41 protein-coding genes (2 of these 41 cut by a window edge) are annotated in these 57,671 nt (G+C 70.0%); 18 read left to right on the forward strand and 23 right to left on the reverse strand.

What is annotated here, in order from left to right; genetic code table 11:
* The 3 genes in view from EZ242_RS17505 to EZ242_RS17515 are tightly spaced (at most 19 nt apart) and all read left to right on the forward strand, a layout consistent with a single transcriptional unit that may run on beyond the window.
* Positions 1-73, forward strand: partial view of an ABC transporter permease gene (locus EZ242_RS17505; protein WP_135286492.1) — the end only. Its footprint begins 839 nt before the window's first position; only the last 73 of its 912 coding nucleotides appear in the window; its start codon lies beyond the left edge, outside the window; it ends in the stop codon at positions 71-73.
* A 19-nt stretch (positions 74-92) separates the two neighbouring features.
* A complete protein-coding gene (locus EZ242_RS17510) occupies positions 93-1,070 on the forward strand; it encodes an ABC transporter ATP-binding protein (RefSeq protein WP_135286493.1) in 978 nt (325 codons plus the stop codon).
* Positions 1,067-2,143, forward strand: coding sequence for an ABC transporter ATP-binding protein (locus tag EZ242_RS17515; RefSeq protein ID WP_135286494.1), 1,077 nt, complete (start codon positions 1,067-1,069; stop codon positions 2,141-2,143). The genes EZ242_RS17510 and EZ242_RS17515 overlap by 4 nt, the downstream gene beginning before the upstream one ends.
* A 25-nt stretch (positions 2,144-2,168) precedes the next feature.
* On the opposite strand, the gene EZ242_RS17520 is transcribed toward EZ242_RS17515, so the two are convergent.
* On the reverse strand, positions 2,169-2,426 hold the full coding sequence (locus EZ242_RS17520; protein ID WP_338101470.1) for a MurR/RpiR family transcriptional regulator: 258 nt from the start codon (positions 2,424-2,426) through the stop codon (positions 2,169-2,171).
* 4 nt (positions 2,427-2,430) lie between these two features.
* The gene (gene zwf, locus EZ242_RS17525) at positions 2,431-3,897 is read right to left on the reverse strand and encodes a glucose-6-phosphate dehydrogenase (RefSeq protein WP_135286495.1); all 1,467 of its coding nucleotides are present in this window, start codon (positions 3,895-3,897) and stop codon (positions 2,431-2,433) included.
* Positions 3,898-4,061: 164 nt separating this feature from the next.
* Here zwf and tal point away from each other — a divergent pair, with 164 nt between their 5' ends.
* From tal to EZ242_RS17540, 3 genes are all read left to right on the forward strand, one after another.
* Entirely contained in the window at positions 4,062-5,006 is a 945-nt protein-coding gene (tal, locus tag EZ242_RS17530) for a transaldolase (RefSeq protein WP_135286496.1), read from the forward strand.
* Positions 5,007-5,172: 166 nt separating this feature from the next.
* Complete coding sequence (gene pgi / locus EZ242_RS17535; protein ID WP_135286497.1) at positions 5,173-6,753, forward strand: glucose-6-phosphate isomerase; 1,581 nt, start codon at positions 5,173-5,175, stop codon at positions 6,751-6,753.
* A 35-nt stretch (positions 6,754-6,788) separates the two neighbouring features.
* The gene (locus EZ242_RS17540) at positions 6,789-7,109 is read left to right on the forward strand and encodes a DUF805 domain-containing protein (RefSeq protein ID WP_135286498.1); all 321 of its coding nucleotides are present in this window, start codon (positions 6,789-6,791) and stop codon (positions 7,107-7,109) included.
* Between the two features lie 244 nt (positions 7,110-7,353).
* On the opposite strand, the gene groL is transcribed toward EZ242_RS17540, so the two are convergent.
* On the reverse strand, positions 7,354-9,000 hold the full coding sequence (gene groL, locus EZ242_RS17545; protein WP_135286499.1) for a chaperonin GroEL: 1,647 nt from the start codon (positions 8,998-9,000) through the stop codon (positions 7,354-7,356).
* A 38-nt stretch (positions 9,001-9,038) separates the two neighbouring features.
* On the reverse strand, positions 9,039-9,332 hold the full coding sequence (gene groES / locus EZ242_RS17550; protein WP_135286500.1) for a co-chaperone GroES: 294 nt from the start codon (positions 9,330-9,332) through the stop codon (positions 9,039-9,041).
* A 420-nt stretch (positions 9,333-9,752) separates the two neighbouring features.
* Between groES and EZ242_RS17555 the strand changes: the two genes are divergently transcribed.
* The 5 genes from EZ242_RS17555 to EZ242_RS17575 all read left to right on the forward strand — a co-directional run bounded on the left by EZ242_RS17555 (position 9,753) and on the right by EZ242_RS17575 (position 32,067).
* Positions 9,753-11,582: a ShlB/FhaC/HecB family hemolysin secretion/activation protein gene (locus EZ242_RS17555; RefSeq protein WP_240787142.1), complete on the forward strand. Its 1,830-nt coding sequence runs from the start codon at positions 9,753-9,755 to the stop codon at positions 11,580-11,582.
* An 11-nt stretch (positions 11,583-11,593) separates the two neighbouring features.
* Positions 11,594-25,015, forward strand: a complete 13,422-nt coding sequence (locus tag EZ242_RS17560) for a two-partner secretion domain-containing protein (protein ID WP_135286501.1) — start codon at positions 11,594-11,596, stop codon at positions 25,013-25,015.
* A gap of 271 nt (positions 25,016-25,286) precedes the next feature.
* On the forward strand, positions 25,287-28,277 hold the full coding sequence (locus EZ242_RS17565; RefSeq protein ID WP_135286502.1) for a hemagglutinin repeat-containing protein: 2,991 nt from the start codon (positions 25,287-25,289) through the stop codon (positions 28,275-28,277).
* A gap of 62 nt (positions 28,278-28,339) precedes the next feature.
* Positions 28,340-29,140: a PoNe immunity protein domain-containing protein gene (locus EZ242_RS17570; protein WP_240787155.1), complete on the forward strand. Its 801-nt coding sequence runs from the start codon at positions 28,340-28,342 to the stop codon at positions 29,138-29,140.
* Positions 29,137-32,067, forward strand: coding sequence for a PoNe immunity protein domain-containing protein (locus EZ242_RS17575; protein WP_135286504.1), 2,931 nt, complete (start codon positions 29,137-29,139; stop codon positions 32,065-32,067). The genes EZ242_RS17570 and EZ242_RS17575 overlap by 4 nt, the downstream gene beginning before the upstream one ends.
* Before the next feature lie 195 nt (positions 32,068-32,262).
* On the opposite strand, the gene EZ242_RS17580 is transcribed toward EZ242_RS17575, so the two are convergent.
* Together EZ242_RS17580 and EZ242_RS17585 are read right to left on the reverse strand one after the other, a co-directional pair.
* Entirely contained in the window at positions 32,263-33,078 is an 816-nt protein-coding gene (locus EZ242_RS17580) for a hypothetical protein (protein ID WP_135286505.1), read from the reverse strand.
* Positions 33,079-33,214: 136 nt separating this feature from the next.
* Positions 33,215-33,958 carry a hypothetical protein gene (locus EZ242_RS17585; protein ID WP_135286506.1) on the reverse strand — a complete coding sequence of 248 codons (744 nt, stop codon included), beginning with the start codon at positions 33,956-33,958 and terminating at the stop codon, positions 33,215-33,217.
* Between the two features lie 372 nt (positions 33,959-34,330).
* Between EZ242_RS17585 and EZ242_RS17590 the strand changes: the two genes are divergently transcribed.
* Both EZ242_RS17590 and EZ242_RS17595 read left to right on the forward strand, forming a co-directional pair.
* Complete coding sequence (locus EZ242_RS17590; protein WP_135286720.1) at positions 34,331-35,179, forward strand: DMT family transporter; 849 nt, start codon at positions 34,331-34,333, stop codon at positions 35,177-35,179.
* A gap of 34 nt (positions 35,180-35,213) precedes the next feature.
* Positions 35,214-36,014, forward strand: a complete 801-nt coding sequence (locus tag EZ242_RS17595; RefSeq protein ID WP_135286507.1) for a glutathione S-transferase family protein — start codon at positions 35,214-35,216, stop codon at positions 36,012-36,014.
* 16 nt (positions 36,015-36,030) lie between these two features.
* Here EZ242_RS17595 and EZ242_RS17600 read toward each other — a convergent pair whose 3' ends face one another.
* From EZ242_RS17600 to EZ242_RS17630, 7 genes are all read right to left on the reverse strand, one after another.
* Positions 36,031-36,933 (reverse strand): LysR family transcriptional regulator, encoded by a 903-nt coding sequence (locus EZ242_RS17600; RefSeq protein WP_135286508.1) that lies wholly within the window; start codon positions 36,931-36,933, stop codon positions 36,031-36,033.
* A gap of 7 nt (positions 36,934-36,940) precedes the next feature.
* On the reverse strand, positions 36,941-37,678 hold the full coding sequence (locus EZ242_RS17605) for a class II aldolase/adducin family protein (RefSeq protein ID WP_135286509.1): 738 nt from the start codon (positions 37,676-37,678) through the stop codon (positions 36,941-36,943).
* Positions 37,679-37,696: 18 nt separating this feature from the next.
* On the reverse strand, positions 37,697-38,710 hold the full coding sequence (locus tag EZ242_RS17610; protein WP_135286510.1) for a Bug family tripartite tricarboxylate transporter substrate binding protein: 1,014 nt from the start codon (positions 38,708-38,710) through the stop codon (positions 37,697-37,699).
* 150 nt (positions 38,711-38,860) lie between these two features.
* Complete coding sequence (locus EZ242_RS17615) at positions 38,861-39,769, reverse strand: 5'-nucleotidase (RefSeq protein WP_135286511.1); 909 nt, start codon at positions 39,767-39,769, stop codon at positions 38,861-38,863.
* Position 39,770: 1 nt separating this feature from the next.
* Positions 39,771-40,991 (reverse strand): type II secretion system inner membrane protein GspF, encoded by a 1,221-nt coding sequence (gene gspF, locus EZ242_RS17620; RefSeq protein WP_135286512.1) that lies wholly within the window; start codon positions 40,989-40,991, stop codon positions 39,771-39,773.
* 57 nt (positions 40,992-41,048) lie between these two features.
* Positions 41,049-42,659, reverse strand: a complete 1,611-nt coding sequence (locus EZ242_RS17625; protein ID WP_135286513.1) for an AMP-binding protein — start codon at positions 42,657-42,659, stop codon at positions 41,049-41,051.
* Positions 42,660-42,668: 9 nt separating this feature from the next.
* Entirely contained in the window at positions 42,669-43,148 is a 480-nt protein-coding gene (locus tag EZ242_RS17630) for a MarR family winged helix-turn-helix transcriptional regulator (protein ID WP_135286514.1), read from the reverse strand.
* Between the two features lie 136 nt (positions 43,149-43,284).
* Here EZ242_RS17630 and EZ242_RS17635 point away from each other — a divergent pair, with 136 nt between their 5' ends.
* Together EZ242_RS17635 and EZ242_RS17640 are read left to right on the forward strand one after the other, a co-directional pair.
* Positions 43,285-44,553 carry a class I SAM-dependent methyltransferase gene (locus EZ242_RS17635; protein WP_135286515.1) on the forward strand — a complete coding sequence of 423 codons (1,269 nt, stop codon included), beginning with the start codon at positions 43,285-43,287 and terminating at the stop codon, positions 44,551-44,553.
* Positions 44,553-44,876: a DUF1840 domain-containing protein gene (locus tag EZ242_RS17640; RefSeq protein WP_135286516.1), complete on the forward strand. Its 324-nt coding sequence runs from the start codon at positions 44,553-44,555 to the stop codon at positions 44,874-44,876. Before EZ242_RS17635 ends, EZ242_RS17640 begins: the two co-directional genes overlap by 1 nt.
* A 147-nt stretch (positions 44,877-45,023) precedes the next feature.
* Here EZ242_RS17640 and EZ242_RS17645 read toward each other — a convergent pair whose 3' ends face one another.
* The 3 genes from EZ242_RS17645 to EZ242_RS17655 form a co-directional block, all read right to left on the reverse strand.
* On the reverse strand, positions 45,024-46,097 hold the full coding sequence (locus EZ242_RS17645; RefSeq protein ID WP_135286517.1) for a Bug family tripartite tricarboxylate transporter substrate binding protein: 1,074 nt from the start codon (positions 46,095-46,097) through the stop codon (positions 45,024-45,026).
* Between the two features lie 78 nt (positions 46,098-46,175).
* On the reverse strand, positions 46,176-47,153 hold the full coding sequence (locus EZ242_RS17650; RefSeq protein WP_420821261.1) for a tripartite tricarboxylate transporter substrate-binding protein: 978 nt from the start codon (positions 47,151-47,153) through the stop codon (positions 46,176-46,178).
* Between the two features lie 134 nt (positions 47,154-47,287).
* Positions 47,288-48,079 carry a hypothetical protein gene (locus EZ242_RS17655; protein ID WP_135286519.1) on the reverse strand — a complete coding sequence of 264 codons (792 nt, stop codon included), beginning with the start codon at positions 48,077-48,079 and terminating at the stop codon, positions 47,288-47,290.
* Between the two features lie 97 nt (positions 48,080-48,176).
* On the opposite strand from EZ242_RS17655, the gene EZ242_RS17660 reads away from it, so the two are divergent.
* Positions 48,177-48,950 (forward strand): pseudouridine synthase, encoded by a 774-nt coding sequence (locus EZ242_RS17660; protein WP_135286520.1) that lies wholly within the window; start codon positions 48,177-48,179, stop codon positions 48,948-48,950.
* On the opposite strand, the gene EZ242_RS17665 is transcribed toward EZ242_RS17660, so the two are convergent.
* From EZ242_RS17665 to EZ242_RS17680, 4 genes are read right to left on the reverse strand one after another with little or no spacing between them, the layout of a single operon-like run.
* Positions 48,947-51,373, reverse strand: a complete 2,427-nt coding sequence (locus EZ242_RS17665; RefSeq protein ID WP_135286521.1) for a fimbria/pilus outer membrane usher protein — start codon at positions 51,371-51,373, stop codon at positions 48,947-48,949. The genes EZ242_RS17660 and EZ242_RS17665 overlap by 4 nt on opposite strands.
* Positions 51,370-52,152, reverse strand: coding sequence for a fimbrial biogenesis chaperone (locus tag EZ242_RS17670; RefSeq protein WP_135286522.1), 783 nt, complete (start codon positions 52,150-52,152; stop codon positions 51,370-51,372). The genes EZ242_RS17665 and EZ242_RS17670 overlap by 4 nt, the downstream gene beginning before the upstream one ends.
* Positions 52,149-52,559, reverse strand: coding sequence for a hypothetical protein (locus tag EZ242_RS17675; RefSeq protein WP_135286523.1), 411 nt, complete (start codon positions 52,557-52,559; stop codon positions 52,149-52,151). The genes EZ242_RS17670 and EZ242_RS17675 overlap by 4 nt, the downstream gene beginning before the upstream one ends.
* A 10-nt stretch (positions 52,560-52,569) precedes the next feature.
* Complete coding sequence (locus tag EZ242_RS17680) at positions 52,570-53,067, reverse strand: spore coat protein U domain-containing protein (protein WP_167784836.1); 498 nt, start codon at positions 53,065-53,067, stop codon at positions 52,570-52,572.
* A gap of 198 nt (positions 53,068-53,265) precedes the next feature.
* On the opposite strand from EZ242_RS17680, the gene htpG reads away from it, so the two are divergent.
* The gene (htpG, locus tag EZ242_RS17685; RefSeq protein WP_135286525.1) at positions 53,266-55,188 is read left to right on the forward strand and encodes a molecular chaperone HtpG; all 1,923 of its coding nucleotides are present in this window, start codon (positions 53,266-53,268) and stop codon (positions 55,186-55,188) included.
* Positions 55,189-55,279: 91 nt separating this feature from the next.
* Positions 55,280-55,675 (forward strand): hypothetical protein, encoded by a 396-nt coding sequence (locus EZ242_RS17690; RefSeq protein ID WP_135286526.1) that lies wholly within the window; start codon positions 55,280-55,282, stop codon positions 55,673-55,675.
* A 34-nt stretch (positions 55,676-55,709) separates the two neighbouring features.
* On the opposite strand, the gene EZ242_RS17695 is transcribed toward EZ242_RS17690, so the two are convergent.
* From EZ242_RS17695 to EZ242_RS17705, 3 genes are all read right to left on the reverse strand, one after another.
* Positions 55,710-56,705: a serine/threonine protein kinase gene (locus EZ242_RS17695; protein WP_135286527.1), complete on the reverse strand. Its 996-nt coding sequence runs from the start codon at positions 56,703-56,705 to the stop codon at positions 55,710-55,712.
* Positions 56,706-56,751: 46 nt separating this feature from the next.
* Complete coding sequence (locus EZ242_RS17700; RefSeq protein ID WP_135286528.1) at positions 56,752-57,168, reverse strand: organic hydroperoxide resistance protein; 417 nt, start codon at positions 57,166-57,168, stop codon at positions 56,752-56,754.
* 147 nt (positions 57,169-57,315) lie between these two features.
* Positions 57,316-57,671, reverse strand: the end of a protein-coding gene (locus EZ242_RS17705; protein WP_135286529.1) for an ABC transporter permease. Its footprint extends 439 nt past the window's final position; 356 of the gene's 795 nt are visible here — the last part of the coding sequence; its start codon lies off the right edge, out of view — the gene reads right to left on this strand; the stop codon is at positions 57,316-57,318.

The raw sequence follows: 57,671 nt of genomic DNA on the forward strand, positions 1-57,671 counted from the left end.
GATCCTGATCGCGCTGTCCGTGAACCTGCTGGGCGACTGGCTGCGCGACGCGCTGAACCCCCGCCTGCGCTGAGAAGCCGAGGCACCGTCCCATGAGCCTGCTACAAGTCAAGAACCTGGTCGTCGAATTCCCCGGCCGCCGCGGCACCCTGCGCGCGCTCGACGACATCTCCTTCGATATCGCGCCCGGCGAGGTGCTGGGCGTGGTCGGCGAGTCCGGCGCCGGCAAGTCCCTCACGGGCGCGGCCATCATCGGCCTGCTGGAGCCGCCCGGCCGCATCGCCTCCGGGCAGGTGCTGCTGGAAGGCCGGCGCATCGACAACCTCCCGGCCGACCAGATGCGCCATGTGCGCGGCCGCAAGATCGGCGCCATCTTCCAGGACCCGCTGACCTCGCTGAACCCGCTGTACACCGTGGGGCGCCAGCTGACCGAAACCATCCGCGCACACCTGCCGGTGGACGCGGCCGAGGCGCGCCGGCGCGCCATCGCGTTGCTGGAGGACACCGGCATTCCAGCCGCCGCCGAGCGCGTGGACCACTACCCGCACCAGTTCTCCGGCGGCATGCGCCAGCGCGTCGTGATCGCGCTGGCCCTGGCGGCCGAGCCCAAGCTCATCGTGGCCGACGAGCCCACCACCGCGCTAGACGTCTCCATCCAGGCGCAGATCATCCAGTTGCTCAAGCGCATCTGCCGCGACCGCGGCGCCGCGGTGATGCTCATCACCCACGACATGGGCGTGATCGCCGAGACCTGCGACCGCGTGGCCGTCATGTACGCCGGCCGCGTGGCCGAGATCGGCCCCGTGCACGAAGTCATCAACCAGCCCGCGCACCCCTACACCGCCGGCCTCATGGCGGCCATCCCGGACATCGAGGTGGACCGCGAACGGCTCAACCAGATCGACGGTGCCATGCCCCGCCTGAACGCCATCCCGCGCGGCTGCGCCTACAACCCGCGCTGCCCGCGCGCCTTCGAGCGCTGCACCGAGGAGCGCCCCGAGCTGCTCGCGGCCGGCGCCACCCGCGCCGCCTGCTGGCTGCACGATGTCCATGCCGGAGTCGCCGCATGACCACCACCGTCCTCGCCTCCGTCCCCGCCGCACCGGCGGCCGATCCGCAGCCCACGCGCGCCAGCCAGGCCGGCGCCACCGTCGGCCCGCTGGTCCAGGCCCGTGACCTGGCCAAGACCTTCGACGTCTCGGCGCCCTGGCTCAACCGCGTGCTCGAGCGCCGCCCGCGCCAGCTGCTGCATGCCGTGGACGGCGTGAGCTTCGACATCGAGAAGGGCAAGACGCTCGCCCTGGTCGGCGAATCCGGCTGCGGCAAGAGCACCGTGGCGCGCCTGCTGGTGGGCCTGTACCAGCCCACGCGCGGCGGCCTGGTCTTCGACGGGCAGGACGCGCACGCCGCCTTCCGCACCCGCCAGGGCCGCCAGCTGCGCCGGCGCATCCAGATGATCTTCCAGGACCCCTACGCCAGCCTCAACCCGCGCTGGAGCGTGGAGGGCATCGTGGGCGAGCCGCTGCGCGAGCACGGCCTCATCACCGACAAGGACGCGCTGCGCCAGCGCGTGGGCGAACTGCTGCAGTCGGTGGGCCTGTCGCCGCTGGACATGAGCAAGTACCCGCACCAGTTCTCGGGCGGCCAGCGCCAGCGCATCTCCATCGCCCGCGCCCTGGCCACCGAGCCCGAGTTCCTGGTCTGCGACGAGCCCACCTCGGCGCTGGACGTCTCGGTGCAGGCGCAGGTCCTCAACATCATGAAGGACCTGCAGCGCAAGCAGGGCCTGACCTACCTCTTCATCTCGCACAACCTCGCCGTCGTGCGCCACGTGAGCGACCAGGTCGGCGTTATGTACCTGGGCCGCCTGGTGGAACTGGCCGACAAGCAGGAGCTCTTCGCCCGCCCGCAGCACCCCTACACGCGCATGCTGCTGGACGCCATCCCCAAGATGCACGACACCGGCAAGGCCCGCACGCCGGTGCAGGGCGAGGTGCCCAACCCGCTCAACCCGCCTTCGGGCTGCGCCTTCAACCCGCGCTGCCCGCATGCGAACGAGCGTTGCCGCGCGGAGCGGCCGCAGCTGCTGCATCTGCGCGGCATCCGCGTGGCCTGCCATGCGGTGGAGGAGGGGCGGATCTAGTGTCCCGTCCCACCGGGACAGGCCATCAGCGTCCGTGTGGCGGCTCGGTCGAGGTCATCCTCGCAAGCCGCTCCTTCAGGTCCGTCAAACCGTCATAGCCCAGGCTGCGACAGAAGCGCACCACCGTGGGCGTGCTCACGCCCGAGCGTTTCGCGATCTCGCTCACGGGCCAGCGCGAGAACGCCGCGGGGTCCTTCAGCGCGAGCTCGCCCACGCGCCGTTCGGCCGGGGGCAGCCGCGGGCCCATGGAGCGGATGCGGTCGAGCACCTCTGCGCCTGGCACGGCCTCAGCACTCCTCGCTCCAGCAGAAGCCGTCGCGCGCGATCATGGCGCTGGAGGCGCTGGGTCCCCAGGTGCCCGCGGCGTAAGGGCGCAGGCCGTTGCGGTCGTGGCGCCAGTAGTCCAGCAGCGGCTCCACCCAGCGCCAGGCTTCCTCCTGTTCGTCGCTGCGCACGAAGAGGTTGAGCCGGCCGTCGATCACGTCCAGCAGCAGCCGCTCGTAGGCGCCCACGCGCTCGGCGCCGAAGCGCTGGGTGAAGTCCAGGTTCAGGTGCACCGGCGTGAGCACGGAGGTACTCGTGCGCGCCGCCTGCCGGTTCTCCTGGCCCTGCGACATGAGGTGCAGTTCCAGCCCGTCGCGCGGCTGCAGGTTGATGACGAGCTTGTTGGCCGCGCCCATGGGGACGTCGTAGATGGCGTGCGGGGCGGGCTGGAAGTTCACCACGATGTGCGCGTCGCGCGCGGCCAGGCGCTTGCCGGTGCGGATGTAGAAGGGCACGCCCGCCCAGCGCCAGTTGGCGATTTCCGCGCGCAGCGCGACGAAGGTCTCGGTCTGGCTGTCGGGCGCGACGCCCGGCTCCTCGCGGTAGCCGCGCACCGCCTCGCCCGCCACCCGTCCGGCGGTGTACTGCCCGCGGATGGCATGCTGGCCAAGCGACTGCACCGTCCAGGGCTTGAGGGACCGCAGTACCTTGAGCTTCTCGTCGCGGATGGCGTCGGCGTGCGCGTTGATCGGCGGCTCCATGGCCAGCGCGCACAGCAGCTGCAGCGCGTGGTTCTGCACCATGTCGCGCAGGGCGCCGGTGCTGTCGTAGAACGCGCCGCGCTTTTCCACGCCCAGGTCCTCGGCGATGGTGATCTGGATGTTGGCGATGTTCTCGCGCCGCCACAACGGCTCGAAAAGCGCATTGCCGAAGCGCAGCGCAAAGAGGTTCTGCACCGAGGGCTTGCCCAGGTAGTGGTCGATGCGAAAGATCTGCTTCTCGCCGAAGCCGCGCCGCACCGCCTCGTTGATGGCGCGGTTGGAGGCCAGGTCATGGCCCAGCGGCTTTTCCAGCACCAGCCGGGTCTGCGGCGTGTTCAGGCCCGCGGCGGCGAGTTGCTCGCAGGCGGTGGTGAACAGGCCGGGCGCGGTGGCCAGGTACATCACCACCGTGTCGGCCTGCCGCTCCTGCAGCTTCTGGCGCAGGCGCTCGTAGTCGGCCGGCTTGGACAGATCCATGCGCAGGAAGCTCAGCAGGGCGGCGAAGCGGTCGAATTCCTCGGCGCTCGGGCGCTTGGCCAGCTCCACGTTGTCGAAGCGGCCGCGGATCAGGGCGCGGTACTGCTCGTCGCTGAGGTCGTCGCGCGCGATGCCGATGATGCGCCCCGGCGCAGGCAGGCTGCCGTGGCGGAAGGCCTGGAACAGGGCCGGCATGAGCTTGCGCCATGCCAGGTCGCCCGTGCCGCCGAAAAGGACGAGGTCGAAGCTCATGCACTCACTTTTTCGTTGTCGCAGGCCAATGTAGCGCGGCTTGCCGCAGCCGAAGCGCGAAAGCGTAAACCGGGAGGCTTTCCCCGCGTGTGGGAGCAGGACGGATTCGCCGCCCACGCGCCGAGCGCCCCGCCCCCGGGGCACCCCGCCCGATAATGGCCGGCATGAACCAACTCGAGGCCCTCAAGCAGTTCACCACCGTCGTGGCCGACACCGGTGACTTCCGCCAGCTGGCGCAGTTCAAGCCCACCGACGCCACGACCAATCCTTCCCTCATCCTCAAGGCCGTGCAGAAGCCCGAGTACGCGCCGCTCATGCACGACATCGTGGGCCGCCACCGCAGCGCGCCGCTGGACGAGACCATGGACCGCCTGCTGGTGCGCTTCGGCACCGAGATCCTGGGCATCATTCCCGGCCGCGTCTCCACGGAGGTGGATGCGCGCCTGAGCTTCGACACCGAAGCCACGGTCGCCCGTGCCGAGCGGCTCATGGCCCTGTACCGCGCCGAGGGCGTGGGGCCCGAGCGCATCCTGATCAAGATCGCCTCCACCTGGGAGGGCATCCAGGCGGCCGCGCGCCTGCAGCGCCAGGGCGTGCGCACCAACCTCACGCTGCTCTTTTCCTTCTGCCAGGCCGTGGCCTGCGGCGAGGCCGGCGTGCAGCTCATCTCGCCCTTCGTCGGCCGCATCTACGACTGGTACAAGAAGTCCGCCGGCAGCAACTGGGACGAGGCAGCCAGCGCCGGCGCCAACGACCCCGGCGTCCGCTCGGTCCGCCAGATCTACCAGTACTACAAGCGCCACGGCATCGCGACCGAAGTCATGGGCGCGAGCTTCCGCAACACGGGGCAGATCCTGGCGCTGGCCGGCTGCGACCTGCTCACCATCAGCCCGGAGCTGCTCGCGCAGCTCGCCGCGAGCGAAGCGCCGGTCACGCGGGCACTGGATGCGGCCGGTGCGGACACCGACCTGCCCCGCCAGCACTTCGACGAGCCCGCCTTCCGCTGGGCGCTCAACGAGGACGCCATGGCCAGCGACAAGCTGGCCGAAGGCATCCGCGCCTTCGCGGCCGACGCCGTGAAGCTGGAACAGCTCATGAAGGCGATCTGAGAAGCTGTGAACGGATCCGCCACGCCCGCCTCGGCCGCCAAAACGCGGCCCCTCTGCGTTGCAAATGCTCGCCATAGCCCAAGCCATGGCTGCGCTTTGCGCCTTGATCGGCCACGTTCTGGCGCCCGCTTCGGACGCGCCGAATTCATTCACAGCTTCTGATCCCATGGCTTTCGACCCCGCCGTCTTTCCGCGCTGCGACCAGACCCCCGTGTGGGAGGGCCTGGCGCGGCACTACGAGTCCGAAGGCAAGGACTTCGACCTGCGCCAGGCCTTCGCGCGCGACGCGCGCCGCTTCGAGGACTTCAGCCTGGACGCCCCGCATGTCTTTTGCGACCTGTCCAAGAACCTGCTGGGCCGCGACACGCGCGCCATGCTCACCGAGCTGGCGCAGGCCTGCGGCCTGCCCGCGCAGCGCGACGCCCTCCTGGGCGGCGAGACCGTCAACCTCACCGAGCAGCGACAGGTGATGCACTGGCTGCTGCGCTATCCGGCGCAGCAGGCGGCCTTCACCCCGCCCGCCTTCGATGCGCGCCGCGCCGAGCTGGCCGAGGTGCACGCCACGCTGGAGGCCATGCTCGCCTACGCCGAGCGCATCCGCGCCGACGAGGGCATCACCGACGTGGTCAACATCGGCATCGGCGGCTCGGACCTGGGGCCGCAGATGGCCGTGGCCGCGCTGCAATCGTTCGCCGATCCGGCGCGCCGGCGCATGCACTTCGTCTCCAACGTGGACGGCCATGAGCTCGACGCCGTGCTGCGGGGCCTGCGGCCCGAGCGCACCCTGTTCCTGGTGGCCTCCAAGACCTTCACCACCATCGAGACCATGACCAACGCGCGCTCGGCGCGCGACTGGTTCGCTACGCAGGGCGGCACCGACGTGGCCCGCCACTTCGCGGCCCTCACCACCAACATCGATGCGGCGCGCGAGTTCGGCATCGAAACCACCTTCGGCTTCTGGGACTGGGTGGGCGGGCGCTACTCGCTCTGGTCGGCCATCGGCCTGCCGATCGCCATCGCGGTGGGCACCACGCGCTTTCGCGAGCTGCTGGGCGGTGCCCACGCCATGGACGCGCATTTCGCCACCGCGCCGCTGGAGGCCAACCTGCCGGTCCAACTGGCCCTGCTCGATCTCTGGTACCGCAACTTCCACGGCTTTGGCAGCCGCAGCATCGCGCCCTACCACAGCAGCCTCAAGCGCCTGCCGGCCTACCTGCAGCAGCTGGAGATGGAAAGCAACGGCAAGCGCGTGGACCGGCAGGGGCAGCCCGTGTCCTTCGCCACTTCGCCCGTGCTTTGGGGCGAGCCCGGCACCAACGGCCAGCACGCCTACTTCCAGATGCTGCACCAGGGCACCGACGTCACGCCCGTGGAGTTCATCGCCGTGCGCGAGGCGGCTCACCGCCTGCCGGGCCACCACGAGCAACTGCTGGCCAACGTGCTCGCACAGGCGCAGGCGCTGATGCAGGGCCGCGAGGACGCAGGCGGGCATCGCCACTTCACCGGCAACCGCCCCAGCACCTTCCTGCTGCTGGAGCGGCTCGACCCCGCATCGCTCGGCGCGCTCATCGCGCTGCAGGAGCACCGCGTCTTCTGCAGCGGCGCGCTCTGGGGCATCAACAGCTTCGACCAGTGGGGCGTGGAACTGGGCAAGGTGCTCGCGCGCGATCTCACGCCCAGGCTGGCGTCGGGCGACGTGAGCGGGCTGGACGGCTCGACGGCGGGGCTTCTCAAGCGCCTGCGCTGAGCTATCCTCGCCAGCGACCGAGGAGAGACCCGCGCATGAACTTCACCGACGCCGTCAAGACCTGCCTGCGCCAGTACGCCACCTTCACCGGCCGCGCCAGCCGGCCGGAGTTCTGGTGGTTCATGCTGTTCGTGCTGCTGCTCTCCATGGCAGCCTCCCTCATCGGCCCGCGCGTGAATGCGCTGGTGACGCTGCTCCTGCTGCTGCCCAGTATTGCCGTGGCCGCACGCCGCCTGCACGACATCGACAAGAGCGGCTGGTGGCAACTCGTGAGCCTGGTCCCGCTGGTGGGCTGGCTCGTCACGCTGTACTGGTACGTGCAGCCGAGCCAGCCGTCGGGGAATCGCTTCGGGTGAGGTAGCGCCAGGGCAAGTGTTATCAAACATTTGCCGCGTTTGTTGGATAAGGGCCTCCTCCACCGCGACTCGGCACCTCGTTCGAAGCACCCGGCCGCGGCGCTGAAGACAGCGCCCCGCCCGCGCCCCGCCGGCCACGCGTGGGCGCGGGCGGCCGACAAAGAAAAAGGCCGGGGTCTCCCCCGGCCTTTCTGTTCTGGCTGGAACCGCGGAAGACGCCGTGCGCCGTCCGCGGAGCCTGGACTTACATGTCCATGCCGCCCATGCCACCCATGCCACCCATGCCGCCGCCGGGCATGGCCGGTGCGTCCTTCTTGGGCGCCTCGGCCACCATGGCTTCGGTGGTCAGCATCAGCGAAGCGACCGACGCGGCGTTCTGCAGCGCGGTACGGGTCACCTTGGTCGGATCCAGGATGCCCATCTCGATCATGTCGCCGTAGGTGTCGTTGGCGGCGTTGAAGCCGTAGTTGCCCTTGCCAGCCAGCACGGCGTTGATCACCACGCTCGGCTCGCCGCCGGCGTTGGCGACGATCTTGCGCAGCGGCGCCTCGACGGCCTTGAGCACCAGCTTGATGCCGGCGTCCTGGTCGGGGTTGTCACCCTTGAGGTCGCCAACGCCCTGGCGGGCGCGCAGCAGGGCCACGCCACCGCCGGCCACGATGCCTTCTTCCACGGCAGCGCGGGTGGCGTGCAGCGCGTCTTCCACGCGGGCCTTCTTCTCCTTCATCTCGACTTCGGTGGCGGCACCGACCTTGATGACGGCCACGCCGCCGGCCAGCTTGGCCACGCGCTCCTGGAGCTTCTCGCGGTCGTAGTCGGAGGTGGCTTCCTCGATCTGCACGCGGATCTGCTTGACGCGCGCCTCGATATCGCCCGCGGCGCCGGCGCCGTCGATGATCGTGGTGTTTTCCTTGCCCACTTCGATGCGCTTGGCCTGGCCCAGGTCGGCCAGGGTCACCTTCTCGAGCGTCAGGCCCACTTCTTCAGCGATGACCTTGCCGCCGGTCAGGATGGCGATGTCTTCCAGCATGGCCTTGCGACGGTCGCCGAAGCCCGGTGCCTTGACGGCCACGACCTTCAGGATGCCGCGGATGGTGTTGACCACCAGGGTCGCCAGGGCTTCGCCCTCGACTTCCTCGGCGATGATCAGCAGCGGACGGCCGGCCTTGGCCACCTGCTCCAGCGTGGGCAGCAGGTCGCGAATGTTGCTGATCTTCTTGTCGAACAGCAGCACGAAGGGGTTCTCGAGGATCGCGGACTGCTTCTCGGGGTTGTTGATGAAGTAGGGCGACAGGTAGCCGCGGTCGAACTGCATGCCCTCGACCACGTCCAGCTCGTTGCTCAGGCTCTTGCCGTCCTCGACGGTGATCACGCCTTCCTTGCCGACCTTGTCCATGGCGTCGGCAATGATCTTGCCGATGGACTCGTCGCTGTTGGCGGAGATGGAACCGACCTGGGCGATTTCCTTGGAGGTGGTGGTGGGCTTGGTGGCGGCCTTGAGCTGGTTCACCAGGACTTCGACGGCCTTGTCGATGCCGCGCTTGAGGTCCATGGGGTTCATGCCGGCGGCCACGTACTTCATGCCTTCGCGCACGATGGCCTGGGCCAGCACGGTGGCGGTGGTGGTGCCGTCACCGGCGTTGTCGCTGGTCTTGGAAGCGACTTCCTTGACCATCTGCGCGCCCATGTTCTGGAGCTTGTCTTCCAGCTCGATTTCCTTGGCCACGGACACGCCGTCCTTGGTCACGGTGGGGGCGCCGAAGGAGCGCTCGAGCACCACGTTGCGGCCCTTGGGGCCCAGGGTGACGCCGACTGCGTCGGCCAGGATGTTCACGCCTTCGACCATGCGGGCGCGGGCGTCACCGCCAAAAATCACGTCTTTTGCTGCCATCTTGATGACTCCGGGAATTCAGTTGAACGGGGGCTGGATTACTTCATTTCGACGACCGCGAACAGGTCGTCTTCCTTCATGACCAGCAGTTCGTCGCCTTCGACCTTGACGGTCTGGCCGCTGTACTTGCCGAACAGGACGCGGTCGCCGACCTTCACGTTCAGCGCCATCAGCTCGCCCTTGTCGCTCTTGCGGCCGGGGCCGACGGCCAAGACTTCGCCCTGGTCAGGCTTCTCGGCCGCGTTGTCGGGGATCACGATGCCCGAAGCGGTCTTGGTCTCGTTCTCGAGGCGCTTGACGATCACGCGATCGTGCAGGGGACGAAGTTTCATGGGTGCTCCTTGTCTTCAATACAGGGGTGACGTCAAAAAGCGCCAACGGGGTTGACGCTTTGGCATGATCTCTGGGCGCGGGGGCTGTGTTAGCACTCGGGTCCAGCGAGTGCTAATCATAGTGGCATTCAGCCTGATTTCAAGATCTGCCCGGCCGCACGGGTCGGTGTGGGCCGGCGAGAACAGTCGCGTTCCGGGCGTCAGCCGGCTTCCAACGCAGCTCCCACGCCGCAAAGCGCGCGATGGGCTTGGCTCTGCCGCGGATGAGTCGGCGTCCGTGTCCTGAGCCCCGTTCGATGGCCGGCGCCAAGTCAGCTTCCTGACAGGCTGCCCCGCGCCCCCGCACCTTAGCCTCTCTGCCTTCATGCGCTTGCGGGCGCCAAGGGCCGCACGCCAAGCGCGCCGAAGAGGGAGGAAACATTGTCATCACCACAGCGGGCTCAGGTGTCGCTGCGTGCTGCTGCGCGGGTGCGGGGTGCGGCCGGCGCCGGCAGGCTGCGGCACGGGCGCGGCCAGCTCGCCCTGCTGCTCGCGGCCTTCTGCGTACCCCTGTCCGCGCAGGCGCAGGGTGCGGCGGACGCCGCACGGGTCATCGAAGAGGGCTTGCGCCGCCAGGAAGAGCGCAGCCGGGAGCCGCTGCAGCCCTGGCCCGCCCCCCGGCCAGTGCCGCGCCCCAGCCGTGCGGGCACGCCGGCCGATGCGGACCGGGCGCTGGCGCCGCTGCCGGCGGGATCGGTTTGCTTCCCCATCGCCGAGCTCACGCTCAGCGGCCCCGACGCCGCCCACTTCGCCTGGCTGCTCTCGCCGCCACTTGACGCGCTCGATCCTCCAGGCCGCTGCCTCGGCGCCGAGGAATTGACCGCCCTTGCGAGCGAGCTCGACCAGCGCCTGCTCTCGGCCGGCTACATCACCACGCGCGCCGCGCTGCCTGCCCAGAACCTCGCCAGCGGCCGTTTGCAGGTGCGGATCGAGGCCGGCCGCGTTGCCGACATCCAGATGCACGACGCCGACGCAGGTGTCGACGGAGCCGACAGTCGCTGGGGCACCTGGCGCAATGCCTTCCCCACGGCCCCCGGGGCGCTGCTGAACCTGCAGGACCTGGAGCAGGGCATCGACAACATGCGGCGGCTGCCCAGCCAGGAGGTCGGCATCCAGCTGGAGCCCGGCCTGCAGCCCGGCACCAGCGTCTTGCGCATCGCCCGGCGAACGCCGGGTGAGCGCATGCGGGGCAGCATCGGCCTGGACAACGGCGGCGGGGCCACGCTCGGGCGCACGCAGCTGAGCGCCAACCTTGCTTTCGACAACCCACTGGGCCTGTACGACATCGTCTCCGCCAGCGCGGGCACCAATGCCGAGCACCTGGGGCGCACGCACCGCAGCCAGAGCCTGGCGCTGCAGTACAGCCTGCCCTGGGGCTACCACCTGTTCAGCCTGGCCGCCACGCACAGCCGCTTCGCGCAGTACGCCCAGGGCACCACGGCGCGCTTTCTCTTCAGCGGCGAGAGCCGCGGCTTGAGCGCGGGCTGGCAGCGCACGGTCTGGCGCAGCGCCTCCGGCCGCTTCGACCTGCATGCCGGCCTGTCCACGCGGCGCGCCTCCAGCCACATCGACGACACCGAGATCCTGGTCCAGCGCCGGCGCACCACGAACCTCGAGTTCGGCATCGGTGGCCAGCGGTTCGTCGGCGGCACCGCGCTGGCCTTCGAACTGCACCGGCGCCGCGGCGTGGGCTGGTTCAGCGCGGAGCCGGACTTGGAGGACGCGCAGGCGGGCGGGCCTACCCTGCGCCCGCGCATTTGGCGCCTGAGCCTGTCGGCGCAGGACGACTTCACCTGGGGCGGGCGCCGCTGGCGCCTGCACGCGGCCCTGCGCGCGCAGCACACCCGCGACGCCACCCTGCCCACCGACCAGATCGCCATTGGCGGGCGCGGCACGGTGCGCGGCTTCGACGGCGACACCGTGCTGCTGGCCGAAAGCGGCTGGGTGCTGCGCAGCGAGCTGAGTACGCCGTTGCTTGCGCAGGCGCAGGGCGCCGACCTGCTCGCCGTCGCCGCCCTGGACCACGGCCGTGTCTGGGGGCCCGCTGCCGTGAGCCTGCCCGGCCACACCCTCACCGGCGCCGCCCTGGGCCTGCGCGGCCGGCGCGGCGGCGCCTGGTTCGAGGCCCTGCTGGGCCTGCCCCTGCACCAGCCCGAGGGCTTTCCGTCCCGCAGCCGCACCCTGGTCCTGAGCCTCACGCAGACCTTCTGAGGAAACCTCCGATGCGCTCTCCACCCGTCTTCCCCGCGCCCGTGCAGACCCCCACGCGGGCCCGCCGCTGGGGCGCCGCGCTCACCCTGGCCGCCGTCTGCCTGCAGACGCTGCTGTCGGCCGCGCCAGCCTACGCGCAGATCACCGCTGCGCCCGGCGCCGTCGCCGGACAGCGGCCGCTGCTGGACGCTGCACGCAACGGCACGCCCGTGGTGCTGATCGCGCCGCCGAGCGCGGCGGGGGTCAGCCGCAACCGCTTCGGGCAATTCGACGTCGGCACGGCGGGCGCCATCTTCAACAACAGCGCGGCTCGCGTGCCCTCCATGCTGGGCGGCGAGGTCGCCGGCAACCCGCAGCTCGGGCGCAGCCCCGCGCGCATCGTCCTTGGCGAGGTGATCGGCGGCGGCGCCAGCCAGTTGCGCGGCCCGCTGGAGATCGCGGGCCAGCGCGCGGACCTGGTGATCGCCAACCCGGCCGGCATCGCCTGCGACGGCTGCGGCTTCCTCAACGTGGGGCGCGCCACGCTCAGCACCGGGCTGCCGGTCTGGGGCGAGGCCGGCTCGCTGCTCGGGCTGGACGTGCGGCAGGGCCTGCTGTCCATCGGGCCCGGCGGCCTCTGGGCCGATGAGCTGCGGCAGCTGGACCTGCTGGCGCGCGGGCTGGTGGTGGCGGGCGAGCTCTCGACGCCCGAGTTGCGCGCGCTCGTCGGCGCCAACCAGGTGCGCTACGACACCCTCGCGGCCACGCCCCTTGCCGCCGAGGGCACTGGCCAGCGCTTCGCCATCGACATCAAGGACCTGGGCGCGATGCGTGCCAACCAGGCCTGGCTGATCGCCACCGACAAGGGCCTGGGCGTCAACAGCACGGGCCGGCTGGCGACCCGGGCAGGCGATCTCCACATCAGCGCCGACGGCCAGCTCACGCTGAGCGATGCCGAGGCCCGGGGCGACCTGCACCTGTCTTCGCAGGGCGCCATCGCCTTGGAAAGCCGCGCCCTGGCCGGCGGCGAACTGCGCGCGAGCTCACCCCTGCGCATCGGGAACGCCGGCACGGTGCAGGCAGCGCGGCTCACGCTGGCCACGCCGCACCTGCGCAACGAGGGCACGCTCGTGCAGACCTCGGCCGACACACCCCTCGGGCTGGCGCATGCCGCGGCGCTGGAGAACACGGGTGTGATCCACACCCCGGGCGAGCTGCTCCTGTCCACGCCCTGGCTCGCCGGCGCCCCGGGCCGGGACGGCCGCATCCTGGCGGGCGGCGACCTGCGCGTGGCGGCGTCCCCGCTACATCTGCGCGACCAGCAGCTCTTCGCAGACGGCTCGCTGCGCATCGACGCTGACCAGGCGCAGCTGGAGCGCGCAGCCCTCACCGCCCGCCGGGAGGTTTCGGTCCAGCCCCGGGCGGCGTTGGGCCTGGTGGACAGCACGCTGCAGTCCGGCGCCGCCCTGAGCCTGGCGGCTGCCGACCTGTCCATCGTCCGCGGCACGGTGCTGGCGGGGGACAGGCTCGCAATCGAAGCGCAGAGCGTCGCCGCGAAGGACAGCGTCTTGCAGGCCAGCCACGCGGTCGATGTGGCGGCGGATCGCATCGCCCTCGTCCACTCGGCCATCGACGCGAATCGCATCGAGCTGCGCGCCCACGACTCCGCGTCCATTGAAGGCAGCGAGCTCAGGGCGGCCGAAGTGGTCCGCGTGAACGCCCAGGGGATCGACAGCCGGGACGCCACGGTGCAGGCCACCCGCATCGCGGTGGACGCAGGCGAGGGCGCGCTGCGCAACGAGGGGGGCCGCTGGCTGTCCAGCGGCGATGCGGCCGACGCCCTGAGCGTGCGTGCGCGCGGCATCGACAACACCAGCGGCCAATTGCGCGCGAACGGCGGCATCGTGCTCGACGCGCGCGGCGCCTTCCTGGACAACGGCGCCGGCACCCTGGCCGCGAACGCGCTGGACCTCTCGCCCCTGCACCGGCTCACCAACACCGGCGGCCGCATCGAAAGCCGCGAGGCCGTGGCAGTCGTTGCCGACGAGATCGACAACCGCCAGGGCACGCTGGTCAGCGGCGCTTCGCTGCGGCTGAAGGCCGGGCACGGGGGCCTGCGCGGCGAGCAGGGCCGGCTGGAAGCGGCGGGCGACCTCACGCTGGACCTCGGCGCGGCCGCGCTGAGCGCCCGTGAGGCGGTGCTCGTCGCGGGCGGGGACGTGTCCGTCGCCGCCGGTGAGGTGGATTTGACCCGCGCCACCCTCGCCAGCGGCCGCCACCTGGGGCTGGATGCTGGCCGGCTCACCGCCGCCCAGGCGCTGGTGGTGAGCGAGGGCAATGCGCGGGCGCGCGTGCAGGGTGCAGTGGCCGCCCAGGCCAGCACCTGGCTCGCGGACGGCGCGCTGGACGTGCAGTCGGCGAGCGCTGAGGTGGATGCGACTGGCGCCACGCTCGCGGCCGCGGGCGGCCTGACGCTGCGCGGCCAGGGCCTGCGCGCGGATGGCGCCACGGTCGAGGCCGCCGCTGTCCAGCTCGATGCAGGCCGCGGTGCGCTGAGCCATCGGGGCGGCAAGACCTTGGCGCTGGGCGCAGCGGGCGCCGGACTGCAGGTGAAGGCGCTCAGCGTCGACAACCGCGAGGGCATCCTGGCCTCCGACGCCTCGGTGGACTTCGAGCTTGCGCAGGCCCTCGTCAACGACCAGGGCGTGCTGCACGCGGCCGGTCCTCTGCGCATGCAGGCGCAGCAGCTGTCCAACCGGGGCGGTACGGTCGCCAGCGGGCAGGCCGCGGCCTGGCGTGGCTTCGCCGTGGACAACCGCGGCGGCGAAATGGCCGTGCGCGGCGACCTGGACCTGGACACGGCCGGCGCCGCCTTCGACAACGAAGGCGGAACGGTGATCGCCACGGGCGACCTGCGCCTGTCCGCCGGCCGCCTGGACACGCGGGACGGCCGCCTGCGCGCGGGCGCCGCGCTCACGGCCCGGGCCGAGGTCCTGCAGGGCGAGCGGGCCGAGTTCAGCGCGCTGCAGCCCCTGGCGCTCACGGGTGCGCAGGCCCTGGTCCTCGACCAGGCGCGCATCGCCGCAAACCAGGCCGTGGACCTCGGCGGCGGCGACATCCACGCGCGCGGGGCCGTGATCGAGGCGGGCGGACCGGCGCAGGCGCGCGCATCGGGACGGATGGACCTTCGCGCCGGCACGGTGCTGTCGGCCTCGAGCGCAGGCGGCGTGGCGCTGGAGGCGGCCGAGCTGGACGCCGGCAATGCGCGGATCGCCTCCGCCGGCAGCGTGGACCTGGCCAGTCGCAACGGCGCCGTGCACCTGCAGGAGGCCACGGTCCGCGCCGCCGGCCCGCTGAGCGCCCAGGCTGCCGGGGGCCTGTCCGTGGAACGGGCGCGCCTGGCCAGCAACGACGGGCTGGCGCTGGAAGGCGCCAGCATCGCCGCCGCCGATTCCAGCCTGAGCACGGGCGGACCGTTGCACCTACAGGCCCGACGCGCCGGCATCGACCTCACCGCCGCGCAGCTCACCGCCGATGGCGCCATGGCAGTCGAGGCTGCCGCCCAGCTACAGGCGAGGAACGCAACCGTGGACGCGGCTGGCGATCTGAGCGTCCGCGCGGGCGGCGACGTCGAGGCCGCAGGCCTGTGGGCGCAGAGCACGCAAGGCAACCTGCGCATCGACGCACGCGAGCTGCGCACCGCGCCCCCACAAGGCGACACACGTCGCAGCGCCCTGTATGCCGCAGGCGACCTGCAGCTCGGCGCGCGCGCCGGCATGGACCTGTCCCACACCGACACCCAGGCCGCCGGATCCATCCGCCTGCAAGCCGCCGAGGCACTGCGCCACGAGGGCGGCGAACTCGTCGCCGGCCAACAGGCCACCGTGCAGGCCGGCTCGGTGGTCAACCGCGGTGGCCTGCTCGCGGCGGGCAGCGCGCTGGCCTTACGGCTCGGAACCGGCGGCACCTTGGACAACGAGGCCGGGCGCATCCACAGCGCCGGTGCGCTCAGCATCGACGCCGGCTCGCGGCCGCTGTCGGCGGTGTCCAACATCGAGGGCAGCATCGAGGCGGCCGGGCCGCTGCACCTTTCGCATCAAGGCCTGGACAACACGCGCGGAAGCATCGTCGCGCTCGCGGGGCTGCAGCTGGAGGGCGGCCCGGTCCGCACCCGGGGCGGCCGGCTGGCGAGCCGGGGCGCGGTGCGCATCGACACGGCCGGCGGGGAGCTCGACGGCGCGGGCAGCGAGGTGCTGAGCACCGGCGGCGACGTCCACATCGTCGCGGGTGACACGCGTCTGCAGGCGGCCCGAATCGCCGCACGCGGCGCACTGGACCTGCGCGGGGCCGACACGGACCTTTCCGGCGCCGAGCTCGTCGCCGGAACGCAGGCGAGCGTGCAGGCGCGCCGCCTGCGCGCCGCGGACGCGGTCCTGCTCGCCCAGGACGCCTTGGCCCTGCGGGCCGACGCCATCGACGCCGACGGCCTCACCCTGCAAGCCGGCGGCGCCGCCCGGCTCGAGGCCGCCGACGGCCTGGCGCTGCGCGGGGCCACGCTCTCCGCGAGAACGCTGTCGCTGGAGGCCGGCCGCGGCGCCCTGGACGCCACGGCCAGCGAGCTGCTCGCGACAGGTCCGCTGGCGCTGAGCGGGCAGGGCATCACGACCGCCCGCGCCCGCATCGCCACGGGCGCCGACCTGCGCATCGACGCCGGCGCCGGCGCGCTGCACAACGCGGGCGGCATCCTGTCCGCGCAAGGCGCTTCGCACATCGGCAGTGCGGGCCTGGACAACCGACACGGCGTCGTGGTCGCGGACGGCGCCATGGACATCGCGGCCAGCCGCGCCGCCTTGGACGCACCAGCGGCCGCCACCGACAACAGCGGCGGCGCCATCCTCAGCACGAACAGCACCGTGCGCCTGTCCACCACGGACCTGCTCAATCGCGAGCGAGGCCTCGTGGCCGGGCGTGGTGCCGTCCGCATCGACGCGGGCGGCGCCATCGACAACATTGGCGGAAGCCTGGAAAGCGGCGCCGGCCTGCACATCGCTACCAAGGTTGATCTGGTCAATGCCGGTGGCCGCGTGGTCTCGCGCGGCGAGTTGGACGTGCAGGCATCGGCCCTCGACAACCGCGCCGGCCTCCTCGCGGCCCAGGGTGCCGCCCGCGTGCAGGCGCGCAGCGGCCACCTGGACAACACAGGCGGCCGCCTGGAGGCGCTGCAATCGCTCGCCCTGGATGTCGAAGCGGAGCTGCGCAACGACGGCGGGACCCTGCTGGCCGGTGAGGGGCTCAGCGTGCAGGCGCAAGGCCTGAGCAATGCCCAGGGGCTTGTCGGCACGCGCGCTGGCGACGTGAAGCTGCAGATGGAGACCTTCGCCGGCACCGGTGGCGCCGTGCTCGCCGGCGGGAATCTCCAGGTGCAGGCCGCCCGCGTCCTCGAAGCTCGGAGCGCCGACTTCGCCAGTGAGGGCGACATGCAGTTGCATGTCGGTGAGGCCCACCTCCAGGGCGCTCGTGTCGTCGCCGCCGGCGCGCTGCAGGCGAAAGTGGACCGATTGAGCGCTACTGGCGCACGCTTCGCGGCCGGCCATGAACTGCAAGTCGATGCCGGTCGTGGCGAGATGCAGGCCGCTGCCAGCCGCTGGCAGGCCGGGCAGGCGCTCGCGCTGACCGGTGGCCAGACCGATCTCACCGGCGCCGAGCTGGTGTCGGCAAACGAACTCAGGCTGGACGGCAACGAGGTACGCGGCAGCGGCGCCACCCTGGCCGCCGGCACCGACCTGCGCCTGGAAGCCACACGCGGTTTCGACTTCGCCGGCGCCACCCTTGCCGGCGCACGAGACCTGTCCGCGCGCACACCGGGCGGCATCGAGCTGCAGGGCGCCTCCGTGCTCGCCGGCCGTGACCTGCAGCTGGCAGCCGGCACGGCGCTCGACCTGCGCGGCCCGCGGCTCGAGATCGGGGCGGGCCGGGCGGTCTCCGTCCAGGCGCAAGGCCTGGACCTGCGGGGCCGTTCCCTGGCCACCCAGCAGCTCACGCTGGACGCCGGCGGCGCCACGCTCGATGCACGCGAGGCCGTCCTCGCCGCCACCTCGCTGCGACTGCAGGGCACCGGCCTGCGCACCGCCGGCGCCAGCATCGCCGCCGATGAAGACCTCACGCTGGACGCCCGCGGCGGGGTGCTGGACAACAGCGGCGGCCTGCTCCTGGCCCGGCGTGGTGCGGCCTCGCTGCGCGGCGGCGCCGTCGTCAATCGCGCAGGCGCCATCGGCAGCGGCACGGACCTGGACCTCGCGGCCACCACGCTGGACAACGAGGCCGGCACCATCCTTGCCGGCGCGTCGCTGGACCTGCGCCTGGACGGTGCGCTTGCCAACGCCAAAGGCCAGCTGGTCGCCCGCACCGGCGCATTGAGCGTGCAGGCGCAGGGCATCGACAACCGGGCCGGCACCATCGATGCCGCCGGCGATGCCCGGGTCGATGCCGGCGCCGGCCAGCTGGACAACGCCGCCGGCCTGCTGCGGGCGCGCCGCCTGGACCTCATCGGCGAGCTGCACAACGCCGCCGGCGTGGTCTCCGGGCTGGATTCCGCACGGCTCACCACCCGCGCGATCGACAACGCGGCTGGCGTCATCGAGGCCGGCAGCGGCGGCCTGCGCATCGACACGCAGGGGCACCGCCTGGCCAACACCGACAGCGGCGCCGACCGCGGCATCGTCAGTCGCGGCGTCATCGACATCGCCGCCGGACCCATCGACAACCGCAGGGGCTACATCGGCGCCGGGAGTGCTCTGACCCTGCGAAGCGCCGGCGCGCTGGACAACCGCCAGGGAACGCTGCTCGGCCTGGCCGACAGCACGGTGGACGTGGCCGCCACCCTCGACAACCGCGGGGGCACGGTCAGCGGCGGCGCCGACCTGGCGCTGAGCGCTGCAAGACTCGACAACCGGGGTCCGGGCAGCGCGGTCTTCGCGGCCCGCGACCTGCGCCTGCGCGCCGACACGCTGGACAACAGCGGCACCCGCGCCAGCGGCGCGGAGGCAGGCGTGCTCGCCAGCGGCTCGGAGGCAGGCCTGCTCGCCAGCGGCTCGCAAGGTGGCCTGCTCGCCGGCCGCGACCTGACCGTGGACGCCAGCACCCTCGTCAATGCCGAGGGCATGGTCTTCGCCGGCCGCAGCCTGGTGCTGCGGGTGCCCTCGCTGCTGGACAACGTTGCCGGCCGCATCGCGGCGGACAGCGCCGCCGTGCAGGGCGCGCAGCTCGCCAATGCGGGCGGGCGCATTGACGCCAAGTCCAGCCTCGCCCTCACGCTCGGGCAGCTCACGGGTTCCGGCGTGCTCGCCTCGCAGGGCCTGCTGACGCTGGACCTGCCCGGCGACCTGCTCCACCAGGGCTCACTCTCCGCAGGCCAGGCGCTGGCGCTTCGCATCGGCGGCACGCTGGACAACGAGGGCATCGTCTCCTCCGCCAATGCACTGCTGCTGCTCGCTGGCAACCTCAACAACCGCAGCAGCGCCGAGATCAGCGCACGCCAGGCCACCATCCAGGCCGACGGCCTGTTGGGCAACGAGGGCCTCATCACCGCCCGCGCCGGCGTCACGAACCTGCGCGCGGTCGCGGTCCAGAACGTTGGGCGCATCTACGGCGACCAGGTCCAGATCAGCGCTGCGAACACCCAGAACGCGAACCGCCGCAACGGTGCGGCCGGTGTCATCGCCAGTCGCGCGGGCCGCGTCACCATCGACGGCCCCCTCGTCAACGCGCCGAACGCCCTCGTCTACAGCAGCGGCGACCTGCTCGTCACCGGCCCGGTCCTGAACACGGGCGGCACGCTCAGCGCCGAGCGGCACCTGGAAATCCGGGGCACGCTGGACAACCGCAACGCCGCACTGAGCACCACCGTGCAGACGCGGCAGGAAGCGGCTTCTGCGTTCTACATCACGCCGGTTGGCAGCACCCAACGCTACACGCCGGAGCAGCTGCGCTGGCGAGGGGATGACGCGGGCATCTGGATTCTTCCGAGCGACACTTATCCCTTCGAGACGTTCGGCTCGGACTTCCTGCCCTTGAGCCGCCAGTGCACGCCCGAGACGGACTCGACACCGGAGGTCTGCTGGTCCATCGATCACCCGGTCTTCGCCAGCTTCGACGCGATTCCCGGACCTCTCGACGCTGCCATCCTGGCCTTCAACGCGGACCTGAAGAAGCGCCGCGTCAGCCACTGGTTCGAGACCACGATCACCGGCCGCACCGTGAGCGAGACGGTGGTCACGTCCAGCGCGCCCGGCCAGGTGCTGGCCGGCGGAGACATCCGCCTCGCTGGCGGCGCGAACACCGACAGCGTCATCGTCGCGGGCGGCAGCCTCTCGGGCGCCATCGACAACCGCGCCAGCCAAGGCACCCGGCAGACCACGGAACAGGGCAGCATGGCGCTGAGCCGGCATCGGTTCAGTGGCGGCGTCTTCGAACGGCACTGGCGCGAAGTCGATCCACCGCAGCCGATCGCCAGCGCGCCGGTCACCCAGTCCTTCAACCTGCCGGTCCTTCGCTACCAGTCCGGCACGCCGCCCGCGCTCGACCGACCGGCCGCGCCAGTGACAGCCACCCCCGCCGCGGCGCAGGTGCCCGAGCACAAGCCCCTGGCGCTGAGCGTTCGCACTGTGGCCCAGCCCTCGGTGCCCACACCGACCCTGCCGTCCGCGGATGCGCCTCCACCGGCGCAGGCGCCCGCCCGCATCGACCTGCCGGCCGAGGCGCCCTCAGCACGCGAGCTGCCGACCGCGCCGCAGCTCGTGCTGAGCGACACACCCGCCGCCGAGCCACCCCCCGCGAGCGCGCCCGGCGTTACCACGCCGGCCACGGCGGTCACCATCCGCGACGCCGTCCGCCCCGCGCTGCGCGGCAGCACCATCGCCGCCGAGGTGCGCACCGACCAGCGGCGCGCGCTGGAAGCGCCGCGCGTCGCGCTGCAATCGCTCGCGAGCGTGCCGCGTCCCCAAGCCGAAGGGATCCCCACCCCACGCGCCCCGCAGCTGACGGCCGTGCCCAAGCTCGACGGCTTCACCACCGTCGCCTTCCGGGGCACCATCACCGCCCCCGCCAACCAGCTGTTCCGCACCGACCCGGCAGGCCGCGGTCCGCTGGTGCAGACCGACGCCGCCTTCACCGAAGGCCAAACCTACGCCTCCAGCGCCGACTACCTGGGCGCCTTCCGCCTCGATGCGTCCTTCCACGGCCGCCTCTACGGCGACGGCTTCGCCGAGCAGCGCCTGGTGGACGACCAGGTCCTCGCGCTCACGGGCCGCCGCTTCCTCTCCGACTACGGCAGCAGCCAGGACCAGTTCCGCGCCTTGCTCGACGCTGGTGTCCTGCATGCCCGTGCGCACCAGCTCACGCCCGGCGTCGCGCTCAGCGCCGAGCAGATGGCCGCGCTCACCACGGACATCGTCTGGCTGGAAACGCGCAGCGTGCAGCTGCCCGATGGCCGCACGGCCGACGCGCTGGTGCCGGTGGTGTACCTGCGTCGGCCCACGGACGGCGACCTGCGCCCGCAGGGCGCGCTCCTGGCCGCGCGCGATATCGCGCTGCGCACCGCCGGCGACTTCAGCAACAGCGGCACCGTCTTCGCCTACGGTGAGGGCGATACCAACGACGGCCGCCTGAGTGTGGAAGCCGCCAACGTCCACCAGTCCGGCATGCTCGCCGGCCAGTGGATCGACGTGCGCGCGCAGGGCACGCTGGACCTCACCGGCGGGCAGGTGCAGGGCCTGGGCGAAGACAGCTGGGCGCGCCTGAACGCCCGCGACATCGTGCTGCGCAGCACGGTACAGGCCACCGAGGCCGTGGCCGAGGGCCCCCACGGCACCAGCACCGCGCGACGCACCGAGGTGGACCGCGTCGCCACGGTCGCGGCCGACCAGCTGAGTGTCTCGGCCCTGCAGGACCTCACGCTCCAGGGCGCCGTCGTCCGCGCCCGCGGCGGACTCCTGCTGGAAGCCGGCCGCGACCTGCGCATCGACGCCCTCGAGACCGGCTACGAGCTGCAGCTGCCCCTGGGCGGCGAGCACCGCGGCCGCAGCAGCCACTACCGGCAGGAGGGCCTCACGCACCGGGGCAGCGAGGTTGCCGCCGGTGCCGACGCCGCCCTCGTCGCGGGCGGCACGATGGCCCTCACGGGCAGCCGCGTGCGGGCCGAAGGCGCGCTGTCGGTGGATGCCGAGCGCGTGGACGTGCAGGCCGCCATCGACGCCGCCTCCATCGACCAGCAGGCGGTGAACCGCCGGGGCCACACCCGCATCGCCGAGCGCGACGAGACGCTCGCAGGCGGCGAACTCAGCGCCGGCGGCGACCTCACCGTAATCGCCCGCCGCGACATTGAGGCACGCGGCGCCACCTTCACCAGCGACACCGGCCGCGCGGCCCTGGTCGCGGGCGGCAATCTCACCCTGGGCACGGTCGAGACCGAACACACGCGCGAAGCCGAGCACGCTGAAAGCCGCAAGAGCACCTTCTCCAGCAGAAGCCGCCAGAGCAGCAGCGCCACCACGGCGCGCACGGCCGAAGGCAGCGTGGTCAGTGGCGACACCGTGCACCTGCAGGCGGGGCAGGTGGGCGACAACAGTCAGCTGCGCGGTGGCGTGGTTGAGATTCACGGCTCCGGCATTGCCGCAGCCGGCGATGTCGCCATCCTCGGTGAGCGCGTCCGCATCGACGCGGGCACGAACACCGAAGCATCATCCCGCTTTGAACAGGAGCGCCGTACCGGCCTGGGCGCGCTCGGGGGTCTCTCCTACGGCAGCCGCGAGGAGGCGCTTCGCCAGCAATCGACGGCGACAACGGCCGCACGCAGCACGGTCGGCAGCGTGCAGGGCAGCGTACGCATCCAAGCGTCCGAGGGCGTGCACATCACCGGCGCGGACCTCCTCACGCCAGCCGGTGACATCGACGTCCACGGGCGCCGCGTCCTCATCGACGCCGCGCGCGAGACCGCCAGCCAGCAGGTCCAGCAGCAACAACGTCAAAGCGGCATCAGCGCGAGCGTCCGCAACCCCGTGGTCGATGCCGCGCGAGCCGGCGAGCAGCTGGTGCGTGCCGCGCGCAACACCGACAACCCGCTGATGCAGGCCTTGGCGGCAGCATCGGCAGCCATGACCGCGCGGCAGGCTGCGGGCGCCGTCCAGAAGAATCCTGCCGAGGCAGGCGGCGTGAACATCGGCATCACCTTCGGCAGCAGCCGTAGTGAGAGCCAGTCCAGCCAGAGCGAAGAACGCGCCGCCGGGACCGAGCTGCGCGCGGGCGGCGACGTCCGCATCAGCGCGACCGGTGGCGGTGGCGAATCGGATCTCACCCTCCGCGGCAGCATCGTCCGGGCCGGCCGCGATGTCACGCTGGAGGCCGACGACCAGATCACGCTGGAGGCCGAGCACAACCGCGCCGAACAGCGCAGCCGCCACACCAGCCGCAGCAACAGCATTGGCGTCATGGTCGATCCCCGCAGCGGCGGCGGCGTCGGCCTTGGCGCCAGCGCCAGCCGTGGAAGCGGCAACGGCGAGGGCAAGGACGAACGCTGGTCCCCGACGCAGGTGGAGGCCGGCGAACGCCTGGTCGTGCACAGCGGCGGCGGCACCACCCTGCGCGGTGCCAGCATCGGCGCCGCGCAGGTCACCGGCCGCATCGGCGGCGACCTCGTCATCGAAAGCCTGCAGGACACCAGCAGCCACCAGAGCCGAAGCCGCGGCGCGGGCGCGTCGCTCGTGGTCGGTCCGAGCGGCGGCGGCGGCAGCGTCAGCGCGAGCCGCAGCCACATCGACAGCCGCTATGCCAGCGTCGGCGAGCAAAGCGCCATCCGTGCCGGCGACGGCGGCTTCGACATCGAGGTGGAAGGCCAAACCCGACTGGTGGGGGGAGCCGTCACCAGCACCGAGGCAGCCGTACAGGCCGGCGTGAACCGTTTCGTCGGCCGCCAAAGAGTCCAAGCTGAGGACATCCACAACCGTGCCACCTACAGCGCCATCGGCGCGGCCGTCAACCTCGGCACCGGCTTCAATCCCCAAGGCAATCCCACGGCCGACGGCACCAGCGCCGGCTGGGGCCGGGACAGCGGCGAGGTCAGCAGCATCACCCGTGCCGGCATCACCGGCAGCGCGGGGGACACCAGCCTGCGCACCGGCGATGCATCCAGCGGCATTGCGCCGATCTTCGATGCGCAGCGCGTGGAGCGGGAGGTGCAGGCGCAGACCACCATCACGCAACTGGCCGGCCCACAAGCCGCGCAGGCCTGGGGCGAGTTCGCGACCCGCCAGTACATCGGTGCCCTGGAAGGCGCGGATGCGGACGGCCAGGCTTGTTGGGGAGCGGATGGTGTCTGCCGCGCCGCCGGGCACGCGGTGGTGGGCGCCTTAACCGGTGGCCTAGCGGGTGCTGCGGGCGCAGCCACCTCATCGCTCGTGATGCCGGAAGTGCAGCAGGGGCTGATAGAGGCCGGCCTGCCAATCGAAGCGGCCAACGCCGCTGCGCAGGTGCTGGCCTTGGGCGCGGGTGCCGCGCTCGGCGGCGCCCAGGCGGGCGGGGCGGCCCTGAACGAGACGGGCAACAACGCCCTTGTGTTTGCGCCGCTGCTCTACGAAGGCCTGATTGTCGCCGGCACAGCAGCGGCGCGCGCATGTATGGCCAACCCGAGCTGCGTCGGCAGGCTCTCGGCCTTGGGAGTCACCGCAGTGGCTGCGATCCATCGGTTGGCGAATCCGGAGGGCGCGGAGCTGCAGGCGGGACCGCCCGGATTCGTGGCTGACCGACCTGCCGGCACGGGCGGGGGCACCAGCACGCCGACCCCGCCGCAACCGCCTGTGATGGTTACGACGTCCCCTCGACAGGACGAGCCGTCGAGAAGCTCCGCTGATCCGGGGTTCCAGGTCACGGACCGGCCAGTTGATAGCGTGACGGCGCTGCCGGCTACGCAGGTGGGGTCTGAGGCGGGTCTTGTATTCAGCACGGCCCCAAGCGCGGGCGATCAGCCCCTCCATTCGGACAGCCGCTCTGACCGGACGGTCCAAGCTGCACGAGAAGCCACGGCGGTGGGTTACTACCGGTCCTTGGGATGGGAGGATTCAAGGATCGCATCCCATGCGCGAGGCATAGATTTCTCCAAGCCCGTTGAGATCGTTACTTTGCCGAAGGGCGCCCAAGTGGTTCAATATCAAATTCCTGGCGGGCCGGTCGGCGGCTACTTCGCGCCTGTTGGAACGCCAGCGGAGTCTCTTGGTATTAGCTCCGCTGGCCGTGAAAGGGTCATTTACGTCGTCACTGAGGAGTTACAGGTGCTTCGTTCAACGGCGGCAAACACCTCATTGGACCTCACTCTTCCTGAGTCCGCTCGGGGAGCTGGGGGAGGGGTGCAGTTCTTCACGAATAACCGAAGTGCGTTCAAACCGTTGGGGGGGCAAGAGAAATGACTGCTACGCTCGCTGTCGGTGGCTTGTACTCATTATCAAGTGACGCAATTATTGGGAATTGTCAATTTCGTAAGGGGCAGATCGTCGTTTATACAAGTGGCGGGTACAGCCCGTACGACGATTGCTACATTTATCAGTTTGTCAATCTCGTAGGCGGGAGGTATATCTGTGCGCGTTCGTCCCAAATGACTGAATTGGAGATGCAGGTTTTCAAAAGGCTCGCACTCAATTAGCTCAGCTCTTCTGAACCCCGCGCGACAGCTTGAGCGACATGCGCATTACCGAAGTACGCGAGGCGTCCTCTTCGACGCTAACGCACACCACCTGCCAGGCAGGCCTGAGTGTCAGCGCCAGCCACCCGGTGCTCGATGCGGGCAGCACCGTTGGCCGCCTGGCGCGCGCCGCCGGCGACACGGACGATGCGCGCATGCCGGCCCTGGCCGCGGCCTCGGCCGCACTGACGGTCAACGAGGCCGCCGCCGCCATGGCCAACCCCGCCAAGGCCAACGCCAGCATCAACCTCACCCTCGGCAGCTCCAAGCAGACCAGCCGCACGCAGGAGCAGGCCGACACGGCCGCAGGCTCCACGGTTGCCGCAGGCGGCAACCTCAGCGTGGTCGCCACCGGCGGCGGCGCGGACAGCACGCTCCGGGTCCGCGGCAGCCGCCTCAGCGCGGGCGAAGATGCGCTGCTGCAAGCCGATGGCCGCATCGACCTGCTCGCCGCGCAGAGCACCCGCGCGCAGCAAAGCCGCAGCAGCGGCAGTTCCACCAGCATTGGTGTCGGCTTCAGCACCGGCGCGCAGAGCGGCGTCACTTTCAACGCCGGTGCCAGCCGCAGCAAGGGCCAGGCCGACGGGCAGGAACAAGTCCACACCCATACCCAGGTCAGCGCCGGCAACGCGCTGGTGGTGCAAAGCGGCGGCGACACCACGCTGCGCGGCGCGGTCATCGACGCGGACACCGTGCGCGCGCGCATCGGCGGCCATCTCACCATCGAAAGCCCGCAGGACACCAGCACCTACGAGAGCCGCCAGACCAGTGCCGGCGTCGGCGTAAGCCTGTGCGTGCCGCCGCTGTGCGCGGGCTCCAGCTCCGCCAGCGTGAGCGCCGGCCGCACCCGCATCGACAGCACCTATGCCAGCGTGGGCGAGCAAAGCGCCATCCGCGCGGGAGACGGCGGCTTCGACGTGCAGGTGGAAGGCCGGACCTCGCTCACCGGCGGCGCCATCACCAGCACGGACGCGGCCGTGCAGGCCGGCGCCAACACCTTCACCAGCCGCGAGGGTGTCCAGCTGCAGGACGTGAACAACCAGGCCGGCTACAGCGGCCGGGGCGTGGCGCTCACGCTCGGCAAGGGCGTGGACACGCAAGGCACGCCCACGGCCACCTCACGCGGCGCGGGCTTCGGCAGCGACAGCGGCAGCGCGCAGAGCGTCACGCGAGCGGGTATCTCCGGCGTGGCGGGCGACACGGCGGCCCGCACGGGTGACGCGCAAACTGGTATCGCGCCGATCTTCGATGCCGAGAGGGTGCAGCGCGAGATCGACGCGCAGGTGACGATCACGCAGCACGCCCTGCCCCAACTGTTCAGGGCGGCGGGCACTTATGCGGACCGGCAGCGGGACGACCTGCGCACCCGGGCGCGCGGCGAAGTGGACCCGCAGCGGCAGGCCGAGCTGAATGCGCAGGCGGGTCGATGGGAGGAGGGTGGGGACTTTCGCGTGGCCCTGCACAGCGCCATCGGGCTGCTCGGTGGCGATGTGGCGGGCGCCGTCGGCAGTGGCGCCGCAGCCGCTGCGGCCCCGGCGCTGGAGCAATTGCAGAACGGCGTCTCTGTCGCCCTCGCAGACGCCGGCCTCACGCCGGCACTGGCCCGCGAGGTGGCGAGCGGCGTTGCCAGCGTGGCTGCGGCGGGCATCGGTGGCATCACGACCGGGGGAGCCCTGGCGGGGGCTGCGACCGGAATGAACGTGGATGCCAACAACCGGCAGTTGCATGCCGCCGAAGAACGCTGGCTCAAAGACAGAGCCAAGGACTTCGCCAGGCAGGAGGGCATCAGCGAGGATGAGGCCTTGCGCCGATTGACGCAGCAGGCCCTCAAGGACGTGGACTTCCTCTGGCGTGCGCAGCTTGCCGACGGCGACGACGCGAAGGCACAGGCCTTCCTCGCGGGCGCGGAGCAGACCTTCACGAACGACCTGGGCGCGCAGCAGCGCCTGTTCACCGCCACCGGCCAGCAGCTCCTGCGCCCGGAGATGTTCGCCGACACGGCCGACCCGGCGTTCTATCGGCAGTTCGCGCAGAGCGGCATCAGCCGCAGCCTGAGCGCCGGCCTCGCCAAGGAACTGCGGGACTCGGGCATCGACGTGGCACGCGGCGCTGTCGACCTCGCGCGCACTGCGCGGGACAACCCTGGGCTGGTCGTGAATGCGGTGTGGGAGACCGTCAGGACCTTGCCGCACAGCGTGGTGGATGGCTTCAAGGAATCGGGGACGTCCATCGGCGAAGGCACCGCTGTCGCGCTGACTCCGGCATTGGCGTCGAAAGTCGATGCGCTTTACGGCTCCGACACGGCCGGCGCACAGCGTGCCCTGCTGGCCATCCGTGTCGCAGCCGCAGTGACGGGCACGGCGGGCACAGCCAAGATGGCGGCAAGTGCGGCGGACGCAACAGCGGTCGCGGTCGCGAGGAAGCTTGACGACGCTTTGGACCAGAAGGCGCTGGAAGGCCTGCTGAAGTCCGGTGGTGTGCATGACAGGAGCGGCAACCCGCTGCTGGACCTGAAGCAACTGACCGATGCGCAGAAGGGAGCGATGGGCGACCTCTTCGGGGCGAACACGGTCAAGCAGATCGTGCCCGATGGGCAGAAGATTGCGCGCGTGCCGGGCGTCGGGGAGACTGGTATCGACGACCTTTACAAGGTCAATCGCCCGGATGTGGATTACGTGGTGATCGAGTACAAGTTTGTGGGGGACCCGAAGCGATCCGGGAGTTCTGCGCTGGGGAGTACCGCGGATGGGAGGCAAGGATCGATAGAGTGGATTACAGGGTCTAATCGTTTAGGGAAGGCCGTGGGCGACGATACGGCGCATGCGGTAAACCGAGCCGCTCAAGCGGACCGCATCGAGACTTGGGTGGTAACCACGAAGGCAGACGGCTCCACCCTCGTCCAGGTCTTAGATGCCAAAGGAGCCGTTAAGGCGATCGATACGTCGCGGGTTTTGGCGCCAACACGCAATCTTTCGGGAGCAACGCCATGATTCGAGCGACGAGAGGAAATCTGACGTATTGGTCTGCACGAGTCGAGTTCGATTTGAACGCCATGCGAGACGATTGGGTCCTGCTAAACCAGCCAAGTCGTAACCCGCTCTACGACCCGCAGTTCGCCATGATGCTTGCGGAGCGAGTGCTGCGGCTCATGCTCAGGAGGTATTCGCGAGGCGACGCGGTACCCGAGACGGCACAACACTTCACTCAACTCCTGGACGCATGGGAACTCTCGAACTGCTTGTCCGAGCGTATTTGCCGAGAACGCGGCCTGCTGAGCTGCCGCAACTGGAAGTTCGAGATCTCTGACCTGGCTCATTACAACTGGTGCTTCTGGCTGGTCGGCCTCGCGCTCGCCCTGGAAATCCCCAACGACCAGTGGCAGCGCCTGCTGGCCCTCATCGGCGGCGAAGGAGAGGACGTCCTTCTGGACCAAGTCATTGCCTTCCGGCAGCCGGGCCGCCTGGTCGGCACCAAGCTCCTGCACCCCAAGCCCTACGCCCGCCTGCTCAGAACCATCGAAGCCCCGCGCGAGCAGCAGCCGCAACTGCTGCTGGACTTCGTCGACCACTGGTACCCCGAGCTCGCCCGCAAAGGCAAAGACGAGCTGTGGTGGTACATCTACGGCGACCCGGTCAAGCACCCGCTGGAGATGGGCAGCTACTTCGGCCGCTGGTGCATCGAAGCCGTCGCAGCCGTCAAGGCCTTCGGAATCGACGACAGCCTGTGCCTCGGGCACGAGCACTATCCCGGGGACCTGCTCCGGCCTGATGGTCCTTCGACGCATCGGCCTCGCCAGGAGCACGCGAGGCCCGGTTTCTTGCACAGGTTGTTGCAGCTGATCGCACGTCGATGACCGTCGGACGCATCGGCTTGGCCGTCATCGCCGTCATGGTCGGCGGGCTGCTGGGCGATGTACGCGCAGCCGCCGACGCGCCATCCGTCAGCACCGGCGCCATCCGCAGCCAGGGCCAGGCCGATGGGCAGGAACAGGCCCACGCCAACACCCAGGTCAGCGCCGGCAACGCGCTGGTGGTGCGAAGCGGCGGCGACACCACGCTGCGCGGCGCGGTCATCGACGCGCACAGCGTCACGCGAGCGGGCATCACCGGCATCGCGGGCGACACGGCGGCCCGCACGGGTGACGCGCAAACTGGTATCGCGCCGATCTTCGATGCCGAGAGGGTGCAGCGCGAGATCGACGCGCAGGTGACGATCACGCAGCACGCCCTGCCCCAACTGTTCAGGGCGGCGGGCACTTATGCGGACCGGCAGCGGGACGACCTGCGCACCCGGGCGCGCGGCGAAGTGGACCCGCAGCGCCAGGCCGAGCTGAACGCGCAGGCGGGTCGATGGGAGGAGGGCGGGGACATCCGCGTGGCCCTACACAGCGCCATCGGGCTCGTCGGTGGCGATGTGGCGGGCGCGGTCGGCAGTGGCGCCGCTGCCGCTGCTGCGCCGGCGCTGGAGCAGTTGCAGAACGGAGTCTCTGTCGCCCTCGCGGACGTCGGCCTCGCCCCCGCATTGGCCCGCGAGGTGGCGAGCGGCGTCGCCAGCGTGGCGGCGGCGGGCATTGGCGGCATTGCGAGCGGGGGAGCCCTGGCGGGGGCTGCGACCGGGATGAACGTGGATGCTAACAACCGGCAGTTGCACGCCGCCGAAGAGCGCTGGCTCAAAGACAAGGCCAAGGACTTCGCCAGGCAGGAGGGCATCAGCGAGGACGAGGCCTTGCGCCGCTTGACGCAGCAGGCGCTGAAGGACGTGGACTTCCTCTGGCGAGCGCAGCTTGCCGACGGCGACGACGCGAAGGCACAGGCCTTCCTCGCGGGCGCGCAGCAGACCTTCACGAACGACCTGGGCGCGCAGCAGCGCCTGTTCACCGCCTCCGGCCAGCAACTCCTGCGCCCGGAGATGTTCGCCGAGACCGCTGACCCGGCCTTCTATCGGCAGTTCGCGCAGAGCGGCATCAGCCGCAGCCTGAGCGCCGGCCTCGCCAAGGAACTGCGGGACTCGGGCATCGACGTGGCACGCGGCGCCGTCGATCTTGCACGCACGGTGCGGGACAACCCGGCGCTGGTGGTGAATGCGGTGTGGGAGACGGTCAGGTCCTTGCCGCAAAGCGTGGTGGATGGCTTCAAAGAATCGGGGACGTCCATCGGCGAAGGGTCTGCCGTCGCCCTCAGCCCGGATCTGGCGGGCAAGGTCAACGCGCTCTACGGCACCGATGCGGCCGGCGCACAGCGGGCCTTGCTGGCCATCCGTGTCGCAGCCGCAGTCACCGGCACGGCAGGCGCAGTCAAGGCCACCGCAGGTGCGGTGGATGCCACAGCGGGAGCGGTCAAGGCCTCGGGGGCGGCTGCGGAAGAGGCGGCTGCCGCCCTTGCGAGGAAGCTGGATGCCGCGCTTGAAGAGAAAGCGGTGAAAGCCCTGCTGATGTCGGGCGGCGTGCATGACAGGAGCGGCAACCCTCTGCTGGATCTGAAGCAGCTCACCGATGCGCAGAAGGGAGCGATGGGCGACCTATTCGGGGCAAGCACGGTCAAGCAGATCGTGCCCGATGGGCAGAAGATTGCGCGAACGCCCGGCGTTGGACAAACGGGGATCGACGACTTGTATAAGGTTAACCGGCCGGATGTGGACTACGTGGTGATCGAGTACAAGTTCGTGGGGGACCCGAAGCGTTCGGGGAGTTCATCTCTTTCTATGACGGCGGATGGACGGCAAGGATCAGAGCAGTGGATAACTGGTTCCGAACGCCTGATTAGAGCGGTAGGAGATCAGGCTGCTGAAGCGGTTGAGATGGCTCTCAGAAACGGGCGAACCGAAGCTTGGGTGGTGACGACGAGGGCGGATGGTTCAATCAATAGATTCGTCCAACTTGCTCCCTCCAGTGAGGAAGCCTATCGGAGTAACCCCATGATTCGCGCTCCGCTCGGAGATCTAAAGTATTGGAATGATCGCGTCCGCTTTGACCGTGAGACGATTGAGAGCAAGCAGCTTGCGCTAAAGGAGCCAAGCAAAAACCCTCTCTACGATCCAGAGTTTGCGATGAGTGTCGCCTCGCGCGTGAGACGCCTGATGCTCAGGAGATACTCTCGCGGGGATTCAATAAGCGATCTCAAGCAACATTTCCCAGCTTTAATTTCTTCATGGGAGCTGTCGAACTCACTTTCAGACGAAGTCTGCAAGAAGTACAACCGAACGAACTGCCGCGACTGGATATTCGAACTCCGTGACCTGAACCACTACAACTGGTGCTTCTGGCTAGTCGGCCTCGCGCTCGCCCTGGAAATCCCCAACGACCAGTGGCAGCGCCTGCTGGCCCTCATCGGTGGCGAAGGAGAGGACGTCCTTCTGGACCAAGTCATTGCCTTCCGGCAGCCGGGCCGCCTAGTCGGCACCAAGCTCCTGCACCCCAAGCCCTACGCCCGCCTGCTCAGAACCATCGGAGCCCCGCGCGAGCAGCAGCCGCAACTGCTGCTGGACTTCGTCGACCACTGGTACCCCGAACTCGCCCGCAAAGGCAAAGACGAGCTGTGGTGGTACATCTACGGCGACCCCGTCAAGCACCCACTGGAGATGGGCAGCTACTTCGGCCGCTGGTGCATCGAAGCCGTCGCAGCCGTCAAGGCCTTCGGCATCGACGACAGCTTGTGCCTCGGGCACGAGCACTATCCTGGTGACCTTCTCCGGCCTGATGGTCCTACGACGCATCGTCCTCGCCAGGAGCAGGGCAGGCCGGGGCTGGTGGGAAAGTTGTTCCAGCTGTTCGCACGTCGATGATCGTGGGAGGGTGTGTCGGCAACCTGATGTTGGCCGCCATCAGCTATCGAACGGGTTTTCGCAGATAAGGACGGATTACGACTACCTGTTCGACTTCGACTCGCATACGGGAGAACTTCTTCGTTTTGCACGACCGAGCCGCACCCAGGTAGCACAGTGCCTCGTGACCTGCTGGCGGCTCGGACACAAGCCGTGCTACCGGGCGCCAATGAATACGTAGCCGCGTCCCCAAACAGCGTCCCAGTCCGGACCCGTGATCACGTAAAGCTGCGCAGTCTTCGGGTCCCAATAGGCGATGCCATCATTCCAGCCCGGCGACTTGCAGGTTTGGTCGAAGGGAAGACTGATCCAGTAGACGTTGAGCTTCGAATCCGGGAAGACTTCACCGCTGGCGGTGCACCCTGAAGCGCTCGTCTTCACGATCTCGCCCGCCTCAGTGATGACGATGGTTGCCGCCTCACGTGTCTCCAGGCCGACGAATTCACCTGAGTACGTCCCCGCCACTTGCGCAAGTGTCGGTGTGCCCTCCAGCGAGTGGTATTCGTTGGCTGTCAATAGTTCCGGTCCTGTCGGGCGAATGAGACGCCCTTCGAATGCGCCAGAATCATTGACGCTTCCGCTGAGCGCGGTGACGCCAAATTGACCGGTTTCGAAGTTGTAGTCCAGGCTGTTGCTCGCTCGGATGGTTCGTCCAATGATCTCTGCGCCGTCTTGTACAAAGCCAGTGACAGACTTTGTTGACTTGTCGGAGTAGACAATCATGTACCCGGTAGTAACCCCATCCGTGAGCACGAAGGCGGTGAAGTCCTTGCCCGCATCGGTCGCGCCGCGCCAAAGTCCGGCTGGACTTTCGGCCTTCGGGGTCGTTGAATCCGGTGCTGTTGACTCGATGGTAGTTTCGGCGATGGCGCTTTCTTCGCCACCGCCACCGCCACCGCCACCGCAGGCGCTAAGCGTCAGCGCGAGTGCGCCAATCAATGACGAAATACTCAGTCGGAATGTAGAGGGCATGTCGGGCCTTTGTGAGTTGACGAAAAGAGGGTGTGAACGTCCGAGGCATCAGCGATGCAGCGGGTCAATAGCCTGCGAGGCGCCGCGGACCCAGGCCCGCCCGAGACAGGTAAGGCCTTGCCAGGTGAACAGCGATCTAGTTGGCCAGCAGCGTTCCGAGCTCTGCAATGACCTTGCGCTCGCACGCCGCCAGAATCTGTTCCAGCTGTGTTTTGAGGGGTTGATAGGAATCGGCGGCCCATTCCTCAAGTGGCCTGGCCCCTTCGCTCCGCTTGGCGCAGTTGACGATCGCAGGCGGAGTGAAGTTGAAGATGCTGGCTGATTTCCGTTGCTTGTACACATTCAAGTCCAGCCGCAGGTAGTAGTCGGTCGATTCGCCAACCAGGCTTTCATAGACCAGGCTTGCGAAACCACCGCCGACAACAATCGGGTGCTGGAATGTTTTTCCCCGGAATTCGGGATCTTTAGAGACTCTGTCGTTGACGGTGCGCTCCAGCGAATTGACGAAAGTGGTGGGGACGGGGTTTTGCAGGTTGGAGCGGTCTTGCACGTCTGGAATAGGAATCCCTTTGAGCTGTTCTTTGCTGAATGTTTGAAAACCGACGGATCGTGTTGCCACCAGAAGGAAGGCATTGAGTGCGAGTTGCCGACCGATTTGCTTTTGAGTCGCCTCGCGCCGAAGCAGGAGCACCTCCGTGGGGGGCTCCTGCAACCACGAGCCGTCGCCGAAGCTCGTCGAGTACTCGACCTTGACCCTGCCGGGCGGATGCAAGCGCGGCGCGCCGTCGTGAGCGGAATCGTTGGCCTGGAGGTGCTCGGGAGATGCGCAGCCCGCGAGAGAGAGCGAGGCGACCAGCAGCGTAAGTAAGAATGGCTTCATGGGGAGGGCAATGATCAGAGTCCGGGGAGGCGGTGAACCACTAAGAGCGCACCGGGCTCTAGCGACTATCTAAGTTTTAGTTTGAAACTGAAAATACTAGCGCCAGGGAGCATACGAGGCGTGTTGCTCAGCCTTGACGTGGTGAATTGCCGGTCGTCAGGAATCAGTCATCAAGCCCAGAAGCCGCCTCTGCCATGCGGTATCCGGCTCGCGGTGCATGGCCACTCTCCGGGCACTCCTATAGTTCCCGGCATGCATCAGCCTTCCGGCGCGCCATCGCAAGCTCCCCCGCGCACCCCTCGCCCCCGCCTCCTCCGCCAAGCCCACATCCTCCACCGCCGCGCCGGCCGTCTCGATCCCGTGCTGCGCGGCATGCTCTGGGCCACGCTGGGCGGCTTTCTTTTCGTCTGCCTCAACGCCACCATGCGCGGCCTCGCGCGGCAGCTCGATCCCTTCCAGGCGCAGTTCATCCGCTACCTCATGGGGCTGGTGGTGCTGGCGCCGATGCTGCTGCGCTCCGGCCTGGCGAGCTGGAAGCCTGCCAGCGTGCGCGGGCAGTTCGGGCGGGGCGTGGTGCATACCAGCGCGCTGACCCTCTGGTTCCTGGCCGCGCCGCATGTGACCTTGGCGGACATGACCGCCATCGGCTTCATGACGCCCATCTTCATCATGCTGGGCGCGGCGCTGTTCCTGGACGAGAAGATGCAGGCGGCGCGCTGGGTGGCGGCGATGCTGGGGCTGGTGGGCGTGCTCATCGTCGTGGGGCCGCAGCTGTCCGGGCAGGGCGGCGTGTGGCTGCTGGTGCTGCTGGGGTCTTCGCCGCTCTTCGCGGCGTCCTTCATCATCGTGAAGGCGCAGACCCGGCGCGAGAGCTCGACGGTGATCGTGGCCTGGCAGTCCATCACCGTGGCGCTCCTGAGCCTGCCGCTGGCGCTGCTGGAGTGGCGGTCCCCCACGCTCGGGCAGTGGCTGCTGGGGCTGCTCGGTGGCATCTTCGGTTCGGCGGGCCACTACGCCATGACGCGCGCCTTCAGCGCCACGGACATCTCCGCCACGCAGTCGGTCAAGTTCCTGGAGATGGTGTGGGCCGCGCTGCTGGGCTTCGTGATCTTCCAGGCCGTGCCCAGTGGGTGGACGCTCATCGGCGGGACGGTGATCTGCGCCTCCACGGTGTGGATCGCGCGCCGGGAGGCCCTGCGTTCCGCCCGTCGCGGCCTATGATGGCCGCCCCGCATCTGCCTGCAGGAGAACCCGCATGAGCGTCGGCATGACCATGCACCACATTCCCGTCTGCCCCTTCTCGCAGCGGGTGGAGATCCTGCTCGCGCTCAAGGAAGCGACCAGTGCGGTGCAGTTCGAGGTGGTGGACATCACGCGGCCGCGCTCGCCCGAGCTGCTGGCCAAGACGCGCGGCACCACGGCGCTTCCGGTGCTGGAGTTCGCGGACGGCCGCATCCTCAAGGAAAGCCTGGTCATCATGCAGTACCTGGAAGACGTGCTGCCCGGCCGTCCGGTGGCGCAGCCCGATCCCTGGCGTCGCGCGGTGGAGAACATGCTGGTGCGCATGGAAGGCGACTTCGTCAACGCCGGCTACACGCTGGTGATGAACCAGGACCCGTCCCGCCGCGACGCCCTGCACGAGCGCATGCTCGCGCAGTTCGCCAAGCTCGATGCCTTCCTGCGCGAACATGCGCCCGAAGGCCCCTTCCTCTTCGAGGAGTTCGGCTGGGCCGAGGCGGTGTTCACGCCCATGTTCATGCGCTTCTGGTTCCTCTCCTACTACGAGGACTTCGAGCTGCCGCAGGACGGCGCCTATGACCGCGTGTGCGCCTGGCGCCAGGCCTGCCTCGCCCACCCGGCAGCGCAGCAGGTCACGCGCGAGGAGATCGTCAAGCTCTATTACGACTACGCACAGGGCGCGGGCAACGGCGCCCTGCTGCCGGGGCGCGAGCGCTCGTCCTTCGTGTTCGAGCCGCATTGGCGCGAGCGGCCCTGGCCGCCCAAGGACAAGTACCGGGGCACGGCCTCGGACGCGGCGCTCGGGCTGGTCCCCTGACCCGACGGGAGCGAGTTCAGGACGGCGCGCGCGCCGCCCCCTGCTCTCGCCATCGCGCCGCCAGCTCCACGAACAGCAGCGCCGTCGGGCTCGCGCCGCTGCGCCGCCGCGCCACGGCCACGGTCGAGGTCGGCGAATCCGCCAGGGGTTTGTAGATCACCTCCGCCGGCAGGATGCGCGCCATGCTCTCCGGCACGAGCGCAATGCCCATGCCGGCGCCGACCAGTGCGATGGCACTGTTCGCGTTGCCCGAGACTTCGCTCAGGCGCGGCTCGAAACCCGCGCTGCGGCACTGGGACTGCACGGACTGGAAGGGGCCGACGGGGCGTCGGCTCGCGTTGAGGAACTGTTCGTCCCGCAGGTCGCGCAGAGACAGCTTCGTCCGCCGCGCGAGCCGGTGCCCCCGGGGCATGGCGACCACCAGCGATTCCTCGTAGAGCGGCAGGGCCTCGATGTGCGCGGCGTTGACCGGCAGGCGCACCAGTCCCACGTCGAGCCGGCCCTGCACCAGCCAGTCCACCTGCTGGTCGGTGGTCGCTTCCTGGAGCCGCACCGACACCGCCGGATAACGCTGCGTGAAGGCCTGGACCAGCGTGGGCAGCAGGCCCTGGGTGGTGGTGAAGTTGCAGCCAATCCGCAGTGTGCCGACCTCGCCTTCCCCCACGCGGCGCACGCGCTCGGCGATGTCGTCCAGGCCCGCCAGCCAGGGCCCGACCTGCTCGTACAGTTCGCGGCCGGCGGTGGTGAGCGCGACCGAGCGGCGGTTGCGAACGAAGAGCGGCGTGCCCACAGCCTCTTCCAGGCCGCGGATCTGCTGGCTCAAGGGTGGCTGCGACATGTTCAGCCGCGCCGCGGCGCGGCTGAAGTGAAGCTCCTCGGCGACGACGAGGAAATAGCGCAGGTGCCGCAGCTCGAACACGTCCGCTTCAGGCGGTGAAGACCGCGCCCTTGCCGCCGTCGCGCGCCGTGGCCCAGGCGAGCTTACGGCAGAAGAATTCCCAGGAGTGCTCGATGTGCGCGGCGCTCATGATCTGCCCGTGGCGGCGCTGGCGCGTGGCCTCCTGGGGCATGGTGTGGCGCAACCCGGCGCTGCGGCCGACGAGGTGCGCGCGGGCCGCCTTCTCCAGGAACACGCCCACGCAGGTGGCGTGCTCGATGGAGGTGCCGCAGAAGGTGACGCCGTGGTTGGCCATGAGCACCACGAAGTGCTCGCCCAAGGCGGCCGCGAGCGCGTCGCCCTCTTCGGGCAGGCGGATCAGCGCCACTTCATCCTCGTGGCGCGCGATGCCCGCGAAGTAGTCGCCGTCCAGGGTGAAGGGCAGCAGGGGCTCGGCGGAGGCCGACAACACGCTGGTGTGGAAGGCATGGGTGTGCGCCACCACCTGCACGTCGGGCCGGCGTTGCAGGATCTGCGAGTGGATCGGCCACTCGGAATGCCGGCCGCCATCACCCGCCAGTTGCAGGCCCTGAAAGTCCAGCAGGATGAAATCCTGCGGACCCAGCACCTCGCCCAGGCCGATGCGGTTGCGCTTCATCCAGAAGCCGCGGCCCTGCGGGTCACGCAAAGAAAGGTGGCCCAGCGACATGTCGCCATGGCCTTCCAGCTCCAGGATCCGGCAGGCGCGGGCCAGCTTGTCGAGTTGCTGCTCCAGGGTGTCGTTCATGCGGCTTGGCAGGCGGGATCAGCGGGTCGCCGAGGGCGCGTCGGCCGGCGCGTCGGTGGGCTGGATGCCGATGGTGCGGAAGGTCGCCGCCGCATGTGACTGCGCTGCCGCCAGTTCGGCGGCGAACCTGGCGGGGGAGGCGTTGTAGGGCTCCAGGTAGTTCTGCTTGGCGAAGGACTGGAAGGCGGGCGTTGCCAGCGCCTTGTTCAATTCGGCGTTCAGCTTTTCCACGATGGCGGGCGGTGTCTTCGCGGGCGCGTACAGGCCCCAGAAGGTGCCCATGCCGGGGTCGCTGTCGAGCTCGCCGAGGGCCGGCACGTTCGGGAAGGCGGAAGAGCGCGATGCGCCCGTGACCGCCACGGCCTTGAGCTTGCCCGCTTCGACGGCCGCCTTGGCCAAGGCCACGCTGCTGTACGCGAGGTTGACCTCGCCGCCGTTCACGGCCAGGAACGAGGGGCCCGCGCCCTTGTACGGCACGGCCGTGAGCTGCACACCGTTCTGCCGCGCGATCCAGGCCTGGTAGATCGCGGGAATGCTGCCCGGTCCCCAGGTGGCGAAACTGACTTTTTCGGGGTTCGCCTTGGCGTGCGCCATCAGCTCGCGAAAGCCCGCGCCAGGCACCGAGGGGTGCGCGACGATGACGTCATTGGGCGTGCGCACCACGCCGCCGATGGCGGCGAAATCCGCTTTCGGGTCGTAGGGCAGCCGGTTGAAGAGCAGCGGGTTGAAGACCAGGCTCTGGTTGTCCGTGAGGCACAGCGTGTAGCCGTCGGCCGGCGCACGCGCGCAGGCGGTCATGCCGATCAGCGTGCCCGCGCCGGGCCGGTTTTCCACCACCACCGACTGGCCCAGGCTGTCGCCCATGAGCCGGGCCACCGTGCGCGCGAGCAGGTCGGTCAGGCCGCCGGGCGAGGTGGACGCGATGATGCGGATCGGCTTGGCCGGAAAGGTGTCGGCCGCCGCCGGGACGGCAGCCAGTGCGACGAGCGAAGCCACCAGCGCGGAGACGATCTTGAGCGGAAAGGACTTCATGGGACGAGGGGAGTCACTGAGGGTTGAACGAATCAGTGCGCGGTGCGCGCCCACTGCAGCGGCGATTCTTCCTCGTGTGGGAGCGGCCGTCCAATATCTCACGCCTTCTCCGGTGAGAGGTCTGGCGACTTAGAGGTCGAGTGGCCGCCCTCAGCGCCCTGCCAGCAGGTTCGCCACCCCCGCCGCCACATGCCCCGCCGGCACGTGCTGCGCGGCATGGTTCACGTGGCCGGTCTGGTCGTCGAAGAAGAAGTCCGGCTCGAACTCGCGCAGGAACTCGCCCTTGGGCAGGCCGCCCAGGAACATGGCTTCATCGATGTGGATGTTCCAGTTCATGAGGGTGCGGATGGCGCGCTCGTGCGCCGGCGCGCTGCGCGCGGTCACCAGGGCCGTGCGGATCTTCATGGCCGGGGTGCCGGCCTGCTGCAGGCGGTGCAGCGCGGCCAGCAGCGGCTTGAAGGGGCCTTCGGGCAGGGGCTGCGTGGCCTTGCTCAGCTCGTGCTGCTGGAAGGCGTCCAGGCCCTGGGCCTGGAAGACCTGTTCGGCCTCGTCGGAGAAGAGCACGGCGTCGCCGTCGAAGGCGATGCGCACTTCGCCGGGATAGTTGGTGCCCGCCAGCACCGATTCGGTCAGCACGCGCGCGGCCGGAAAGCCCGCGTTGAGCGCCTCGCGAACGTCCTCGGCGTTGGCCGAGAGGAACAGGTGCGCGCCCAGGGGCCGCAGGTAGCGAAAGGGCGGGCGCCCCTGCGTGAACACGCCGCGCTCCAGCTTGATCTGGTTGGCCGCGCCGGAGCGGAAGATGCGCATGCCCGAGACCGGGTCGTTGCGCGAGAGGATCACCACCTCCACGCGCTGCGCGGCCGGCTCGTTGAAGGCCAGCAGCTTGCGAATGAGCGAGAACGCGATGCCGGGCCGCGCGGGCAGCTCCAGCCGCTGCAGCTGCAGCGCCATGTAGGCGCCGGGGTCGCCGCTTTCGAAGAGGCGGTTCTCTTCCTCGAAGTCGAAGAGCGCCCGCGAGGAGATGGCGACGACCAGTTTGTCCTGCAGCGTTATTGCCATGTCACCGTACCCATTGATTGAGCTGGATGATCGGCATGAGCACCGCCAGCACGATGAGCATCACCACCAGCCCCATGGCCACGATGAGCAGCGGCTCCAGCACGGTGGCCAGTTGCATGGCCCGGCGCTGCACTTCGGCGCCGAGCTGGTTGGCCGCGCGCTGCAGCATGAGCGGCAGCTGCCCGGTCTGCTCGCCCAGGCGCGCGAACATGGACAGCAGGCCCGGGAAGCGCTTCTTCTGCGCCATGGCCGAGGCGAGTGGCGCGCCTTCGCGCACCAGCACCAGGGCGTCCATGGCATCGGCGCGCATGGCGCGGTTGCCCAGGGTCTCGCCGGCCGCCTGCAGGGCGCGCAGGATGGGCACGCCCGCGCCGGCCAGCATGGCCAGGGTGCTGGCGAAGCGCGCCGCGTTGTAGCCGCGTGCGAGGCGGCCCACCAGCGGCAGCTTGAGCCAGCCGGCGTCGAAGCGCTCACGGAAGCCCGCGTTGCGCAGCGCCAGGCGCAGGGCCACCACGGCGGCGATCAGAACGGCCGCCATCGCCCAGCCCCAGTCGCGCACCGCGGCGCTGATGGCGAGCATGGCCGAGGTGAGGAAGGGCAGCGCGCGCTGCGTGCCCGCGAAGACGTTCGCCACCTGCGGCACGACGTAGGTGACGAGGAACAGCACGATCACGATGGCCACCAGCGTGACGATGGCCGGGTACAGCGCCGCACCGACGAGCTTGGCCTTGAGCGCCTGGCGCTCCTCCAGGTCGTCGGCCAGGCGGTCCAGCACGGTGCCGAGCTGGCCGCTTTGCTCGCCCGCGCCGACCACGGCCACGTACACCTCGGAGAACTCGCGCGGGTGCTGGCCCAGGGCCTTGGCGAAGGGCGATCCGGCGTTGACCTCGGCCCGCAGCGAGGCGACGAGGTTGCGCTCGCGCTCCTCGTCGGCCTCGTCGGAGAGGGCCGTGAGCGCGCGTTCCAGCGGCAGGCCGGAGGTGACCAGGCCCGCCAGCTGGCGGGTCCAGATGGCCAGGGCCGTGGCGTTGAAGACGGGACGCGTGAGCCAGCGGGCGCTGAAGCTGGATGCCTCGCCCGCGGCCGTGACGGGCGTGACCTGGATCGGCACCAGCGACTGCGCGCGCAGCAGGCTGCGCGCGGCCTTGGCGGTGTCGGCCTCCATCACGCCCTTGCGCGTCGCGCCCTGGGGATCGAGGGCCTCGAATGAGTAGGCGGGCATGACGCGATTATGCGAGGCCGCGGCCACGGCCCCAGCTTGGCGCGGAAGGTGCCCGCCTCAGGGCTGGCGCAGGCGGAAGCGCTGCAGCTTGCCGGTCTCCGTGCGCGGCAGGCTGGCGACGAACTCCAGCTCGCGCGGATACTTGTAGGGGGCGATGCTGGCCTTGACGTGGTCCTGCAGGGCCTTGACCAGCTCGGGGCGGGCCTCGTGGCCCGGCCGCAGCACGCAGTAGGCCTTGACGATCATCCCGCGCTCCTCGTCGGGCTTGCCGATAACGGCGCACTCGGCCACGGCGGGGTGGCGCAGCAGCACGTCCTCCACCTCGGGCCCGGCGATGTTGTAGCCGGCGCTGATGATCATGTCGTCGGCGCGGGCCTGGTAGATGAAGTAGCCGTCCTCGTCCTGCATGAAGGCGTCGCCGGGGTAGTTCCAGCCGTCCTTGACGTAGTTGGCCTGGCGCGCGTCCTCCAGGTAGCGGCAGCCGGTCGGGCCCACGACGGCCAGCTTGCCGATGCTGCCGCGCGGCAGTTCCCGGCCGTCCTCGTCCACCACGCGCGCCTCGTAGCCGGGCACCACGCGGCCGATGGCGCCGCGGCGCACGTCCTCGGGCGGCGAGGAGATGAAGATGTGGAACATCTCGGTGGCGCCGATGCCGTCGGTCATCTCGATGCCGCTGGCTTCCTTCCACAGCTGGCGCGTGGCGTCGGGCAGGCCCTCGCCGGCGCTCACGCACAGGCGCAGCTTGCCCACGCCGTGCTCGCGCGCGAAGGGTGCCATCTGGCGGTAGAAGGTGGGCGCGGTGTAGCAGATGGTGGCGCCCACCTCGCCGATGGTGCGCACCAGGGACTCGGGCGTGTAGGGCGCCTCCGGGAACCACACGGAAGCGCCGGCCCACATGGGGAAGACCAGCATGCCGCCCAGGCCGAAGGTGAAGGCCAGCGGCGGCGAGCCGACCACGATGTCCTCGGGCGTCGCGCGCAGCACGTGGCGCGGCCAGCACTCGCAGGCAGCGAGCACGTCGCGGTGCGAATGCGCGGCGGCCTTGGGCTTGCCCGTGGTGCCCGAAGTGAAGGCCAGCATGGCGATGTCGTCGGCGTCCGTGCGGCAGGCGGTGAAGTCACCGGGCTTGGCGGCCGAGCGCACGGCCATGGAGCCGGGTTCGTTCGGCGCGTTGAAAGGCAGCACCGCGCGCAGCACCGGGCGCGTCTTGCGGGCCTCCTCCAGCTCGTCCAGCAGGCGGATGTCGCACAGGGCCGCGGCCGGCTGCGCCTTGTCGATGATGTCGCCCAGCTCGCGCGCGCGCAGCAGCGGCATGGTGGCCACGGCGATCAGGCCGGCCTTGACCACCGCCAGCCAGGCCAGCGCCAGGCCGATGGAGTTGCCCCCGCGCAGCAGCACGCGGTTGCCGGGCACCAGGCCCAGGTCGTCGACCAGCACGCGGGCGATGCGGTCCACCCGCTCGCGTACCTCGGCATAGCTGAGGGTGATGCGCGCCGAGCGCAGCAGGGGGCGGTCGGCAAAGCCCTTGGCCTCGGCCTTGTCCAGCAGCTCCTCGACCAGGTTCACCTGCGACGGAAACTGCAGCTCGGGACGGTCGTAGCGGTAGGTGGGGCATTGCGCGGGAGGCGGCAGGCGGTCGCGCACGAAAGTGTCGAGATGGGCGGTCACGGCGGCTCCTCAGGAAGGCTGGGCGGCGAGCTGCTCGCGGGCGCCGTCCTTGACCTTGCCCAGCAAACGGTACAGGGTGGCAATGTCCTTCTCGCCCAGGCTGGCGAAGGCGTCCATGATCCAGCGCTCGTGCTCGTGCGCCATCTCGTGGAAGAGCTTGCGGCCGCGCGGCGTGAGGCGCACGCGCCAGGCGCGGCGGTCGCCCTCGACGTCCACGCGGTCCACCAGGCCCTCGGCGGCAAGCTGGTCGGTGATGCCGGTGACGTTGCCGCCGGTGACCATCATGCGGCGCGACAGCTCGTTCATCTTCAGGCCCTCGGGGGCGCGTTCGAGCTGGGCCATGAGGTCGAAGCGGGGCAGGGTGGTCGCGAACTGCTCGCGCAGCCGGCTGCGTACTTCCTTCTCCACCAGCTGGGTGCAGGTGAGCATCCGCAGCCACAGGCGCAGTGCCTCCGGGTGCTCACTGTGCGCACGCGCTTCCATGTCCATCGCGGTCTCCGTTGCCTGAATAGTTGAAGTCTAAACAAAACCGGTGCGCCGGCCAACGAGGCGGCGGCAGCGGCGAATTCGTCCTACAGACGAGCCATTGACGGCCGTTCCCGGCCTTGGCAAGAATCCGGCCACGATGGAAGCTCTTGTTCGCAGGATCGCACCTCGGCTGGAAGGTGCCCCGGTCCGGGTGGCGCTGCGGCTACCCGGCGGTGCGCGGGTCGGCAGCCCCGACGCCGACGTGCGCCTGCGCTTTGCCGACTGGTCCTCCGTGGCCACGCTGGCGGCCGGACAGATCGGCAAGGTGGCCGAATCCATTGTGGAAGGCCGGGTGGCGTTCGAGGGCAGCATGCGCGATTTGATGCTCGCGGCCGCCCACCTGCTCCCCGGCACGCCGGTGGCGAGCGACACCAACTGGTGGACGCAGGTGCTGCGGCGCACGCGCTCGCTGGTCGCGCACACCCCCCAGCGCGACGCGCAGCAGATCCAGTTCCACTACGACGTCTCGGACGACTTCTACGGCCTGTGGCTGGATCCGCGGCGCGTGTATTCCTGCGCCTACTTCCGCACCGCCGACCACAGCCTCGCGCAGGCGCAGGAAGCCAAGCTGGACCACATCTGCCGCAAGCTCATGCTGCGCAGCGGCGAGCGCTTCCTGGACATCGGCGCGGGCTGGGGCGGCCTGCTGCTGTGGGCGGCCGAACACTACGGCGTGCAGGCCCATGGCATCACGCTGTCGCGCAACCAGCATGCCTACGTGAGCCAGCTGATCGAGGCGAAAAAGCTGCAGGGGCGGGTGCGCATGGAACTGCGCGACTACCGCGAGCTCGACGAGGCCGAGGGCTACGACAAGATCGCTTCGGTGGGCATGTTCGAGCACGTGGGTCAGGTCAACATGCACCTGTACTTCGGCAAGATCCTGCGCCTGCTCAAGCCGGGCGGCCTGGTGATGAACCACGGCATCACCGCCGGCGGCATCGACGCCGGCCAGCTCGGCGCGGGCATGGGCGACTTCATCGGCAAGTACATCTTCCCCGGCGGAGAGCTGCTGCACGTGAGCCACGTGCTGCGCGAGCTGGCGGCCTCCGAACTGGAGATGCTGGACACCGAGAACCTGCGCCCGCACTACGCGCGCACGCTCTGGGCCTGGTCCGACGGCCTGGAGTCCCAGCTGGAGGAAGCCGCGCGCGTGCTGGAGGCCAGCGCCGGCCCCGAGCGCGGCCCCAAGGTGTTGCGCGCCTATCGCCTGTATCTCGCCGGCTGCGCGATGAGCTTCGAGCGCGGCTGGATTTCGCTGCACCAGATCCTGGCGGCGCGCCCCGACGGCAAGCTGCATACCGGCACGCTGCGCGGCGCACAATGCATGTATCCGTTCAACCGCGAGTACATGTACCGCCCCGATTGATGCTCTACAAGTTCAAATCCAAAGCCGCCGGCGACCTCATCATGCTCGAGCCCAACGGGCGGCGAGTCCTGGAAATCATCGGCAAGGACCCCGGTCCGACGGGGATCATCCAGACCCCGGAGATGGGACCGGCGGTCAGCGCACTGGAACAGGCCATCGCCGAGGAAGAGGCACGGCAGAAGGCGATGGTGGAAGAAGCCAAGGCCCAGGGCGAGGAGCCCCCGCACTTCGATGCCATCGGCCTCAGGCAGCGCGCGGTGCCGTTCATCGACATGCTCAGGCGCTGCGAGAAGGCGGGGAAGGATATCGTCTGGGGCGTGTAGGTGGCACTGGAAAAACGCTGCGCGTTTTTCCAGTGGGTTCTCTGATCAGAGCAAGAAGGCCGGGATGAACCCGGCCTTCTTGCTGGGGTGTCCGCGCTGCATGTTATTTCGCGCGGACCTTGCCCCTGCGGGGGGCTTGGTGATTGCTCAGTCCACCTTCGCGCCGCTGGTCTTCACCACCTCGGCCCACTTCTTGTGTTCGGCCTCGATGTGCTTGGCGAATTCTTGCGGGGTGTTGCCGCCGGGGATGGCACCCTGGGCTTGCAGCTTCTCGCGGATGGCGGGGGTGTTCAGGGCCTTGGCGACTTCCTGCTGGATGCGGCTGACGATCTCGGGCGGCGTGCCGGCGGGCGCGAGCAGGCCGAACCAGGAGCTGGCTTCGAAGCCCTTGAGGCCGCCGGCTTCTTCCACGGTGGGCACGTCCGGCAGCGCGCTGGAGCGCTGGCCGCTGGTGACGGCGAACGCCTTGAGCTTGCCGGCCTTGATCTGCGGCATGGACGAGGGCAGGTTGTCGAACATCACGTCCATGTTGCCGGCCACCATGTCCAGCAGGGCCGGGCCCGAGCCGCGGTAGGGGAAGTGGACCATGTAGGTGCCGCTCATGCTCTTGAACAGCTCGCCGGCCAGGTGGATGGAGGTGCCGTTGCCGCTGGAAGCCATGTTCAGCTTGCCCGGGTTGGCCTTGGCGTAGCGGATGAAGTCGCGCACGTTGTCGATGCCCATGGACTTGGCCTTCTCGGCGTTCATGACCATCACGTTGGGCACGCCCGCCACCAGGGTGATGGGCACGAAGTCCTTGATGGGGTCGTAGGGCATCTTCTCGTAGAGCGCGCGGTTGATGCCGTGGGTGCCCACCGTGCCCATGAGCAGGGTGTAGCCGTCCCCGGGAGCGCGTGCGACCGCTTCGGCGCCGACGTTGCCGCCCGCGCCGGCGCGGTTGTCCACGATGAACTGCTGGCCGAAGGCCTTGGACAGCTCGGGCGCGATGGCCCGCGCCAGGATGTCGGTGGTGCCGCCGGGGGCGAAGGGCACGACGATGCGCACGGGCTTGGTCGGCCAGCTACCCTGGGCGCTGGCAAAGGGCGCGGCCACGAGGGTGGCGAGCGCGGCGGCGGCGATGAGGGCGCGGCGGCGGAATCCGAGGGGTGAAGGCACTGCAGTCTCCTGTTCTGGTCGATGGGGAAAGGCGAGATGCTGCCGCAGCACGAGCGCTTCGGCCATTCGTACTTACGGCAGGACGCCGGCGAGGGCGCAAGAAAAAAGCCGCCCGAAGGCGGCTTTCATGTCGAACGGTGGAGATCAGTCGGCGTACACGCCGGCCTTCTTCAGCACCGGGCTCCACTTGTCGAGTTCCTGGGCCACGAACTTCTTGTGCTCGGCCTGTTCGACGCGGCGGTCGGTCACGACGACGGCACCCAGGCCTTCCTGCTTCTTGTTGAAGTCGGGGTCCTTCAGGGCGACCTTCAGCGCGTCGTTGATCTTCTTCTGCACGTCGGCCGGCGTGCCCTTGGGCGCGTACAGGCCGTGGAAGATGGTGACCTGGAAGTCCTTCAGGCCGGCCTCTTCCATCGTGGGCAGGTCCTTCAGGGCTGGCGTGGTCAGGCGCTTGGGCGTGGTGACCGCGAAGGCCTTGACCTTCTTGCCCTCGATCTGCGAGGTGGTGTTGGTGGTCTGGTCGCACAGCAGGTCGATCTGGCCGCCGATCAGGTCGGTGATGGCCGGGCCGGTGCCCTTGTAGGGCACGGCGGTCATCTCCACGCCCATGGCTTGCTGGAACAGCAGGCCGCACAGGTGCGAGGCGGAGCCGACGCCGGCGTTGCCGAGGTTGATCTTGCCCTTGTTCTGCTGGATCCAGCCCACCAGCTCCTTGAAGTTGTTGGCCGGCAGGTTGGGGCGACCGATCAGGGTCATGGGCACGTCGTTGACCATGCCCAGGTACTCGAAGTCGCTATCGACCTTGAAGGGAATGTTGCGCACCAGCGTGGGCATGGTGGCCATGCCGATGTGGTGCAGCAGCAGCGTGTGACCGTCGTTGTTGGCCTTGGCCACCTTGTTGGCGCCGATGGAGCCGCCGGCGCCGGCCGCGTTGTCCACGACGACCGTGGCGCCCAGCGGCTTGCGCAGCGCCTCAGCCAGGTCGCGCGCGACGCGATCGGTCGGGCCGCCGGCCGAGAACGGCACGACGATGGTGATGGGCTTGTCTTTGACCGGGTAGTCGGCCGCCTGGGCGCCGAACGCGACGGCGGCGATGGCGGCCAGGGGCGCCAGCTTCTTGATCAAGGTGTTCACTCAGGGTTCTCCGGGAAAAAGGTGCCCGATACTAGCGGCCTCTCGCGCGGGGCGCATTCCGGCAACTACCTAGCCTGTTTGACTTCGCTCAAGCGCTCTGCGCGGCTTGATCGGCCCTCTACTCAGGGCAAACCCTTGGACGTGTTCGCAGGCACGAACGCATCGCGCAGCACCCAGCCGCCGGCCGCCACGCCGACGGCGGCCAGCGGAGGCGGCCGGGTGCCGCGCCATGCGTGCCACGCCACATAGGCGGCGTAGGGCAGCAGGCTCAGGGCCCGGCCCGTGGCGACCTCGCACGTGCCGGGACGGACCCGCTCATCGGCCGCCGCGCCGACTTCATCATGTCGGTGCGACAGCTGCGCGGCGGCTTCGGCCATGCCGGTTCCGAGCACGGTTCCTAACAGTGAACTGCACGCAGAGGCCGCCGGGCTCGCGGGGCGAAGGGCCGCATGAACCAGCCACAGGACGCCCGGCAGGATGGCGGCGTGGCCCAGGCATGGCTCGCGCGGCTCGGTCGCGCGCAGCCCGGTGAGCGTGGTGAGCGCGCGTTCACTGGGCGCGGTCAGGGCGCCGCCCAGCACCGGAAGCAGGCAGCCCGCAGCCGTGGCGGCCGGATGGCGCGCCTGGGTCCGCAGCATCGCCCCGAGCGCGAAGCTGCTGGCAAACAGGGATCCGGACGAGACTGCGCCCGCCAGGGCCGTGGTGCACAGCCGTGCGCCGTCCAGGTGGTCGAGCGCTTCACCCCCCGGCAAGGCGGACGGCCCGAAGAGCGGCGGTGCATCGACGAGGGGAAGGTCGTCGAGCGGGTTGGCGCAGGGACGCTGCTGGCGCTTTTCGTTCGCAGACGTTTCCGAGGGGGCGGACGGCTGAAGGCTCGTCGGTCGTGGGGCATGGGCCGTGGCGGTGGGTCGCATGGGTGTCTCCTGATGGTGGGTGGGGTGAGCGAGGAACGAGCGCTTGGAAAGGGCGCAGGGGCGCGTTGCGCGGGCGGCCGATAATCCGGCGCGCCGCATGTCCGATTCCGCACCCCCGCCCACCACCCGCCTGAACAAGCGCCTGGCCGAACTGGGCCTGTGCTCGCGCCGCGAGGCCGACGAATGGATCGCGCGCGGCTGGGTGCGCGTGGACGGGCAGGTGGCGGGCATGGGCCAGCAGGTGGAGCCCACGGCCCGCATCGAGGTGGACCCGGCCGCCCGCGGACAGCAGGCGCAGCAGGTCACCATCCTCCTGCACAAGCCGGTGGGCTATGTGAGTGGCCAGGCCGAGGACGGCTACCAGCCGGCCGTGACCCTGGTGCAGGCCCGCAGCCACTGGCGTGGTGACGGCTCGCGCCAGCGCTTCGCGCCGGCGCAGCTGCGCGGCCTCGCGCCGGCCGGGCGGCTGGACATCGATTCGACCGGGCTGCTGGTCCTCACGCAGGACGGGCGCGTGGCGCGGCGGCTCATCGGCGAAGACTCCGAGGTGGAAAAGGAGTACCTCGTGCGCGTGAGCTGGGGCGAGGTCGCGAGCGACGTCCAGTCCGCCTTCCCTCCTGCGGGCCTGGCGCGCCTGCGCCATGGCCTGAGCCTGGACGGACGCCCGCTCAAGCGCGCCCGCGTGGACTGGCAGAACCCCGAGCAGCTGCGCTTCGTGCTGACCGAGGGCCGCAAGCGCCAGATCCGCCGCATGTGCGAGCTGGTGGGCCTGAAGGTGGTGGGCCTCAAGCGCGTTCGCATCGGGCGCGTGACGCTGGGGCAGCTGCCGCTCGGGCAGTGGCGCTACCTGGGGCCGCACGAGAGCTTCTAGGGCTCGCATGGCAGGTCGCCCGCGTCGTGCATGACGGCGATGTCGGCCGGCACACGAAGGGTGAAGCGGCACTCGCCGGACGCCGTGCTCGCCGTGCCCCGGTGCGTCCCGGGGGGCACGTTCTCCAGGTACAGCTCGCCTTGCAGTCCCGTGGCCGATTCGATCTGCCGTGGCCCGGCCTGCCCGCCGTCGTCGACGTCCAGGCGAAACGTGGCGCGCTGCAAGGGCTGCGGCCCCCCCGGTCCCGGCGCCAGCAGGCGGGCCAGCAGCGCGGTCCGGCGGGCGAGTTCGAAGTCGATCACGGCCCCGGCGCGCTCGGGCAGCATGGCGCGCCGCGCCAGGCGCGGCAGGCCCCATTCCAGGGGGATGCTGTGGGCGTCGATGCTGAAGTGATGCTCCCACCAGGCACCGACCTCGGGCACGAACAGCTCGCCCGCCGCATCGGTGACGCCCACCGGGCTGCCATTGACCCGGACCGGCACGCCGGCCAGGTCGCCGACCTTCACCAGCGCGAACGCTCCTTCGACGGGCCGGCCGAACCGGACCGCACCATTCAGCCAGGCCAGGCCGCCGGCGGCCGAGAGGCGCAGCCGGTCCGACGCGATGAAGCCACCCTGCGCCCGCTCGAGCTCGCCGCGCAGCCGGACCGCATCGGCATTGAGCTGGGCAGCGGCGCGCCACGAGAGCGTGCGCTCGCTTTGGAAGCTGTCGCTTTGGGCGGCAAGGTCGAAGCCCCAGCCTGCGGCCGGCGGTGGCGTTCGCGTCCACTGCAGGGAGGTGCCGTGCCCCGCGCCGCCCGCGCGGGCCCCCGTGGCCAGGAGCTGGCGGCTGTCCAGGAACAGCGCGAGGGCGACGGACAGCTCCGTCTGCCGCGGGCCGGGGCCGGCCAGGGAGCGCGACACGCTGGTGCGCAGCGTGCCGGCCCGGCCCGGGAGGGCGGTGACGTGGCCGATGGCGAGCTGGCCGCGGTCGCTGCGCGTGGTCGCCGAAAAGCCGCTGGCCTCGGGCAAGTCTGCCGCCGGGTGCGCGCGACGGAACGAACGGGCCAGCCACAGGCTGCCCAGCGTGCCCAGCCGCGTGCTGGCATAGAGGTAGCTCTCCTCGCGCAGGCCCGAGAACGCCAGGCGCTCGGCCACGGGGGCATAGCCGGCGCTGTCCCGGCGCCAGGCCAGTGCCAGGCTCCAGCGGGGGGCCAGGTAGTCGTAGCGCAGAGTCGTCGCCAGGCCGTCCGCAGCCGCCGCGCGACTCGCCGCCACCGAAGCGCTCAGCACGCCCACCCGGCCCAGCGACAGCGTGGCCGAGGCGCCTGCATTCACGACCCGGCGGCGCGCGGAAGCGTCCAGTCCCAGCGTGAGCCCGTCGCTCACCCCCCAGCGGTGATGGGCCGTCGCAGCCGGGGCGCCGTAGTCGAAGCTTCGCAGTCCGTAGGCCCGCCGCACCGCCCCCAGCGCATAGTGGTACGCCTGCAGGCCGGGCCGCAGCAACCGGTCGCTGGTGTAGAGGCTGCGCTCGAATACCTGCTCGCGCCCATAGGGGTCGCGCACCACCAGGCGCAGCTCGCCGGCGCCCTGGGGGGTGAGGAGGTCCTGCAGTTCGAACTCGCCCGGACTCACCCGCGTCGAGCGAACACGCTGGCCGTTCACATAGACCTCCACGTCGCTGGGCAAGCTTGCCTGTCCCTGCACGCTGCCAAGCGGATGGCGGATCTGGAAGGGGTCGAGGCTCGACAGCCGGGACACGGACAGCCCGCCCACGAGCAGGCTGGTGCCCAGCGCCGGGGGGTGCGTGAACAGGTCGCCAAGTTGCACGCGTGCGCCGTGTTCGACCAGGTCGTAGGTGGCGCTGGTGTCCAGACGGACGAAGGCCGCCGTCCCGTCGGCCTGGCGGACCGTGTGGCCGCGCGACAGGACCAGGAGCGCGCCGTCTCGCCCGCCCGCTTCGACAGAGAGCCGGCTGGCCGTTGCGGCACCGCTCGCGGCTTCGCCTTCGACCGCCCAGTTGAGGAAGGCACTGCGGCCGCCGGTGAACGCAAGGGGTGGCAGGCCGGTGGGCGGCGCTGCCAGAACGCTGCGCGGCAGCCAGTGCAGCGGCGCGGTGAGCTCCAGCGTGAGCGTTCGCGCATCCAGCCGGACGGCCAGGCCGGCAAGCTCGGCCAGCCGGACATGGGGCAGGCCGTCAAGTTGCACGGTCTGCGGCGCCGGCACCGCGAGGCCCAGCCGGGCCAGGTCTTCCTCGCGCACCAGCCAGTCGTCGCTGCCGCGTCGCATGACGAAGAAGTCGCCGCGTGTCTGTCCGTTCACCGAGGCGGTCACGACAAGGGCTTGCGCAGGCAGGGGGGTGTGCGGCGTCTGGGCCGAAGCGGGCAGCCACGCGCACAGGGCCAGGGCGAGCGCCAGCCCGCGCATGAACGCCAGCGCGTTCATGGGCAGGCGGCGGGGTCGGTCTGCAACTGCCCGTGGACGGCGCCGTGTGCGGTCTTGATCTGCAGCTCGATTCGCGCAAGCTGCGCGCAGGCGCCGGGTGGGACGGCGAGCTTGAACCGCCGCTGCGCGCCGGCGAGCAGGTAGCGCGCGGGAACGGCTTCGGCAAAGAGCGGCTGCCCCTGGCGGTCACGGCCGCTCACGACGATGGATTCGAACACCTCATGCCGGTTGCCCTGGTTGCGCAGCAGCCAGTGCACCGCGCCGGCCTCGAGCTTCAGCGCATCCAGCGCCAGCTGGCGTGCAGCGGTGTTCCAGGCCGCGAAGACGGGCACGCCGAAGCGAACCAGAACGCGCACGAGCGCACCCGGCGCAGGCGGGGCAGATGCAGGGGCCGTGGGCGGCAGCTCCTCGACGAACAGGCGCCAGCTGCGCTCGGGCCCGCCCGGGACCGCGGGCGGCTGGCGCGGTCCCAGGCGCACGGCGGCGTCCTGGCCGGGCTCCAGGGTGAGCAGGCGCGGGAAGTAGACGAGATCGGGCGTGTCCTCGTAGACGTCGTCACCGGACTCGTCCTGGCGCCAGGCCATGGCGCGGATGCTGAAGGACTGCGGCGCAGTGCCCTCGTTGCGCAGGGTCAGCGTGCCACTGCGGGCCTCGGGCCCCAGCTCCAGGCGCATGGGGCTGACGGAAAAGCCCGCGCCCGCCGGCGCGGCCAGGCCCAGGGCGAGCAGGCAGGCGAGCAGCCGGGCAAGCCGCTTCGTGGGCAAGGCGATGCACCTCATGGCATGAACGACACGGTGAAGTGGCCCTCGTACTCGCCCGCCGGCAGGTCGGCGTAGCTGCCCGCGGGGATGGAGAGGGACAGCAGCAGGATGTGGGTGTTGCCTGCATCCGGCTCGAGTCGGGCGTGGACGGTGTAGGGGATGCTGGCGCCCTGCGGGCCGGTGAGCACGAGGCCGGGTGCGCCCAGGATCTCGACCCGGGTGCCCGGTGGGCAGAGGCCCTCCAGCCGCATGCCGCCGCGGGTGAGTCCCACCTCCGCGCTGCGCGAGGCATCGATCGGACCGAAGTCGAGCACCGTTCCGCGATAGAAGCGGTGCAGCCTGCAGGCTTCAGGCGCCTGCGCGCGAGCGCCTGAGAGCAGCGCGCAGGCAACGAGGGCTCCCACCATCCAGCGCTGCCAGGGCATGCCCATGGCTTCAGGGCTCGATCACGACGAGGACCGAGTCCTCGTAGAGGCCGCTCGCGGCGTCCTGGTACTGGGCCGGTGTCACCGTGGCGCGCAGGCCGACCTCGATGTCCTTGCCGGTGCCGAAGCCCAGGCCCTTGGCCTGCGTGGGCACGTCCCGCAGCAGCGTGTAGGTGATTTCGCCGCCGCCGTTGCGCGTCAGCTTGCGCTGGACCGACTGGGCCGTGCCGTTGTCGAGCTTCACCGAGAAGCCCGCATCCTTGGTGCACTTGAACTTCACCACGGCCGTGGGGCTGGTGCTGAGCGCCGTGTCGGCCGGGTCGATGGTCCAGGCAATGTCGCTGGCGCCGCTGCTGACGCGGCACTTGTCGCTGATGGTGGCCTTGACGCGCAGGGTGGTCGCGTTGTCGTTCTGGGCCGACTGGGCCTGCGCACTGCCGGCGAAGGCGGCGCAAACAGCGACCAGGACGGACGGCGCGAGGCCGCGCAAGGAGAGGGTGTGCTTCACGGAAGGGCTCCGGTTCGGGGTGGTCAAGGGGGCCCCGGCGCAGCCGGGGCCGGCCCTCAGTACCGAGGGCGCCGCATCGGTTCGCGGTTGAGTTCAAGGTTGTCAGCGCCTTGTCCGGAATCGCACGCGGATGCGGCCCTTGAATCCCGCAGCGCCGCCCTCAGCTCAGCTCGGTTTTCCTCTTCCATGCGATCGACGATGAGCCAGAAACAAACCCTGTCCTTCCAGGCCGAAGTGGCCCAGCTGCTGCACCTGGTCACCCACTCGCTCTATTCCAACAAGGAGATCTTCCTGCGCGAGCTGGTCTCCAACGCCTCCGACGCCTGCGACAAGCTGCGCTACGAAGCCCTGGAGAACAACGCGCTGTACGAAGACCAGCCGCAGCTGGAAGTGCGCGTCGCCTTCGACAAGCAGGCCCGCACCCTGACCATCACCGACAACGGCATCGGCCTGTCGCAGCAGGAAGCCATCGACAACCTGGGCACCATCGCCAAGAGCGGCACGCGCGAATTCCTCGGGCGCATGTCGGCCGAGCAGAAGACCTCGGCCACCGAACAGGGCCAGCTCATCGGGCAGTTCGGCGTCGGCTTCTACTCCGGGTTCATCGTGGCCGACCGCATCACGGTGGAATCGCGCCGTGCGGGCCTGGCGCCGGAGCTGGGCGTGCGCTGGACGAGCGGCGGCACCGGCGACTTCGAGGTCGAGCAGATCACCCGCCCCGAACGCGGCACCAGCGTGATCCTGCACCTGCGCGAGGACGCCGTCGACTACCTCTCCACCTGGAAGCTCAAGTCCATCATCGGCAAGTACTCCGACCACATCTCCTTGCCCATCCTGATGCGCAAGGAGGAGTGGAAGGAGGGCGAGAACAACCAGCCCGGCGAGATGGTGCTGACCGAGGAGTGGGAAACGGTCAACCAGGCCAGCGCCCTGTGGAGCCGGCCCAAGAAAGACATCACGCCCGAGCAGTACCAGGACTTCTACAAGCAGATCAGCCACGACTGGGAGCCGCCCCTGGCCTGGGCGCACAACCGCGTGGAAGGCAGCACCGAGTACACGCAACTGCTCTTCATCCCGGCCAAGGCGCCCTTCGATCTGTGGAACCGCGACAAGAAGGCCGGGGTGAAGCTGTACGTCAAGCGCGTCTTCATCATGGACGACGCCGAGTCGCTCATGCCGGTGTACCTGCGCTTCGTCAAGGGCGTGATCGACTCGGCCGACCTGCCGCTGAACGTGAGCCGCGAGCTGCTGCAGGAAAGCCGCGACGTGCGCGCGATCCGCGAAGGCTCGACCCGGCGCGTGCTGTCCATGCTGGAGGAGCTGGCGCGCCTGGAGAAGGACGAGTCCGCCTCCGAGGAGGACAAGGGCAAGTACGCGAGGTTCTGGGCCGAGTTCGGCGCGGTGCTCAAGGAAGGGCTGGGCGAGGACACCGGCAACCGCGATCGCCTGGCCGGCCTGCTGCGCTTCGCCTCCACGCAGTCGGACCTGCCCAGCGTCTCGCTGGCCGACTACAAGGCGCGGATGAAGGAAGGCCAGAAGGCCATCTACTACATCACCGCCGAGACGCTCGCGGCCGCCCGCAACAGCCCGCAGCTGGAGGTGTTCCGCAAGAAGGGCATCGAGGTGCTGCTGATGGCCGACCGCGTGGACGAGTGGGCCCTGAACTTCCTCACCGAGTTCGACGGCACGCCCCTGCAGTCCGTGACCAAGGGTGCGTTCGACTTGGGCGAACTGCAGGACGAAGCGGAGAAGAAGGCGGCCGAGGACGCGGCCGAGGCCTTCAAGCCCGTGCTGGCCAAGCTGAAGGAGGCGCTCAAGGACCGCGCCGAGGACGTGCGCGTCACCAGCCGGCTGGTGGACTCGCCGGCCTGCCTGGTGGTGACCGACGGCGGCATGAGCCTGCAGCTCGCACGCATGCTCAAGCAGGCGGGCCAGAAGGTGCCGGACGCCAAGCCGGTGCTGGAGGTCAACCCGGAGCATGCCCTGGTCAAGAAGCTCGACGGTTCGGTGCACTTCCATGACCTGGCCCACATCCTGTTCGACCAGGCCGTGCTGGCCGAGGGCGGCCTGCCGGAGGACCCGGCCGCCTACGTGAAGCGCGTCAACGCGCTGCTGGCTTGAACCCGGCGCAATTGGAAACGGCGTCGCAAGAGCAGCGGCGAGTGGTAACGGCGCGGGCATCGGCCGGGCTGCGCGGCCTTAGCATCAGCTCATGCTGACTTCTCGTTCCCTGGCCCGCTCCCGTGTCGCCACCGCGTGGCGGCTGGGCGCTGCCCTGCTCGCCGCGGCGGGCGTCGCGGGCTGCGCTTCCACGGGCGTGGGCCTGGGCATCGGTGTGCCCGTGGGCCCGGTGTCGCTCGGGGTGGGCATGGGCTCGGGCGGCCTGAGTGCCGGGGTGGGCACGGGCGCCGGGCCGCTGGGCGTGGGCGTCGGTGTGAACTCGCAGGGCCAGGTCTATGGCGGCGCCGGTGTGGGCGCCTCGGTGCCGCTGGGAGGCGGCGGTGCACGGGCCGGCGTGGGCGTCGGTGCGAGCCGCGTGCTGCACGACCCGGGGATCGCCCGACGCAGCGAGCCGATCACGATCGAGCGCGCCGTCGTCGCGCCCTGAGCGGCTGCGCGCGGCGGTCTGCCCGCGCAGCTTCTCAGGCCACCAGCGCCGGCTCGGCCATGGCTTCGAGCTGCTCCTGCAGCATGTGCACCTGCCCGTCCCAGTAATCGCGGCTGCCGAACCAGGGGAAGGCGCGCGGAAACGCCGGGTCTTCCCAGCGCCGCGCCAGCCAGGCGCTGTAGTGGATGAGGCGAAGCGTGCGCAGCGGCTCGATCAAGGCGAGTTCGCGGCGATCGAACTCCCGCATCTGTTCGTAGCCGTCCAGCAGGGCGCCCAGTTGCCGCTGCCGCTGCGGCCGCTCGCCGGACAGCAGCATCCAGAGGTCCTGCACGGCCGGGGCTGTCCGCGCGTCGTCCAGGTCCACGAAGTGCGGCCCGTGGTCCGGCGTCCAGAGGATGTTGCCGGGGTGGCAGTCGCCGTGCGCCCTCAGCAAGGCGGGCGCCTGCGCCGCCAGTGATTCGCGCACGGCGACGAGCGCGTCGTCGCAGGCTCGTCGCCACGGCGCCTCCACCTCCATCGGGATCAGGTCGTGCGACAGCAGCCAGTCGCGCGGCTCGGCGCCGAAGCTGTCCACATCCAGTGCGGGCCGGGTGGCAAAGGGCGTTCGCTCGCCGACGGCATGGATGCGGCCCAGGAAGCGGCCGATCCACTCCAGCACTTCCCCGTCGTCGAGTTCGGGCGCGCGGCCGCCGCGGCGCGGGCTCACGCTGAAGGCGAAGCCGCCGTGGTGATGCAGCGTGGCGCCCTGCAGCTGGAGCGGTGCGACGACCGGCACCTCCGCCTGCGCGAGCTCGGCGGCGAAGGCGTGCTCCTCCAGGATCTGCGCGTCGCTCCAGCGGTCGGGGCGGTAGAACTTGGCCACGACCGCGGCATGCCCCTGGACCTCCTCTTCGAGCTGCACCTGGTAGACGCGGTTCTCGTAGGAGCTCAGGGCCATCAGGCGCCCATCGCCGTGCAGCCCGACCGAGGCCAGGGCGTCGAGCACCGCGTCGGGCATGAGCGTTTCGAAGGGATGGAGGGCGTCGGCCATCCCGCATTGTGGCCCGGTGCAGGCACCGGGCCGGCGATCACAGTCTTCAGGCCGGCGTGATCTGCACGTCGATGTTGTTGCGGGTCGCGTTCGAGTAGGGGCACACCTGATGGGCGGCATCCAGCAGCTTCTGCGCGGCCTCGCGGTCCAGGCCGGGCAGGCTCACCTTCATGCGCACGGCGATGCCGTAGGCGCTGCCCACCGGGCCGAGGTCCACCTCGGCGTCGATGGCGGTGTCGGCAGGCAGCGTCACACCCTGCTTGGGAGCCACGGCCTTCATCGCACCGAGGAAGCAGGCCGAGTAGCCGGCCGCGAAGAGCTGTTCGGGGTTGGTGCCGGTACCGGCCCCACCGGGGGGCGACAGGCGGATGTCCAGGCGGCCGTCGTCGGTGCGCGAGACGCCGTCGCGCCCGCCCGTGGTGTGGGCCTTGCCGGTGTAGAGAACTTTTTCGAGCTGAGCCATGGTTTCTTCGGATTCGTCAGGTTGATGGAAAGTCGTGGCCAGGTCGGCCGCCGGCAAGTCTGGAAGAAATCGCTTGGCCCGTGGGGGACGGGGCCTTTGGGCCCCACCTGCATCGCAAGGTCCACGACGGATTGCACGCGCCGAAGCTCAGCGCTGGAAACGGCGCCGCGTGAGAACCAGCGCCACGGCGAAGCCCAGCACCGCGTAGGCCGCCAGGATGAGCAGGTGCCAGGCCGCGTGTTGCGGCCAGCGGTCGAGGAACATGGGACGTACCAGTTCCACGGCATGCGTCAGGGGGAGCACCTCGGAAGCCAGGCGCAGCCAATCGGGCAATTGCTCGCGCGGGAAGAACACCCCCGAGAGGAACATCATCGGCGTGAGCAGCAGGGTGAAGTAGTAGGTGAAGAAGTCGTAGCCTTGCGCCAGCGCGTTGAAGATGAGCGCGATGCAGGAGAAGGTGATGCCCGCCACCGCGAGCACCCCCCAGGCCACCAGCAGCTTGG

The sequence above is a fragment of the Ramlibacter rhizophilus genome (assembly GCF_004681965.1).
Taxonomy (GTDB): domain Bacteria; phylum Pseudomonadota; class Gammaproteobacteria; order Burkholderiales; family Burkholderiaceae_C; genus Ramlibacter; species Ramlibacter rhizophilus.

What these genes read in the sequence shown, in the direction of transcription:
- EZ242_RS17510 (WP_135286493.1), top strand. Translation starts at nt 93, where the DNA reads ATGAGCCTGCTACAAGTCAAGAACCTGGTCGTCGAATTCCCCGGCCGC.
- EZ242_RS17515 (WP_135286494.1), top strand. Translation starts at nt 1,067, where the DNA reads ATGACCACCACCGTCCTCGCCTCCGTCCCCGCCGCACCGGCGGCCGAT.
- zwf (WP_135286495.1), bottom strand. Translation starts at nt 3,897, where the DNA reads ATGAGCTTCGACCTCGTCCTTTTCGGCGGCACGGGCGACCTGGCATGG.
- tal (WP_135286496.1), top strand. Translation starts at nt 4,062, where the DNA reads ATGAACCAACTCGAGGCCCTCAAGCAGTTCACCACCGTCGTGGCCGAC.
- pgi (WP_135286497.1), top strand. Translation starts at nt 5,173, where the DNA reads ATGGCTTTCGACCCCGCCGTCTTTCCGCGCTGCGACCAGACCCCCGTG.
- EZ242_RS17540 (WP_135286498.1), top strand. Translation starts at nt 6,789, where the DNA reads ATGAACTTCACCGACGCCGTCAAGACCTGCCTGCGCCAGTACGCCACC.
- groL (WP_135286499.1), bottom strand. Translation starts at nt 9,000, where the DNA reads ATGGCAGCAAAAGACGTGATTTTTGGCGGTGACGCCCGCGCCCGCATG.
- groES (WP_135286500.1), bottom strand. Translation starts at nt 9,332, where the DNA reads ATGAAACTTCGTCCCCTGCACGATCGCGTGATCGTCAAGCGCCTCGAG.
- EZ242_RS17560 (WP_135286501.1), top strand. Translation starts at nt 11,594, where the DNA reads ATGCGCTCTCCACCCGTCTTCCCCGCGCCCGTGCAGACCCCCACGCGG.
- EZ242_RS17565 (WP_135286502.1), top strand. Translation starts at nt 25,287, where the DNA reads ATGCGCATTACCGAAGTACGCGAGGCGTCCTCTTCGACGCTAACGCAC.
- EZ242_RS17570 (WP_240787155.1), top strand. Translation starts at nt 28,340, where the DNA reads ATGCGAGACGATTGGGTCCTGCTAAACCAGCCAAGTCGTAACCCGCTC.
- EZ242_RS17575 (WP_135286504.1), top strand. Translation starts at nt 29,137, where the DNA reads ATGACCGTCGGACGCATCGGCTTGGCCGTCATCGCCGTCATGGTCGGC.
- EZ242_RS17580 (WP_135286505.1), bottom strand. Translation starts at nt 33,078, where the DNA reads ATGCCCTCTACATTCCGACTGAGTATTTCGTCATTGATTGGCGCACTC.
- EZ242_RS17585 (WP_135286506.1), bottom strand. Translation starts at nt 33,958, where the DNA reads ATGAAGCCATTCTTACTTACGCTGCTGGTCGCCTCGCTCTCTCTCGCG.
- EZ242_RS17590 (WP_135286720.1), top strand. Translation starts at nt 34,331, where the DNA reads ATGCTCTGGGCCACGCTGGGCGGCTTTCTTTTCGTCTGCCTCAACGCC.
- EZ242_RS17595 (WP_135286507.1), top strand. Translation starts at nt 35,214, where the DNA reads ATGAGCGTCGGCATGACCATGCACCACATTCCCGTCTGCCCCTTCTCG.
- EZ242_RS17605 (WP_135286509.1), bottom strand. Translation starts at nt 37,678, where the DNA reads ATGAACGACACCCTGGAGCAGCAACTCGACAAGCTGGCCCGCGCCTGC.
- EZ242_RS17610 (WP_135286510.1), bottom strand. Translation starts at nt 38,710, where the DNA reads ATGAAGTCCTTTCCGCTCAAGATCGTCTCCGCGCTGGTGGCTTCGCTC.
- EZ242_RS17615 (WP_135286511.1), bottom strand. Translation starts at nt 39,769, where the DNA reads ATGGCAATAACGCTGCAGGACAAACTGGTCGTCGCCATCTCCTCGCGG.
- gspF (WP_135286512.1), bottom strand. Translation starts at nt 40,991, where the DNA reads ATGCCCGCCTACTCATTCGAGGCCCTCGATCCCCAGGGCGCGACGCGC.
- EZ242_RS17630 (WP_135286514.1), bottom strand. Translation starts at nt 43,148, where the DNA reads ATGGACATGGAAGCGCGTGCGCACAGTGAGCACCCGGAGGCACTGCGC.
- EZ242_RS17635 (WP_135286515.1), top strand. Translation starts at nt 43,285, where the DNA reads ATGGAAGCTCTTGTTCGCAGGATCGCACCTCGGCTGGAAGGTGCCCCG.
- EZ242_RS17640 (WP_135286516.1), top strand. Translation starts at nt 44,553, where the DNA reads ATGCTCTACAAGTTCAAATCCAAAGCCGCCGGCGACCTCATCATGCTC.
- EZ242_RS17645 (WP_135286517.1), bottom strand. Translation starts at nt 46,097, where the DNA reads ATGGCCGAAGCGCTCGTGCTGCGGCAGCATCTCGCCTTTCCCCATCGA.
- EZ242_RS17655 (WP_135286519.1), bottom strand. Translation starts at nt 48,079, where the DNA reads ATGCGACCCACCGCCACGGCCCATGCCCCACGACCGACGAGCCTTCAG.
- EZ242_RS17660 (WP_135286520.1), top strand. Translation starts at nt 48,177, where the DNA reads ATGTCCGATTCCGCACCCCCGCCCACCACCCGCCTGAACAAGCGCCTG.
- EZ242_RS17665 (WP_135286521.1), bottom strand. Translation starts at nt 51,373, where the DNA reads ATGAACGCGCTGGCGTTCATGCGCGGGCTGGCGCTCGCCCTGGCCCTG.
- EZ242_RS17670 (WP_135286522.1), bottom strand. Translation starts at nt 52,152, where the DNA reads ATGAGGTGCATCGCCTTGCCCACGAAGCGGCTTGCCCGGCTGCTCGCC.
- EZ242_RS17675 (WP_135286523.1), bottom strand. Translation starts at nt 52,559, where the DNA reads ATGCCCTGGCAGCGCTGGATGGTGGGAGCCCTCGTTGCCTGCGCGCTG.
- htpG (WP_135286525.1), top strand. Translation starts at nt 53,266, where the DNA reads ATGAGCCAGAAACAAACCCTGTCCTTCCAGGCCGAAGTGGCCCAGCTG.
- EZ242_RS17690 (WP_135286526.1), top strand. Translation starts at nt 55,280, where the DNA reads ATGCTGACTTCTCGTTCCCTGGCCCGCTCCCGTGTCGCCACCGCGTGG.
- EZ242_RS17695 (WP_135286527.1), bottom strand. Translation starts at nt 56,705, where the DNA reads ATGGCCGACGCCCTCCATCCCTTCGAAACGCTCATGCCCGACGCGGTG.
- EZ242_RS17700 (WP_135286528.1), bottom strand. Translation starts at nt 57,168, where the DNA reads ATGGCTCAGCTCGAAAAAGTTCTCTACACCGGCAAGGCCCACACCACG.